Annotated in this window: 47 protein-coding genes and 2 pseudogenes (2 of these 49 cut by a window edge); 22 read left to right on the top strand and 27 right to left on the bottom strand. The window is 72.9% G+C overall.

Going from position 1 to position 57,010, the window contains the following annotated elements; translation table 11 throughout:
• A protein-coding gene (locus ABEB07_RS00965) for an SDR family oxidoreductase (protein ID WP_345666586.1) crosses the window boundary here: on the bottom strand, nt 1–145 show its start. It extends 773 nt beyond the left edge of the window; the window shows 145 of its 918 coding nt (coding positions 1–145); its start codon is at nt 143–145; its stop codon lies beyond the left edge, outside the window.
• 256 nt (nt 146–401) lie between these two features.
• On the opposite strand from ABEB07_RS00965, the gene ABEB07_RS00960 reads away from it, so the two are divergent.
• The 6 genes from ABEB07_RS00960 (at nt 402) to ABEB07_RS00935 (ending at nt 9,480) form a co-directional block, all read left to right on the top strand.
• The gene (locus tag ABEB07_RS00960; protein WP_345666585.1) at nt 402–1,319 is read left to right on the top strand and encodes a LysR family transcriptional regulator; all 918 of its coding nucleotides are present in this window, start codon (nt 402–404) and stop codon (nt 1,317–1,319) included.
• Nucleotides 1,320–1,637: 318 nt separating this feature from the next.
• On the top strand, nt 1,638–3,287 hold the full coding sequence (locus tag ABEB07_RS00955; protein ID WP_345666584.1) for an FG-GAP repeat domain-containing protein: 1,650 nt from the start codon (nt 1,638–1,640) through the stop codon (nt 3,285–3,287).
• 190 nt (nt 3,288–3,477) lie between these two features.
• Nucleotides 3,478–4,929: a WGR domain-containing protein gene (locus ABEB07_RS00950; RefSeq protein WP_345666583.1), complete on the top strand. Its 1,452-nt coding sequence runs from the start codon at nt 3,478–3,480 to the stop codon at nt 4,927–4,929.
• 252 nt (nt 4,930–5,181) lie between these two features.
• A complete protein-coding gene (nadE, locus tag ABEB07_RS00945; RefSeq protein ID WP_164587641.1) occupies nt 5,182–6,012 on the top strand; it encodes an ammonia-dependent NAD(+) synthetase in 831 nt (276 codons plus the stop codon).
• A gap of 93 nt (nt 6,013–6,105) precedes the next feature.
• Nucleotides 6,106–6,954, top strand: a complete 849-nt coding sequence (locus tag ABEB07_RS00940) for a hypothetical protein (protein ID WP_176147207.1) — start codon at nt 6,106–6,108, stop codon at nt 6,952–6,954.
• A gap of 114 nt (nt 6,955–7,068) precedes the next feature.
• Entirely contained in the window at nt 7,069–9,480 is a 2,412-nt protein-coding gene (locus ABEB07_RS00935) for an excinuclease ABC subunit UvrA (RefSeq protein ID WP_345666582.1), read from the top strand.
• A gap of 87 nt (nt 9,481–9,567) precedes the next feature.
• Here the strand turns inward: ABEB07_RS00935 and ABEB07_RS00930 are convergent, their stop codons facing one another.
• From ABEB07_RS00930 to ABEB07_RS00890, 9 genes are all read right to left on the bottom strand, one after another.
• Nucleotides 9,568–10,347, bottom strand: coding sequence for an SDR family NAD(P)-dependent oxidoreductase (locus tag ABEB07_RS00930; protein ID WP_345666581.1), 780 nt, complete (start codon nt 10,345–10,347; stop codon nt 9,568–9,570).
• A 54-nt stretch (nt 10,348–10,401) separates the two neighbouring features.
• Nucleotides 10,402–11,919 (bottom strand): pyridoxal phosphate-dependent decarboxylase family protein, encoded by a 1,518-nt coding sequence (locus ABEB07_RS00925; protein ID WP_345666580.1) that lies wholly within the window; start codon nt 11,917–11,919, stop codon nt 10,402–10,404.
• 94 nt (nt 11,920–12,013) lie between these two features.
• Nucleotides 12,014–12,898 carry an endonuclease/exonuclease/phosphatase family protein gene (locus ABEB07_RS00920; protein WP_345666579.1) on the bottom strand — a complete coding sequence of 295 codons (885 nt, stop codon included), beginning with the start codon at nt 12,896–12,898 and terminating at the stop codon, nt 12,014–12,016.
• Nucleotides 12,899–12,935: 37 nt separating this feature from the next.
• Nucleotides 12,936–14,117, bottom strand: a complete 1,182-nt coding sequence (locus ABEB07_RS00915; protein WP_345666578.1) for an anhydro-N-acetylmuramic acid kinase — start codon at nt 14,115–14,117, stop codon at nt 12,936–12,938.
• A 33-nt stretch (nt 14,118–14,150) separates the two neighbouring features.
• Complete coding sequence (locus ABEB07_RS00910) at nt 14,151–15,722, bottom strand: sodium:solute symporter (protein ID WP_345666577.1); 1,572 nt, start codon at nt 15,720–15,722, stop codon at nt 14,151–14,153.
• Nucleotides 15,723–15,902: 180 nt separating this feature from the next.
• Nucleotides 15,903–16,778, bottom strand: a complete 876-nt coding sequence (locus tag ABEB07_RS00905; protein WP_164587504.1) for a carbohydrate ABC transporter permease — start codon at nt 16,776–16,778, stop codon at nt 15,903–15,905.
• Nucleotides 16,779–16,789: 11 nt separating this feature from the next.
• Entirely contained in the window at nt 16,790–17,737 is a 948-nt protein-coding gene (locus tag ABEB07_RS00900; protein WP_345666576.1) for a carbohydrate ABC transporter permease, read from the bottom strand.
• A gap of 12 nt (nt 17,738–17,749) precedes the next feature.
• Nucleotides 17,750–19,093 (bottom strand): extracellular solute-binding protein, encoded by a 1,344-nt coding sequence (locus ABEB07_RS00895; RefSeq protein WP_345666575.1) that lies wholly within the window; start codon nt 19,091–19,093, stop codon nt 17,750–17,752.
• A 145-nt stretch (nt 19,094–19,238) separates the two neighbouring features.
• On the bottom strand, nt 19,239–20,267 hold the full coding sequence (locus tag ABEB07_RS00890; RefSeq protein ID WP_425588933.1) for a LacI family DNA-binding transcriptional regulator: 1,029 nt from the start codon (nt 20,265–20,267) through the stop codon (nt 19,239–19,241).
• A 231-nt stretch (nt 20,268–20,498) separates the two neighbouring features.
• Here ABEB07_RS00890 and ABEB07_RS00885 point away from each other — a divergent pair, with 231 nt between their 5' ends.
• The gene (locus ABEB07_RS00885) at nt 20,499–22,331 is read left to right on the top strand and encodes a glycoside hydrolase family 2 protein (RefSeq protein ID WP_345666573.1); all 1,833 of its coding nucleotides are present in this window, start codon (nt 20,499–20,501) and stop codon (nt 22,329–22,331) included.
• Nucleotides 22,332–22,393: 62 nt separating this feature from the next.
• On the opposite strand, the gene ABEB07_RS00880 is transcribed toward ABEB07_RS00885, so the two are convergent.
• The gene (locus tag ABEB07_RS00880; protein ID WP_345666572.1) at nt 22,394–24,541 is read right to left on the bottom strand and encodes a cellulose binding domain-containing protein; all 2,148 of its coding nucleotides are present in this window, start codon (nt 24,539–24,541) and stop codon (nt 22,394–22,396) included.
• Nucleotides 24,542–24,729: 188 nt separating this feature from the next.
• Between ABEB07_RS00880 and ABEB07_RS00875 the strand changes: the two genes are divergently transcribed.
• The 3 genes from ABEB07_RS00875 to ABEB07_RS00865 all read left to right on the top strand — a co-directional run bounded on the left by ABEB07_RS00875 (nt 24,730) and on the right by ABEB07_RS00865 (nt 27,898).
• Complete coding sequence (locus ABEB07_RS00875) at nt 24,730–25,686, top strand: GlxA family transcriptional regulator (protein ID WP_345666571.1); 957 nt, start codon at nt 24,730–24,732, stop codon at nt 25,684–25,686.
• Nucleotides 25,687–25,918: 232 nt separating this feature from the next.
• Nucleotides 25,919–26,917, top strand: coding sequence for a type I glyceraldehyde-3-phosphate dehydrogenase (gene gap, locus ABEB07_RS00870; RefSeq protein WP_164585838.1), 999 nt, complete (start codon nt 25,919–25,921; stop codon nt 26,915–26,917).
• 249 nt (nt 26,918–27,166) lie between these two features.
• Entirely contained in the window at nt 27,167–27,898 is a 732-nt protein-coding gene (locus ABEB07_RS00865; RefSeq protein WP_345666570.1) for a hypothetical protein, read from the top strand.
• A 92-nt stretch (nt 27,899–27,990) separates the two neighbouring features.
• Here the strand turns inward: ABEB07_RS00865 and ABEB07_RS00860 are convergent, their stop codons facing one another.
• The 4 genes from ABEB07_RS00860 to ABEB07_RS00845 all read right to left on the bottom strand — a co-directional run bounded on the left by ABEB07_RS00860 (nt 27,991) and on the right by ABEB07_RS00845 (nt 31,631).
• Entirely contained in the window at nt 27,991–28,977 is a 987-nt protein-coding gene (locus tag ABEB07_RS00860) for a YeiH family protein (RefSeq protein WP_425588932.1), read from the bottom strand.
• 218 nt (nt 28,978–29,195) lie between these two features.
• On the bottom strand, nt 29,196–29,759 hold the full coding sequence (locus ABEB07_RS00855; protein WP_345666568.1) for a cysteine dioxygenase family protein: 564 nt from the start codon (nt 29,757–29,759) through the stop codon (nt 29,196–29,198).
• A gap of 122 nt (nt 29,760–29,881) precedes the next feature.
• The gene (locus ABEB07_RS00850) at nt 29,882–30,787 is read right to left on the bottom strand and encodes a LysR family transcriptional regulator (protein ID WP_345666567.1); all 906 of its coding nucleotides are present in this window, start codon (nt 30,785–30,787) and stop codon (nt 29,882–29,884) included.
• Nucleotides 30,788–30,938: 151 nt separating this feature from the next.
• Nucleotides 30,939–31,631, bottom strand: coding sequence for a GntR family transcriptional regulator (locus ABEB07_RS00845; RefSeq protein ID WP_345666566.1), 693 nt, complete (start codon nt 31,629–31,631; stop codon nt 30,939–30,941).
• Nucleotides 31,632–31,742: 111 nt separating this feature from the next.
• Here ABEB07_RS00845 and ABEB07_RS00840 point away from each other — a divergent pair, with 111 nt between their 5' ends.
• Both ABEB07_RS00840 and ABEB07_RS00835 read left to right on the top strand, forming a co-directional pair.
• On the top strand, nt 31,743–32,276 hold the full coding sequence (locus ABEB07_RS00840; protein WP_345666565.1) for a YbhB/YbcL family Raf kinase inhibitor-like protein: 534 nt from the start codon (nt 31,743–31,745) through the stop codon (nt 32,274–32,276).
• Between the two features lie 125 nt (nt 32,277–32,401).
• On the top strand, nt 32,402–33,250 hold the full coding sequence (locus ABEB07_RS00835; RefSeq protein ID WP_345666643.1) for an SCO6745 family protein: 849 nt from the start codon (nt 32,402–32,404) through the stop codon (nt 33,248–33,250).
• A gap of 157 nt (nt 33,251–33,407) precedes the next feature.
• On the opposite strand, the gene ABEB07_RS00830 is transcribed toward ABEB07_RS00835, so the two are convergent.
• Nucleotides 33,408–34,139, bottom strand: a complete 732-nt coding sequence (locus tag ABEB07_RS00830; protein WP_345666564.1) for a GntR family transcriptional regulator — start codon at nt 34,137–34,139, stop codon at nt 33,408–33,410.
• Between the two features lie 322 nt (nt 34,140–34,461).
• On the opposite strand from ABEB07_RS00830, the gene ABEB07_RS00825 reads away from it, so the two are divergent.
• Nucleotides 34,462–35,733 (top strand): MFS transporter, encoded by a 1,272-nt coding sequence (locus ABEB07_RS00825; protein WP_345666563.1) that lies wholly within the window; start codon nt 34,462–34,464, stop codon nt 35,731–35,733.
• Nucleotides 35,734–35,765: 32 nt separating this feature from the next.
• On the opposite strand, the gene ABEB07_RS00820 is transcribed toward ABEB07_RS00825, so the two are convergent.
• The 6 genes from ABEB07_RS00820 to ABEB07_RS00795 all read right to left on the bottom strand — a co-directional run bounded on the left by ABEB07_RS00820 (nt 35,766) and on the right by ABEB07_RS00795 (nt 42,889).
• Nucleotides 35,766–37,196, bottom strand: a complete 1,431-nt coding sequence (locus tag ABEB07_RS00820) for a purine-cytosine permease family protein (RefSeq protein WP_345666642.1) — start codon at nt 37,194–37,196, stop codon at nt 35,766–35,768.
• A gap of 216 nt (nt 37,197–37,412) precedes the next feature.
• Nucleotides 37,413–38,234, bottom strand: a complete 822-nt coding sequence (locus ABEB07_RS00815; RefSeq protein ID WP_345666562.1) for a family 1 encapsulin nanocompartment shell protein — start codon at nt 38,232–38,234, stop codon at nt 37,413–37,415.
• Nucleotides 38,235–38,252: 18 nt separating this feature from the next.
• Entirely contained in the window at nt 38,253–39,236 is a 984-nt protein-coding gene (locus ABEB07_RS00810) for a Dyp-type peroxidase (RefSeq protein ID WP_345666561.1), read from the bottom strand.
• Between the two features lie 220 nt (nt 39,237–39,456).
• Nucleotides 39,457–40,587: a bile acid:sodium symporter family protein gene (locus ABEB07_RS00805; protein ID WP_345666560.1), complete on the bottom strand. Its 1,131-nt coding sequence runs from the start codon at nt 40,585–40,587 to the stop codon at nt 39,457–39,459.
• Between the two features lie 124 nt (nt 40,588–40,711).
• A complete protein-coding gene (locus tag ABEB07_RS00800) occupies nt 40,712–41,227 on the bottom strand; it encodes a hypothetical protein (RefSeq protein WP_345666559.1) in 516 nt (171 codons plus the stop codon).
• A gap of 459 nt (nt 41,228–41,686) precedes the next feature.
• Nucleotides 41,687–42,889, bottom strand: a complete 1,203-nt coding sequence (locus tag ABEB07_RS00795) for a cysteine desulfurase-like protein (RefSeq protein WP_345666558.1) — start codon at nt 42,887–42,889, stop codon at nt 41,687–41,689.
• Between the two features lie 260 nt (nt 42,890–43,149).
• On the opposite strand from ABEB07_RS00795, the gene ABEB07_RS00790 reads away from it, so the two are divergent.
• Entirely contained in the window at nt 43,150–43,482 is a 333-nt protein-coding gene (locus tag ABEB07_RS00790) for a DUF3140 domain-containing protein (RefSeq protein WP_345666557.1), read from the top strand.
• Nucleotides 43,483–43,518: 36 nt separating this feature from the next.
• Here ABEB07_RS00790 and ABEB07_RS00785 read toward each other — a convergent pair whose 3' ends face one another.
• Entirely contained in the window at nt 43,519–44,175 is a 657-nt protein-coding gene (locus tag ABEB07_RS00785) for a CoA transferase subunit B (RefSeq protein WP_345666556.1), read from the bottom strand.
• Nucleotides 44,176–44,177: 2 nt separating this feature from the next.
• Nucleotides 44,178–45,038 carry a CoA transferase subunit A gene (locus ABEB07_RS00780; RefSeq protein ID WP_345666555.1) on the bottom strand — a complete coding sequence of 287 codons (861 nt, stop codon included), beginning with the start codon at nt 45,036–45,038 and terminating at the stop codon, nt 44,178–44,180.
• Nucleotides 45,039–45,399: 361 nt separating this feature from the next.
• On the opposite strand from ABEB07_RS00780, the gene ABEB07_RS00775 reads away from it, so the two are divergent.
• From ABEB07_RS00775 to ABEB07_RS00750, 6 genes are all read left to right on the top strand, one after another.
• Nucleotides 45,400–46,632: a substrate-binding domain-containing protein gene (locus ABEB07_RS00775; protein ID WP_345666554.1), complete on the top strand. Its 1,233-nt coding sequence runs from the start codon at nt 45,400–45,402 to the stop codon at nt 46,630–46,632.
• A 4-nt stretch (nt 46,633–46,636) separates the two neighbouring features.
• A complete protein-coding gene (locus ABEB07_RS00770; RefSeq protein WP_345666553.1) occupies nt 46,637–47,461 on the top strand; it encodes an ABC transporter ATP-binding protein in 825 nt (274 codons plus the stop codon).
• A gap of 350 nt (nt 47,462–47,811) precedes the next feature.
• Nucleotides 47,812–48,585, top strand: a complete 774-nt coding sequence (locus ABEB07_RS00765) for an ABC transporter ATP-binding protein (protein WP_425588931.1) — start codon at nt 47,812–47,814, stop codon at nt 48,583–48,585.
• Nucleotides 48,585–49,472, top strand: a complete 888-nt coding sequence (locus ABEB07_RS00760) for a branched-chain amino acid ABC transporter permease (protein WP_345666551.1) — start codon at nt 48,585–48,587, stop codon at nt 49,470–49,472. The genes ABEB07_RS00765 and ABEB07_RS00760 overlap by 1 nt, the downstream gene beginning before the upstream one ends.
• Entirely contained in the window at nt 49,469–50,593 is a 1,125-nt protein-coding gene (locus ABEB07_RS00755) for a branched-chain amino acid ABC transporter permease (RefSeq protein ID WP_345666550.1), read from the top strand. The genes ABEB07_RS00760 and ABEB07_RS00755 overlap by 4 nt, the downstream gene beginning before the upstream one ends.
• Complete coding sequence (locus tag ABEB07_RS00750; protein ID WP_345666549.1) at nt 50,590–51,528, top strand: alpha/beta hydrolase; 939 nt, start codon at nt 50,590–50,592, stop codon at nt 51,526–51,528. The genes ABEB07_RS00755 and ABEB07_RS00750 overlap by 4 nt, the downstream gene beginning before the upstream one ends.
• A gap of 4 nt (nt 51,529–51,532) precedes the next feature.
• On the opposite strand, the gene ABEB07_RS00745 is transcribed toward ABEB07_RS00750, so the two are convergent.
• Together ABEB07_RS00745 and ABEB07_RS00740 are read right to left on the bottom strand one after the other, a co-directional pair.
• On the bottom strand, nt 51,533–53,488 hold the full coding sequence (locus ABEB07_RS00745; protein WP_345666548.1) for a helix-turn-helix domain-containing protein: 1,956 nt from the start codon (nt 53,486–53,488) through the stop codon (nt 51,533–51,535).
• A 173-nt stretch (nt 53,489–53,661) separates the two neighbouring features.
• Complete coding sequence (locus ABEB07_RS00740; protein WP_345666547.1) at nt 53,662–55,074, bottom strand: MFS transporter; 1,413 nt, start codon at nt 55,072–55,074, stop codon at nt 53,662–53,664.
• A 695-nt stretch (nt 55,075–55,769) separates the two neighbouring features.
• Here ABEB07_RS00740 and ABEB07_RS00735 point away from each other — a divergent pair.
• Nucleotides 55,770–56,364, top strand: a pseudogene (locus tag ABEB07_RS00735) (transposase); the annotation flags it as partial.
• A gap of 10 nt (nt 56,365–56,374) precedes the next feature.
• Here the strand turns inward: ABEB07_RS00735 and ABEB07_RS00730 are convergent.
• A complete protein-coding gene (locus ABEB07_RS00730) occupies nt 56,375–56,668 on the bottom strand; it encodes a hypothetical protein (RefSeq protein ID WP_345666546.1) in 294 nt (97 codons plus the stop codon).
• An 83-nt stretch (nt 56,669–56,751) separates the two neighbouring features.
• Here ABEB07_RS00730 and ABEB07_RS39135 point away from each other — a divergent pair.
• Nucleotides 56,752–57,010, top strand: a pseudogene (locus ABEB07_RS39135) (RHS repeat-associated core domain-containing protein); its annotated part runs 14 nt beyond the window's last position; the annotation flags it as partial.

Genomic DNA, 57,010 nt, shown 5'->3' with positions numbered 1-57,010 from the left:
GGTGCGCCTCGGCTCCGGCGGCCTTCAGTGCGGCGGCGGAGCGGTCCGAACGGGCCAGTCCGACGACCTGGTGCCCGGCGTCGAGGAGCTCGGAGACGACGGCGGAGCCGATGTGGCCTGTCGCGCCGGTGACGAATACACGCATGGTGCGGTCCTTTGGAAAGGTGGAAAGCTGGAGAGGGGGGAGTGAGGGAGGAACGTGAGGTGGGGGGGAGGCGCGGAGGATCGGGGAGAGGTGATCCTCTGGCCTTGGGCCCGTCTCCATCGTCCGGAACAATCCCGCGTCGCGTCCAAGGCTTGTTGTGCATTCCGCAATACGCTTCAGGCATCAACGCTGCTCAGGCGGGCTGGCGTGGCAGCAAGCCCGCCGTCGGCCTCATGCCCCGCAGTACGCTTCGAGCATGTCCGACCAGGCCGCCGCGCCCTCTGTTCCCGCTCCGGACCTCGATCTGCGGCTGGTGCGGTACTTCACCGTCGTCGCCGACCAGCGGCACTTCGGCCGCGCCGCCGAGGCCCTGCACATCACCCAGCCGTCGCTGAGCCGGCAGATCCGCCGTCTGGAGCAATTGCTGGGCGCGCGGCTGCTGGACCGTACCCCGCAGGGCGCCCGCCTCACCGAGGCGGGGGAGGTGTTCCTGCCCCGTGCCAAGGCGCTGCTGCGGTCCGCGGCCCAGGCCGCGAGTCTCACCCGGGCCGCCGCGCGCCCCGACCGGATCACCATCGGCTACACGGCGGGCCTCATCGTCACCCCGGCGGTGCGCCGGCTGCGCGACCGGCACCCGGACGCCGACGTGCGGACCCTGCACCTGCGCTACGACGACGCGCGCGCGGCGCTGCTCGACCACCGGGTGGACGCGGTGGTGACCCGGCTTCCGCTGGCCGCCGACCGGCTGAGCGTGACGGTCCTGTACGACGAGCCCAGGGCCCTGGTGGTGCCGCTCGACCACCGGCTGGCCGGCAAGGAGTCCGTCACCCTGGACGACATCGCCGACGAACCGCTGCCCCGCATCAGACGGTCCGATCCGGCCTGGAGCGCCTTCTGGCGGATCGACCCGCGGCCGGACGGCCGCCCGGCACCGGACGGACCGTTGGTCGACGCGGTCGAGGACAAGTTCGAGGTGATCGCCGCGGGGGAGGCGGTGGCCATCACGGCGGGTGTCCGCGGCCACGGATTCCGCCCCGATCTCACCACCGTGCCGCTCGAAGGCGTCGAGCCCAGCCATGTCGCCCTCGCCACCCGGGCCGAGGGCAACGGCCAGCTCGTCGCGGACTTCCGCAAGCTGGCCCGGACCCACCTCGCGGCTCCCGTCCCCGCGTAGTCCACACCGGCCCTACAGCTACTGGCCGTACAGCTCCCGGCCGTACAGCTCCCGGTCTCGCCCAACCCGGACCTGACGGACGCCGCCCGGCTCGCACAGGGCCGGGCGGCGTCTCGCTCGCGCCGCTTCACCAGCCCCACGTGTCCGACCGGTCATAGACATGCCATACAATCCGCGATCACCGGCTTTGACGGATCTTCAGAAGTCGGCCGGAACTTCTACACATTCAGTGGGGGGCTTTTGTCCATTTCAAGCCTGTACGGCAGAGCACGTCGTTCCCGGCTGCTTGGCTGCACCGCCCTCGCGGTGGCGGCAGGCATGTTCCTCAGCACGCCCGCCCTCGCGGCCGACCGGCCGTCCGGGAACGTGAGCGTGCCGACTCCCAAGGCCACGGCGGTACCCAAGCTCGACCGCCCGGCACCGCAGCAGAAGGCGCTGCGGGCGCGTCCCGCCATCAAGGCTCCCGGCTCCGGTCCCCAGTTCGACGTGGACGGCGACGGGATCGACGAGACCCTCGTCCGCCTCATGGACGGGACGACCCACGTCTGGCTGAGCGGCGACCCGAACCACACGTTCTCGGCCTACACGATCGGCAGCGCCGACTCGTCGGTCCGGCAGAAGGACATCCTCACCCCCGGAAACCTCGACGGTACCGGCGGTCCCGAGGTCCTGACCCTGTCCACCACGGGCACCCTGTCGCTATACCACAGCGAGGGCGCCGGCGGCACGGGATACGCCGTCTGGAACGGCAGCGGCTGGCAGATCTACAACAAGGTCTTCGCCCCCGGCGACGTGACCGGCGACGGCAAGCCGGACCTGCTGGCGCGCACCTACGCCGGTGACCTGTACCTGTACCAGGGCACGGGCAGCGACAGCAGCCCGTTCCGCTCCCGGGTCAAGGTCGGCGGCGGCTGGGGCATCTACGACCAGCTCGTCGGCGTCGGCGACATGAACAAGGACGGGATCGGCGACATCGTCGCCCGGAGGACCGACGGTCAGCTGTTCTACTACGCGGGCAAGGGCAGCACCACCGCCCCGCTCGCTGCCGCGGTGAACATCGGCGGCGGCTGGAACGCGTACAACCAGATCGCCGCCGCCTACGACTGGGACGGCGACGGCCTGGACGACATCGTCGCCCGCACCCCCTCCGGTGACCTGTACTTCTACCTGGCCGACGGCACCGGGAAGTTCCGGCCGCGGCAGAAGGTCGGCCCCGGCTTCAACGGCGTCGACCTCCTGGTCGGCAGCGGAGCCAACCCGCGGTTCGGCAAGACGTCGCTGATCGGCATGGACACCAAGGGCACGCTGTTCTGGTACGGCGCCCTGAACAACGGCGCGTTCTCGCCGCGCGAGCAGGTCAGCAACACGGGCGGCTGGCTGGGCACCAAGATCGCCTACGCCTCCTCGCTCGACCAGGACGGCTACGCCGACCTGCTGGAGCTGTACGACGGCGTCCTGTACAACAACAACTCCATCGCCAGCGGTTGGGGCAAGGTCAACCTGTTCATCGGTCCGGGTGACCTGAACGACGACGGCAAGGGCGACCTCCTGGCCCGGGACAGCTCCGGCGTCCTGTACCTGGAGCGCGGCAACGGCTCCGGCACCGGTGTCTCCGCGGTCAAGATCGGCTCCGGCTGGAACGCGTACGACAAGATCGTCGGTGGGGGCGACTTCACCGGCGACGGCCGTGCCGACATCGTCGCGCGTACTCCCTCGGGCACGCTCTACCTGTACCGCGGCACCGGCTCGGCCACCGCGCCGTTCGCCTCGCGGGTCACGATCGGCAACGGCTGGCAGACGTACAACAAGCTGGCCTCGCCGGGTGACCTCGACGGCGACAACCGCGCCGACCTGGTCGCGGTCAACTCCAAGGGCGAGGCGTTCCGCTACTCGTCCGGCGGCACCGGGCAGTTCAAGCCCCCGGTGAAGCTGGGCAGCGGCTGGAACACCTACCGCGACCTGTACTGACGTCACCGTCCGTACTCCTCGCGGCCGTCCACGGCGACGGCGTCGAACACAAGGGGGCCTGCCCCGGCACTTCGGTGCCGGGGCGGGCCCCTCGCCCGTTCCCGGCGATTGTCAGTGGTCGCCTCTACGGTGTGAGCAGTGGGATCCGCCGGAACGACCGGGGGAGCCGCGCCCTGGGGAGGGGTCTGCCATGTCTGCGGGGAACACGGTCTCGACGACGTATCTGGAGCTGTCGCAGGACGACGGCGGCGCGCACAAGTTCTACGAAGTCGCCGTCGACGGAGTGATGGTGACGGTCCGTTACGGACGGATCGGCGCCTCCGGTCAGACCCAGACCACGACGTTCCCCTCGGCGGACAAGGCGCGGGCCGCCGCCGCGAAGAAGGTGGGGGAGAAGGTCCGCAAGGGGTACGCCCCGGCGGTCCCTGGGCAGCGCGCTCCAAGAGCGGTGACCCGCCGCCAGGTGACCTCCGCGCCTTCCACCGCGCGCGCCGTGGCGCCCGTGCTGTGGCGGTTCGCCACCGGCTCCGCCGCGTTCGGCATCCACGTCGACGACGAGCACTGCTGGGTCGGCAACCAGGCGGGCGACGTCTACACCCTGGACCACGAGGGCGGCGTCCGCGCCCGCTTCAGCCTGCCGGACGGGGTGAAGTGCCTGGTCGCGGACGACTTCTGGATCTACGCCGGCTGCGACGACGGCAAGGTCTACGACCTGTCCTCCAAGCTGCCGTTCGCGGCCTACGACATCGCGGCGGACGTCGACATCTTCTGGCTGGACATCCACGAGGGCGTGCTCGACGTCTCGGACCGCGACGGACGGATCACCGTCATCGACCACGAGGACGAACACCAGTGGGCCCGCCGCAGCCAGGGCGAGCACGCCTGGATGGTCCGCGCCGACGACCGGGCCGTCTACCACGGCCACCAGCGCGGTGTGACCGCCTACGCCCCCGACGGCGGCCGCGAGCTGTGGCACACCTCCACCCGCGGCGGCGTCCTGTTCGGCTGGCAGGAGGACGACACCCTGTACGCGGGCACGGCGCACCGCGTGGTCCAGCGGCTGTCCAAGACGTCCGGCGCGATCGAGGCCACGTACGCCTGCGACAGCGCGGTCTACTCGTGCGCCACCTCGCCCGGCGGGCGGTTCGTCTTCGCCGGTGACGCGGCCTCGTCCGTGTACTGCTTCGACCAGGACGGCACCCGGCTGTGGAAGCTGGCCACGGGCGGCGGCTCCGCGCTGTCGATGCAGTACCACGACGAGCGGCTGTACCTGGTGACCACCGACGGCTCGCTGGTGTGCGTGGACGCGAGCGAGGCCGCGGTCGCCGCCGCCCAGCAGGGCACGGTGCCGGTGGCCCGGGACGTCAAGCTCGCCGCCGCCCTGCCCGCCTACGCGCCGGCCACCACCGTCGCCGCGGTGGACGTCGTGGCGCAGGCGCCCGCGGGGACGATCGTGGTCGAGTGCGTGCAGTACGGCGGCCGGGTGCGCGTCCATGTGCTGTCCGAGGGCTACGACCGCTCCTGGAACGTGCAGTTCCCGCGTGCGATACGCGAGCCCGGCGCCCGTTACGTCGTCGACGCCCTGCATCCGGCGGCGGGCGGTTTCTACCGGGTCCGCGGCGACATCCGCCGCCTGCTGTGACCGGCGGGTGCCGGACGGCGGTCGTCGTGCCTGGTGGGCGGGGTGGCATCATGCTCGGCGAGCGACCGCAGCCGGGAGGCCGTGAGGAGCGGTCCGTGGCCGTGGACGGCCGCCGGGGTCCGTGGCCAGGTGTCTGCGACCATGGGCAGGCGCCCGCGGCCGTGGGCAGGGTGTCCGCGGCCGTGGGCCGGCGCCCGCCTCCGGCCCGGCGGCGCGTTCCGATCCGTCCCAGCACCCGACCGAGGAGCAACCGTGACCGACGTGGCGTCCATGTCCCTGCAACAGGAGATCGCCCGCGACCTCCAGGTGAGCGCGTCCTTCGACGCGGAGCGGGAGATCGAGCGCCGGGTGGCCTTCCTCGCCGACCGGCTGATCTCCACCGGCCTGCGTTCGCTGGTCCTGGGCATCAGCGGCGGGGTGGACTCCACGACCGCCGGGCGGCTGTGCCAGCTCGCCGTCGAGCGGGTGCGGGACACCGGACGCGAGGCGACGTTCTTCGCGATGCGGCTGCCGTACGGCGTCCAGGCCGACGAGAAGGACGCGCAGCGCGCGCTGGACTTCATCCGGGCCGACCGTGTCCTGACCGTCGACGTGCGGCCCGCGAGTGACGCCGCCCTGGAAGCGGCGCTGGCCGGCGACACGGTCTTCCGGGACGCGCGCCACCAGGACTTCGTGCACGGCAACATCAAGGCCCGGCAGCGGATGATCGCCCAGTACGCGGTGGCGGGCGCGCACGAGGGCCTGGTCGTCGGCACCGATCACGCGGCGGAGGCGGTCTCCGGGTTCTTCACCAAGTTCGGCGACGGAGCGGCCGACGTGGTGCCGCTCACCGGTCTGACCAAGCGGCGGGTGCGGGCCGTGGCCCAGGCCCTGGGCGCGCCGGCGGAACTGGTGGGCAAGATCCCTACCGCCGATCTGGAGACGCTGGACCCGGGCAAGCCCGACGAGGACGCGCTCGGTGTGACGTACGACGACATCGACGACTTCCTGGAGGGCAAGCCGGTCGCCGAGGCCGCCTTCGAGGCCATCGTCCGCCGCTACCGGCTCACCGAGCACAAGCGGCAGCTGCCGATCGCTCCGTGAGCAGCGCCGAGTGAGTACGTAGGAGGCGTCTGAGGGCGCGATTGAGTACGACGACTCAGTCGGGGGAGCGGGCGGGCTGGGAGGCTCTCCGGCATGACGACCACCCCGCCGCCCGGTCTCCCGTCCGAACCCGCCTCCCCCGCGCCCCGGCCCGGCTTCGGGCCGCAGACGCCGACCCAGCCCGGCTTCGCGCCGCAGGTGCCTGTAGCGGTGCCGGCGCCGGTGCCGTCCGGCTTCGCGTCGCCGGAGCCTGCTCAGCCCGGCTTCGCGCCGCCCTCGGTGCCGGTCCAGCCCGGTTTCGGGCCGCCGCCCGTGATGCTCGGGCGCCCCGTGCCCGCCGCGCGCCGCGCTCGTCGTGTGCTGTGGGCCGGAGTGGCCGCCGTGCTGGTGCCGGTCCTCGTCGGGGGTGCCGTGTGGTGGGCGCACCGGGGGCCGGACGATCCGCTCGCGGGCCGGCCCCGGGTGACCGACGCCGAGGCCGGCCTCTCCTACGCCGTCCCGGAGGGCTGGCGGCACGACGCGACCCGGGACGCGGACCTGATCGACGCCTTCTCCTCCCAGATGACCAGGACGGCGGACCCGGCCGACCGGGGCAGTTCCTTCATGGCCGGCCCGGCCGGGCAGCCGGTGGCCCCCGCCGACCTGAAGCGGGCCACGGAGACCGCAGCGCGGTCCAACGCCGAGTTCTTCTTCCCGGACCGGACCGCCACCCTCGAGGACTCCCGGTCCGCGACGGTCGGCGGCCGTCCCGCCCACACCGCCGTCCTGGAGATCGCGACCGGCGACGGCGCCACCGCGCATCTGGAGATGACCGTCGTCACGGTCGACGCCGCCCACACCGGCTTCCTGCTCGGCGTCACGACCGGCACCCCGCAGGACTCGGCGCTGCGCGAACTGGACGAGATCACCGCAAGCGCCGACACCGTCACCGCCGCGGACTGAGGCCCGCGGCCGCGCACGCCGCCGTACGATCCGGCGCGGGTCAGTAAGGTCGGACTCCGGCGCCGACGACAGATCCGCGACGAAGGCGGGCCCGCCCCGACGGATGGAGAGACGATGAACACGGACACGAGGACGGGCCTGCGGACCTCCGGGCAGCCGTCCGGGCGGCACATCGCCGACAGCCACGACGTGATCCGTGTGCACGGCGCCCGCGTGAACAACCTCAAGGACGTCAGCATCGAGATCCCCAAGCGCCGACTGACGGTGTTCACCGGCGTCTCCGGCTCCGGCAAGAGCTCCCTGGTGTTCGGCACCATCGCCGCCGAGTCGCAGCGGCTGATCAACGAGACCTACAGCGCCTTCGTGCAGGGCTTCATGCCCACGCTGGCCCGGCCCGAGGTCGACGTGCTGGAAGGGCTCACCACCGCGATCATCGTGGACCAGCAGCGGATGGGCGCCGACCCCCGTTCCACGGTCGGCACCGCCACCGACGCCAACGCGCTGCTGCGGATCCTGTTCAGCCGCCTCGGCACGCCGCACATCGGCTCGCCCAAGGCGTTCTCCTTCAACGTCCCCTCTCTGAGCGGGGCCGGCGCGGTCACGGTCGAACGGGGCGGGAAGAAGGTGAAGGAGCGGCGCGAGTTCAGCATCACCGGCGGCATGTGCCCGCGCTGCGAAGGCCGCGGCCAGGTCACCGACCTCGACCCGGTGCAGCTCTTCGACGCCGCCAAGTCGCTCGCCGAGGGCGCGCTCACCGTGCCCGGCTACAAGGCCGGCGGCTGGAACCACCGGCTCTACAGCGAGTCCGGCCTCTACCCCGCGGACAAGCCGATCCGCGACTTCACCGAGACCGAGCTGCACGACTTCCTGCACCGCGAGCCGACCCGGATGAAGATCGCCGGCATCAACATGACGTACGAGGGCCTAATCCCGCGGATCCGGAAGTCGATGCTGGCCAAGGACCGGGAGGCGATGCAGCCGCACATCCGGGAGTTCGTGGACCGGGCCGTCGCCTTCACCGACTGTCCCGAATGCGGCGGTACCCGGCTCAGCGCGGCCGCCCGGTCCTCGCGGATCGACGGGCGCAGCATCGCCGACGCCTGCGCCGCGCAGATCAGCGACCTGGCGGCATGGGTCGGCGGCCTGGACGAGCCGTCCGTGGCGCCGCTGCTCGCCACCCTGCGGCAGACCCTGGACTCGTTCGTGGAGATCGGGCTCGGCTACCTCTCGCTCGACCGGCCCGCGGGCACGCTGTCCGGCGGCGAGGCGCAGCGCGTGAAGATGATCCGCCACCTCGGCTCCTCGCTCACCGACACCACCTACGTGTTCGACGAGCCCACCACGGGTCTGCACCCCCATGACATCCAGCGGATGAACGACCTGCTGCTGCGGCTGCGCGACAAGGGCAACACGGTGCTCGTCGTGGAGCACAAGCCGGAGGTCGTCGCGATCGCCGACCACGTCGTCGACCTCGGCCCCGGCGCGGGCACGGCGGGCGGAACGGTGTGCTTCGAGGGTGACGTCGAGGCACTGCGCGGCTCCGGCACCGTCACCGGCCGGCACTTCGACGACCGCGCCGGCGTGAAGGAGACGGTGCGCGAGCCCACCGGCAGGCTGGAGATCCGCGGTGCGCACACCCACAACCTGCGCGACGTGGACGTGGACGTCCCGCTCGGGGTGCTCTGCGCGGTCACCGGTGTGGCGGGTTCCGGCAAGAGCTCCCTCGTGCACGGGTCGCTGGGCGGTGGGGCGGCCGGGGTGGAGGTGGTGACGGTCGATCAGAGCCCGATCCGCGGCTCCCGGCGCAGCAATCCGGCGACGTACACCGGACTGCTCGACCCGATCCGCAAGGCGTTCGCCAAGGCCAACGGCGTCAAGCCGGCCCTGTTCAGTGCCAACTCCGAGGGCGCCTGCCCCACCTGCAACGGCGCCGGCGTCGTCTACACCGATCTGGCGGTGATGGCCGGGGTGGCGGTCACCTGCGAGGAGTGCGAGGGGAAGCGGTTCGACGCTTCGGTGCTGGAGTACCGTCTCGGCGGACGTGACATCAGCGAGGTGCTCGCGATGCCGGTGACCGAGGCCGAGGAGTTCTTCGGCGCGGGCCAGGCGCGCACACCCGCCGCGCACCGCGTTCTGGGCCGGCTCGCCGACGTCGGACTCGGCTACCTCACGCTCGGCCAGCCGCTCACCACGCTCTCCGGTGGCGAGCGGCAGCGGCTGAAGCTGGCCACGCACATGGCGGAGCAGGGCGGCGTCTACGTCCTGGACGAGCCGACCGCGGGACTGCACCTCGCGGACGTCGAGCAACTGCTCGGCCTGCTCGACCGGTTGGTCGACTCCGGCAAGTCCGTCATCGTCATCGAACACCACCAGGCGGTCATGGCGCACTCCGACTGGATCATCGACCTGGGTCCCGGCGCCGGCCACGACGGCGGCCGCGTCGTCTTCGAGGGCACTCCGGCCGACCTCGTCGCGGCCCGCTCCACCCTCACCGGCGAACACCTGGCGGCGTACGTCGGCGCCTGACCCACCCGGTGGCCGGGATCGTCCCCCGGCCACCGGCACCTACGGGACGGCACCGGGCGGCCCCGGAACCTGTCCGGCGCACAGGTGCTAGTGGACGGAGAAGCCGCCGTCCACGTAGATCGACTGGCCGGTGACGTAGGCCGAGGAGCGGCCGGCGAGCCATACCGCCGCACCCGCGAAGTCCTCGGCCAGGCCGTTGCGGCCGACCATCGTGCGTTCGGCGAGTGCGGCCACCTTCTCCGGGTCGGAGGACAGCCGCGCGTTCAGCGGCGTCATCACGAAGCCCGGCACGAGGGTGTTGCAGGTGACGCCGTACGGCGACCACGCCTCGGCCTGGGAGCGGGCGAGTGACTCCAGCGCCCCCTTGGAGACGCCGTACGCGCCGCTCCGCACGAACGCCCGGTGCGCCTGCTGGGAGGTGACGTGGATGATCCGGCCGAAGCCGCGTTCGGCCATGCCGGGTCCGAAGCGCTGCCCCAGCAGGAACGGCGCCTCCAGGTTCACCGTCATGGTGGTGTCCCACACGTCCTCGCCCAACTCGTCCATCGGCGGGCGCAGGTTGACGCCGGCGGAGTTGACGAGGATGTCCGGCTCGCCGAACACCGCGGCCGCCGCCTCGGCCGCCGCGCGCACTCCGTCGCGGCTGCCGAGGTCACCGCTGACCCAGCCCGCCCGGCAGCCCTCGGAGGTCAACTCATCGATCGTGGCGATCAGTTGGTCCTCCCTGCGGGCCACGACCACCACGCCGGCCCCGGCCCGGGCCAGCGCCCCGGCGATGGCCCGGCCGATGCCGGAGCTGCCCCCGGTCACCAGGGCGACCCGGCCGTCGAGCGAGAACAGTTGGGAGAGGTAGGGCTGTGCGTTCATGTGCGCAGCCTAGGCGGCACGTCCGCGCCGGTGGCGGCCGGACCGCGAGCCGGCTCAGACGCGGAACAGCGAGCCGATGAACTCCGCCAGCAGCCGCTCCTTCAGCCGGACCGGAAGCGCGTCCAGGAGCATCAGCACCGGCGCCATCCGGGTGGGCAGCGGGCCGTCACCGTCGAGGCCCGCGAAGGCGAGCACCGCGGCGACCTCCTGCGGGCCGAGGCGGTCGGGATCGAGTCCGGCGGCGAACTCGGCCAACGCCGGGTCGGGAGCGGTGGGTTCGCTCGCGCGGACGGCCTTCACCGCGTCCGCGAGATCCGCCAGCAGCGCTTCCACCCGGTCGCCGGTGGCCGGGGTCAGCGTCAGGTGCAGGTTGGGCGGCAACGGGCCGAAGGAGAGCTGCGGTTGGAGGTACCAGCCGCGCTCGCGCATCGCGTCCGCCAGGTGCAGCACCCGGCCGAGGTCCGGTGCGCCGTCCGCCCCGGTCACCGTGAACGCCACCAGGGAACCCGCCGGTTCGCCCAGGACCCGTACGCCGGGCAGGGCGCGCAGCGCCGGGACCAGCCGGTCGGCGGCGTCCGCGATCCGCCCGGCCAGCTCGGTGTACCCGTCCTCGCCGATGTGCCGCAGCACCGCCCACGCCTGGGCCAGCAGTCCGGCGGACTTGGTGCCCTGCACGGTCGGGTTGACCACCGGATAGCCGGGCCAGCCCGCGTGCGCGAAGTACTGGTGGCGGCGCAACTCCGCGTCCCGGTACAGGATCACGGAGGCCCCCTTGTCCGCGTAGCCGTACTTGTGCAGGTCCACGGAGAGGGACGTCACCCCCGGCACCGAGAGGTCGAACGGCTCCACCTCACGGCCCGTTCGGCGCAGGAACGGCAGGAACCAGCCGCCGATGCAGGCGTCCACGTGGCACAGGATCCCGCGCGCGGCGGCGGCCGCCGCGATGTCGGCCACCGGGTCCAGCACACCGTGCGCGTAGGACGGCGCCGACGCCACCACCAGCGCCGTCCGGTCGGTCAGCGCGGCCGCGACGGCCTCGGCCGGGGCACGGAAGCTCACCGGGTCGACCGGGACCACCACCGCCTCCAGGCCCAGATAGTGGGCGGCCTTGTGGAAGGCCGCGTGCGCCGTCGACGGCAGCACCAACTGGGGCCGGGTGACGCCTCGTTCGGCGCGGGCGTGGTCGCGGGCCGCCTTCACGGCGAGCAGGACCGACTCGGTGCCGCCGCTGGTGAAGGAGCCCTGCGCGCCGGGGGTCCCGAGCATCGCGGCGACCGCGCCCACCAGGTCGTTCTCCAGCCGCGCCACGCTCGGGAAGACCGTGGGGTCCAGGCCGTTGACGGTCGCGTACGTCCCGTACGCGGCGGCGGCCAGATCGTCCAGACCGGGCAGTCCCGCGTCGTAGACGTAGGCGAACGTGCGGCCGCCCCGGGTCGGGGCGTCACCGGCGCGCAGTGCGCGCAGCTCGGCGAGCAGTTCGTCGGCCGGGCGGCCCGGCGGCAGCGCGGCGGGGGAGGGCGAGGGGGCGGGGGCGGCGTCGGGTTCCTGGGGCGTCCACACGCCGCCGAGCATGGATCAGTGACGGGCGGTGTGGCAAGGGTGCTGCGGCGCGTGCGTACGAAGGCTGCCGCCCGCACCTGCGGCAGCCCCCGTACGTGGGCGCGGTTCAGGAAGCGTGCCCGCGCAGCAGCACATCGGCGACGACCGGCCGGTGGTCCGAGGCCGCCGTGTCGGCGGTACGGGCGCCGGAGACGGCGACCTCGGGGGAGACGGCGATCACGTCGATGCGCTTGACCGGGGCGAGCACGGGATACGTGTCTCCGGCGTCCGGGGCGGCGTCGCTCAGCGGTCCCCACAGTTTCGCCAGCTCGGGTGCGCCGGGTTCGGCGTTGAAGTCACCGACGAGGATCTTCGGCCCGTGGTCCTCGGCCAGGACGTTCAGCATGTCGTCGACCTGGGTGCGGCGGACCGACGGGTCGGGGCGGTAGTCGAGGTGGGTCGCGTAGACGTGCACCAGCGTGCCGCGGGCCCGGACCGTGACCTCGGCGAAGCCGGGCGCGGGCGCCGGCACGGGGTCGGGGGACTGGGTGGAGAGCCGGGTGATCTCGTGGTTCTCGGCGCCGACCACCGGCAGGCGGCTGAGCACCGCGACACCGAACCGCTGCCGCTGGGTGTGCCCGGCGGCCGGCGGCAGGTCGTAGACGGGGGCGAAGAAGACATGCATGCGCAGGCGCCGGGCCAGCTCCCGTGCCTCGTCGGTGAAGCCGCTGCGCTCGCCCCAGTGCACGTCGACCTCCTGGAGGCCGATCACGTCGGCGTCCAGGTCGCGGATCGCGCGGGCGGTGCGGTCGAGGTCGAAGACGTCGTCCTCGCCGGCTCCGGCGTGGATGTTGTACGTCGCCACCCGCAGCGGCACCGGCGGGGCAGGGTGTCCGGGGGCGGGCGACCGGTGGGCGGCGACGCCGGGGGAGGCCGCGCCGAGGGTGAGGGCGGCGGCGCACAGGGCGGCGGCCAGGATGCGGCGGGCGGACGTTCGGCTGGGGCGGGTCACTCGATCCTCCAAGCGGGTGGGAAGTCGACCGGTCGGGTCACCGCGCTGCGGCGGGGACGATCCGCAGCCGCGTCGGCGCGACGGCGGCCGGAGGGGGAAGGCGCGGAGGCGCGGCGCCGGGGGTGAGGGAGCCGAGCAGGGAGGCGTGCCGGGCCCCGGTGCACGAGGGCACGGTGGCGGGCAGCCCGTGCACGGTGAGGAAGCCCAGCACGGCGAAGGCGAGCGCCTCCTTGGCATCGGCGGGCAGCCCTACGGCGTCGCTGGTCAGGACCCGTACGCCGGGCAGTTCGGCGCCGATCGCGCGCAGCAGTACCGGGTTGCGCGCGCCGCCGCCGGAGACGACGAGTTCGGTGACGCGGTGGGCGCGGCAGGCGTCGGCGACGGTCACCGCGGTGAGCCGGGTCAACGTGGCGAGCATGTCGGCGAGTTCGAGGACGGGCCGGGCGGCGAGCGCGTCCAGCAGGTAGGGCAGGTGGAACAACTCCTTGCCCGTGGTCTTCGGGGCGGGCCGCCGGTAGTACGGCTCGTCCAGGAGCAGGGCCAGCAGCGCGGCGTCCACCCGGCCGGCCGCCGCGCCGCGCCCGTCCTCGTCGTAGTGGCGGGCGCCCCCGCTGAAGTGCCGTACGGCGGCGTCGAGCAGCGCGTTGGCCGGGCCGGTGTCGAAGGCGACCGGGTCGGCGGTGCGCGGGACGACGGTCACGTTGGCGATGCCGCCCAGGTTGAGCGCGGCGGCCACACCCGGGCGGCCGCGCAGCAGCAGTGTGTCGACCGCGCTGACCAGCGGGGCGCCCTGGCCGCCCGCGGCGACGTCGCGGCTGCGCAGGTCGGAGACCACGGGCAGGCCGGTGGCCTCCGCGATCCAGGCGGGGCGGCCGAGTTGCAGGGTGCCGCGGACCGTGCCGTCCTCGACCCAGTGGTGGACGGTCTGCCCGTGCGAGACCACCAGATCGGCGGCGCCGGAGCACAGCGTGCGCACGGCTTGCCCGGCGGCGTCGGCGAAGGCCCGGCCGATGAGGGTGTCCAGCCGGCAGACGGCCTCGACGGTCGTCGCGGCGGGCGGCAGGACGGCCGCGATGCCGTCGCGCGTCTCCCGCGGCCAGGGCAGGCTGCGGGCGCCGAGCACCGTCATCACCAACTCGTCTCCGTCGAGCCGCAGTTCGGCCGCGGCGGCTTCGATGGCGTCGTAGGAGGTGCCGGACATGAGGCCGATCACACGCATGCTGTCTCCGTGCGGGAGGACGAAGGGGCCGGCTCAGCGGGACGGGGCGCTCCGCGGCCGGGTTCCCTCGGCCGCGCCCGGCTCGTCGCCGCCGCCGGTTGCCGGGGCGGCTGTCGGCGGGCGGTGGAAGAGACTCATCGTGCCGCCCACGGCCAGCGTGAGGAGCACGCCGATCGGCACGAGCCACTGCGCGGCGATGCCGGCGGCCACGGTCGTCCCCGCGACCTGCGTGTCGATCTTCACGCCGCGTACGACATACGTCATCACCGCCACCGTCACCACGAACGACACCAGGGAGTCCGTCTCGTTGGCCCGCTTGACGAGCCGGCCCAGCAGGAAGGCGCCGAGCAGGGCGCCGTAGGTGTAGCCGGCGATGGTCAGGCCGGTGAGGTACACGTTGCCCGTGCTGGTGCTGAACGCGCAGGCGAAGACCGCCATCAGCACCGCCCACACCAGCGTCATCGCCCGCGCCAGCCGCAGCATGGTGTCCTCGGCGGGTGCGCGTCCGAGGAGGGCGCGGAACAGGTCGGAGACGGTCGAGTTGGACATCGAGTTGAGGGCGGAGGACAGCGAGCCCATCGCCGCGCCCAGGATGCCCGCCACCAGCAGGCCCGAGATGCCGACGGGCAGGCCGTGCAGGATGAAGTCGGGGTAGAGGTCGTCCGAGCTGCGCAGCCCGAGGTCGGTGACGGAACGGCCGTCGTCGTACGCCCACAGCAGTGCGCCGACCAGGGAGAACGCGGCGAACTGGACGGTGATGAAGACACCCGAGCCGATCATCGCCTTCTGGCTGTCGCGCAGCGAGCGGGTGGCCAGGATGCGCTGGACGATCAGCTGGTCCGAGCCGTGGCTGGCCATGGCGAAGACGGCGCCGCCGAGGATCGCCGTCGGCAGGGCGAAGGAGTTGGTCAGGACGTGGCTGAGGGAGAAGTCGGTGTCGAAGACCCGGAAATGGCCGCTGTGCAGGGCGTCGCCGAAACCCTGGGCTCCGACGTGTCCGGACAGCACCGCGATCGCGAGGACGGCGCCGCCGAGATAGAGCAGCATCTGCACGGCGTCGGTCCAGATGACCGCCTTGATGCCGCCGAGGTAGGTGTAGAGCACGGTGACGGCGGTGACCGCGACGATGATCGTCCGGTAGCCGGCGCCGACGCCCAGCTCGTCCAGCAGCAGCTTGATCGGAATGGCCGAGGCGAACAGGCGGACGCCCTCCGCGAGCAGCCGGGTGATCACGAAGGTGACGGAGGCCAGCCCTTGCAGCAGCGGGCCGAAACGGTCCCCCAGATACGCGTAGGCGCTGACGAAGCCGCCGCGCTTGTAGAGCGGGATGAGCAGTGTGGCGACGGCGACCCGGCCGATGACGTAGCCGAGGGCGAGTTCGACGTTGCCGAAGGCCTGGCCGCCGTAGGCGCCGCCGGGGACGCTGATCACGGTGAGGACGCTGGTCTCCGTGGCCACCACCGAGAAGCACACGGTCCACCAGGGCATCCGGCCCTCGCCGACGAAGTACTCCGTCGCGGTGCGCTGCCGCCCGGACAGTCGCAGGCCCAGCCAGGCGATCGCGACGAGGTAGACGATGATCACTACGAGATCGAAGTGGCGCACGAGCACGTGCTCCTCAGCGGACGGCGCCGGCGGCGGAAGAGCGTCGGCGCGACGCGTTTCTGACGGTGCGTCAAGTATGGGAACGGGGCGTACGCGTTGTCAATGAGCAACACCCGCACCTTTGTTCAGGACGACCGGTCGTGTCCCGCTCACGACCGGTCGTGCCCTACTCGACCGCCGTCACTTGATTCCCGTCGTCGCGATCCCCTGCGTGATCTGGCGCTGGAAGACCAGGAAGACCGCGATGAGGGGCAGGAAGCCGAGGACGGAGGAGGCCATGACCTCGGCGTACTGGATGTTGGTGTTGTTCACCAGGGAGGCCAGGCCGACGGGGATGGTCTGCGACTTGGTCTGGTTGAGGACCAGCAGGGGCCACAGGAAGGAGTTCCAGGAGGTGATGAAGGTGAGGATCGCGACCGTGGACAGGGCCGGCCGGCAGATCGGCATGCACACCGTCGCGTACACCCGCCACCAGCTCGCCCCGTCGATGCGCGCGGCCTCGATCAGCGGCATCGGGATGCCCCGGAAGAACGCCTGGAAGACGAAGACCGAGACCGGCGCGGCCACCGACGGCAGGATCAGCGCCCAGAAGGTGCCGAGCAGGTGGAAGGAGCGGTACTCGATGAACTGCGGCAGCACCAGCGCCTCGCTCGGCAGCATCAGTCCCGCCGCGACCAGCGCCATGACCGCGGCCCGGCCGCGGTAGCGCAGGAAGGCCAGCGCGAAGCCCGCCATCGAGCAGAACGCCACCGTGAACACGACGGCGAGGGTGGAGATGACCAGGCTGTTGAGGTACCAGGTGCCGATCGGGTAGTTGTCCCACGCGTAGGAGTAGGCGTGCAGGGACCAGCCGCCGGCGAACGGCGAGGTCGGGTTCTGGGTGATCGAGCCGTCCGAGCGCAGCGAGGTGATCAGCGCCCAGGCGAAGGGCACCAGCCAGATCAGGGCGAACAGGGTCAGGCACACGGCGCACAGCCGGTTGAAGAGTTTCGCGCCGTTGACGGCCGGCGCGTCCCGCCGCGCGGCGGCCGTGGGATGGGTGTCGATGGTGGTCATGGGTCCTCCGCTCAGGCCGCGGTGCTGTTCGCGCGCCGGCGCCGCAGCCCGTACCAGGCCGCCGACACCGCGACGATGACGACGAAATAGACCATGGTGGCGGCGGCGCCGTAGCCGCCCCGGTACGAGGTGAAGCCGGTGTCGTAGATGTACTCGATGACGGGTCGGGTGGACTGGTTCGGGCCGCCGGCCAGCAGCAGGTAGATCTGGTCGAAGACCTTCAGGGAGGCCAGGATCTGGAGGATGAGGACCAGGCTCGTGGTCCGGGCGAGCAGCGGCACCGTGATGTGCCGGATCTGCTGCCAGGGGCTCGCCCCGTCGATGGCCGCCGCCTCGTACACGTCCGGCGGCACGTCCTGGATGCCGGCGGTGTAGAGGACGAAGTTGAAGCCGAAGGTCCACCACAGGGTCATCAGCGTCACGGCGGTCCAGCCGCCCGAGGTGCTGCCGATGAAGTCGGGCACCGGCAGTCCGACCGAGCCGAACAGCTTCGGCAGCAGTCCGATCTGCGGGGTGTACATCCACAGGAAGATCAGCGCGACCACGGACGACGGCACGACGTACGGCGCGAAGAACGCCACCCGGTAGAAGACCCGGCCGCGCCGCATCCGGGAGGCGAGGATGGCGACGACCAGGGCGAGGATCACCAGCGGGGGCGTGGTCAGCAGGGTGAAGAGCACCGAGTGCCACATGGCGTCCCAGAACAGGGAGTCGGTGATCACCTCGCGGTAGTTGGCCAGGCCGACGAAGTCGCCGAGCCCGCTCTTGACGGTGGTGGTGTTGAAGAAGCTCAGCACCACGCCCACGAGCAGCGGGCCGATCAGGAACAGCAGATAGATCACGAGGAAGGGGGCGGTGAGCAGCGCACCGGCCCGGCGTTCGGAACGGGGCGGCCGGTCGGCGGGCGGGGTCGTTGCGGACGCCGCGGGTGCCGGTCGCGTCGGGACGACGGTCGTCATGGTGGCTGCCTCCTACTTCATCGTGACCGGCGGTCGGGCCGTGGTGTACCGCTTCAGGGCGGAGCGCATGCTGGGGACCATGCCCTGGGGCGAGATCCGCCCGGCGAGGGCCTCGATGACGGTTCCGCCCACGACGCTCTGGAAGTCCGAGCCCGCGCCGGTGTACCAGGCCACCGGGTCGTACTGGGCGTTGAAGGCGGCCTGGACGTAGTTGCGCTGCGGCGACTGGTCGAGGAACGCCTTGCTGCGCTGGGTGGGCAGCCAGGCCGGGATGTGCCCGCCCTCGGCCCAGACGGCGCTGTGGTCGAGCAGGCTCTTGATGAACTCGGCCGCGGTGCGGGTGCGGGCGTCCGAGCGCTTGCCGCTGCGCGGGACGACCAGCGCGTGCGAGTCGGCGTACGCCACCGGCTTCGGCCCGAGCAGCGCCGGGAACGGCACGACGTTGAAGCGCAGGCTCTTGACCAGCCGGTAGGAGGGGATCTGCCACTCGCCGTCGAAGAGGAAGCCGGCCTTGCCCGTGCTGAACAGGGCGTTGGCGCCGGAACCGGTGAGGTTCTTCGGCATCAGGCCGCCCGCGGTGAGGCTCTGCATGAAGGAGACCGTCTCCCGCACCGCCTCGCCGTCGAGGTCGACCTTCGTACCGGAGTCCGTGACGACCGGGCCGGCCAGGCCGGAGTAGATCATGCTGAAGTAGCGCCAGGCCGTCGACGGGTCCGCGGTGATCGACATCACCGCCCCGTACTGGGCGCCGGCCGTCTCCTTCATCGCCTTCACGGCGTGGAGGAAGTCCTCCTTGCCCTTGAGCGGGACCAGGCCGTCGCCGGACGCGTCGAGCAGCCCGGCCTTCTTCGCCAGGTCCACGTTGTAGTAGAGGACGAAGGGGTGGGTGTCCAGGGGGACCGCGTACGCGGTGCCGTCCACGGTGGCCTTCTTCCAGGCCGCGGGTGTGAACCGGTCCTCGGTGACGCCCAGCTCGGTGGCCCCGGTGTTCCCGATCGGTTCCAGCAGGCCGGAGGCGGCCAGCAGCGGCAGCCGGGACAGGTGGGTGATGCCGACGTCCGGGGGTGTGCCGCTCGCCGTGGCCAGCGCCAGTTTCGTGTAGTACGGATTGCCCCAGCCCAGGATGGTCGCCTCGACCGAGGTGCCGGGATTCGCCTTGCGGAAGGCGTCCTCCATCAGCACCATGTTGGCGCCGTCACCACCGGTGAACAGATTCCAGAAGATGACGTCCGCGGTGTTCGGCTGCGAGCCCGTCAGGCCGGACGCGAGCGGGGAGGAGCACGCCGCGAGCCCTCCGGTCAGGGCAAGACCACCGCCAAGGGCCAGGAACCGACGGCGTGCCATCGCTCCGCTCATGGGGGTATTCACCTCGTTAATTCGATGTGAACTCGATGGCGCAGACCTTGGCACACGATTTGCAACGATGCAATAGGTGGCCGGCAAGAAGCCGGCCGCCCCCGTCAGCGGGCCCGCGCCCGACGCGCCGCGCGCCCCGCGCCGCTCACCGTCCCGCCGACCGCCAGCGCGAGGACGCGCGCACCACCAGCCGGAACGGCGTCGCCTCCTGCGCCGCCGCGGCGACCGGCGCCCCCGGCTCCCCGGGCCCCGCCGACGTCCCGGACTGCTCCTCCAGCAGGGCGAGCGCCCGCTCTGCGATCACATCCAGGTCCGGGGCGATGGAGGTGAGCGGCGGGTGGGTGTACGCCGCCTCCTGGATGTCGTCGATGCCGGCCACCGCGACGTCCTCGGGCACCCGCACCCCGGAGGCGTCCAGCGCCCGCAGCGCGCCCACCGCCAGCGCGTCGTTGAAGGCGAAGACCGCGTCGGGCAACGGGCCGTCGCCCTCCAGCAGTTCCCGCACGGCCGCGAAGCCCTGCTCCCTGGTCCAGTCCTCGACCGGCACGACCAGCCAGTTCACCCGCCGTACCCGGGCCGCCGACATCGCCTGCCGGTAGCCCTCGGTGCGCTGGCGGCCGTTCTCGCTGCCGTTCTGCCCCAGCGCCACGATCCTGCGGCAGCCCTGCTCCACCAGGTGTCCCACCGCCGTGCGGGCCGCCGCCACGTTGTCGATGCCGACCCGCGGGAACTGGTCGCCCACGCTGTGCTCGCCCAGCATGACCAGCGGGAAGTCGGGCGTGCGCGCGCCGACGTCGGCCGCCGGCACGGTCAGCGCGCTCAGCAGCACCCCGTCGGCCACGTTGGTCAGACCGCCGTCCAGGATGCGCCGCTCCACCTCGCTGTCGCCCGCCGTCGCCTCCACCAGCACCGTGATCCCGCGCCGCCCGGCGGCCCGGATGACGGCCTGGGCCAGCTCGGCGAAGTACGGCTCGGCGAGGTAGGGCACCGCCAGCGCGATGAACCCGGTACGGCCCGACCGCAGGCCGCGCGCCAGGTAGTCCATCCGGTAACCCAGCTCGTCCAGCGAGCGCTGCACCTTGGCGCGGGTGTCCGGGCTCACATGCGGATAGCCGCTGACCACGTTCGACACCGTCCGCACCGAGACGCCGGCGTGCTCGGCCACATCCCGCATCCGCACCCTGGCCACTTGCGGCCTCCTTCCCGTCGAGTCGGCCCCCCGAGTCTGCCGCACCCGCGGCCCGGGCGGAGAGCCGCGCCCTCCCCCGCACCCTCCATCGGGCCTTGCATCGATGCAAACGAACACTCATGATGACAGGGCTTCGATTCTGAACACACCGATCAGCGCCGATATCCGTTGTGCCGGCGCATGCCCGGCATGCCGGAAACGGCAGAAGGAGGACTCGTGAGGGCGAGCGAGCAGGACGGGACGTATCCGAGGCCGATCCTGCGCCGGGAGCGGTGGCACAGCCTCGACGGCGTCTGGGACTTCGCCTACGACGACGAGGGCGCCGGCGAGCGCGAGGCGTGGTTCGCCGAGGGCGCGGCCGACGCCTTCGACCGGCGGATCACCGTCCCGTTCCCGCCCGAGGCCCCCGCCTCCGGCATCGGCGAGACCGACCCGCACCGGGTGGTCTGGTACCGCCGCGGCATCCCCCACACGTTGCTCGCCGCCGGCGACGGCGACCGGGCGCTGGTGCACTTCGGGGCCGTCGACCACCGCGCGAAGGTCTGGCTCGACGGCCGGCTCGTCGCCGAACACACCGGCGGACACAGCCCGTTCACCGCCGACGTCACCGACGCGCTGCGCCCCGGCGCCGACGAGCACGTCCTCGTCGTCCGCGCCGAGGACGACCCCGCCGACCTCGCCCAGCCGCGCGGCAAGCAGGACTGGCAGGACCGGCCGCACGCCGTCTGGTACGACCGCACCACCGGCATCTGGCAGACCGTGTGGACCGAGACCGTCACCGCCCAGCACATCACCGACCTGGCCTGGCTCCCCGACCCGGCACGCGGCGTCCTCGCCGAGATCACCCTCGCCGAGACCCCCGGCGCCCCGCTGGCCGTCGACATCGTGCTGAGCCACGACGGAGAGGTGCTCGCCGAGAGCACCACCACCGTCCGCACCCCGCGCAGCCGCGTCGACCTCGTCGTCCCCGCGCTGCGCAACGGCATCGACCGCGAGGACCTGCTGTGGAGCCCCGAGCGGCCCACCCTGCTCGACGCCCGGGTCACCGTGCGCGACGCCGCCACCTCGACCGTCCTCGACACCGTCGACAGCTACGTCGGAGTGCGCGAGACCGGCGTCGGCCAGGGCGCCTTCCTGCTCAACGACCGCCCCTACTACGTCCGTTCGGTGCTCAACCAGGGCTACCGCACCGACACCCACCTCGCCAACGCCGGCACCGACGAGCTGCGCCGCGAGGTGGAGCTGATCAAGGCCATGGGCTTCAACGCGGTCCGCATCCACCAGAAGGCCGAGGACCCCCGCTTCCTGTACTGGGCCGACCGGCTCGGCCTGCTGGTGTGGGGCGAGGCCCCGGCCGCCTACGAATTCGGCCCGTACGCAGTGGAGTTGTTCACCCGCGAATGGCTGGAGCTGGTCCGGCGCGACCGCAGCCACCCCTCCATCGTCACCTGGGTGCCGGTCAACGAGAGCTGGGGCGCCTCCGAGATCCCGCACGACGCCGCGCAGTGCCACTACTCCCTCGCCCTGGCCAGCCTCACCCGCGCCCTCGACCCCACCCGGCCGGTCCTGTCCAACGAGGGCTGGGAGCACACCGACAGCGACATCCTCGGCGTGCACGACTACTCCTCCGACCCCGACGAGCTCACCCACCGCTACGGCGACGCCGCCGCCTTCGACGCGGTGCTGGCCGGCCCGGGCCCGCAGGGGCGGACGCTGGCGGTCACCCGGCGGCAGACCGAGCGCTACGCGGCGGGCGACGCACCGCTGATGATCACCGAGTTCGGCGGCCTGTCGCTGCGCGCCGACGCGGACGACTTCTCCTACACCCGGACCAGCTCCGACACCCAGTACGCCGCGCTGCTCGGCGACCTGTTCGCCGCGCTGCGCTCCAGCTCCGTCGTCGCGGGCTTCTGCTACACCCAGTTCATGGACACCGCCCAGGAGACCAACGGCCTGCTCTTCCCGGACGGTTCGCCGAAGCTGCCGCTGGAGACGATCCGCCGCATCGTCACCGGGGAGAAGGAGGCCGCCGCGACGCCGGCCGACTGAGCGGACCCGACGAGGCGGGGGCGCGCGACCGAAGCCGCCCGCCCCCGCATCACCCGCCTGGGTCAAGTCGTCGTGCAGACGGTGCCGTTGAGGGTGAACACCGTCGGCGCCGAGTACGCGCCCGAGTTGGCGCCGGTGAAGCCGAAGGACACCGAGTTGCCGCCGTGCGCGGCCAGAGTGGCGTTGTACGCCACCGGCGTCGCGATCACGTTCCGGCCGGACTGGGCGACCTTGGCGTTCCAGTACCCGGTCACCGAGACCCCGTTGTCCGGGAAGGAGTACGCGAGGGTCCAGCCGTCGATCGGGTTCGGCCCGGTGTTGGTGACCGTGACCTGGGCGTTGAAGCCGCTGCCCCAGCCCCCGGTGAGCCGGTAGGCCACCTCGCAGGTCGAGGTCGCGGGCGACGTGGTGCGCACCGTCACCGGGTCCGAGGCGCGCGACAGCCGTCCGTCGGCGTCCCGGGCCAGGACGTTGAGCGTGTACGTGGCGCCCGGGGTCAGGTTGCGCACGGTCGCCGAGGTGGCGTTCGTGCCGGTCAGCAGCTCGCTGGTGGTGCCCTGCTGCCGGTAGACCTCGTAGCGGACCGGGGCGCCGCCGGTGGACGGCGACCACGACAGCGTCGCGGTGGTGTCGGTGACCGAAGTGACCTTCGGCGACCGCGGCGGGCCCACGGCGGCGGCGGTGCCGCCGCGGGGGTGCAGGGTGAGCGTGGTGATCGAGTAGGGCGGCAGCGTCCGGGACGAGCCGTCGCCCGTGCCGGTCTCGATGGCGGAGCCCCGGTCGCGGAAGACCGCCACGTCGGCGGGCGAGCCGTCCGCCGTGAAACCGCTCAGGCGCAGCCGCGCGGTGTGCGACGCCGAGGGGTCCTTGTTGATCAGCAGCACGCTCAGGTCCCCGTCCGCCTGCCGTACCGCGTGCGCGGCCACCAGCGGGTCGTCCGTGCCCGCGTTGACGAGCTGGTCGCCGGGACGGCCGGCGTGGCTGAGCATCTGGATGCCGTAGTACGGCGGGAAGGGCGTGTTGACGGGCGGCTCGCAGACCGAACCGGTGCAGCCTCCGCTGGACAGCAGCCCCATGTCGCCGTAGTCGGTGGCTCCGTCCGGAGCCGTGGAGATCGTGCCGGCGCCGTTGTGGGTGTCCCACCAGTCCACCGTGAACACTCCGTTGGCCAGCGCGGTGAGATACGTGTCGGCGGCGAACAGCGCGTTGGGCTGGGTGTCCATCAGCACGTTGGAGTTGGTCTCCGTCAGCGCGATCGGCGTGTCCGCCGCGCCCGCCGCGGCCAGCTCGGCCCGCAGCTGCTGTAGTTCGCCCGCCAGTTGGGAGGGCGTGGTGAGCATGCCGGCCGCGTCCGAGCCGCCCGGATACCAGTGCACGATCACGAAATCGGCCTTGCCCGCCACGAGCGGGACGACCGTGTGGTTCCAGTCCGCGCCGTCGCCGTCGGCCACCACGCCGTCCGGCCAGTTGCCCGGGGTGGTGAGCACCGCGCCGACCTTGATCGTCGGATCGACCGCCTTCATCGCGGAGATGTAGTCGAGGACGCCGTGCGCGTAGGCGGCGGGGGAGCGGTCGGCGTGCTCGTCGGTCTCCCAGCCCGAGCCGTAATGCCCGTTGCCGTACAGCTCGTTGCCGACCTCCCAGAACTTCGCGCCGTACTTCTTGGTCACGTTGGCGTACCGCACCCAGCCGGCCGCCTCCTCGGGCGTTCCCGAGCCGTAGTTCGCGATCAGGATGGGCTGGGCGCCGGCCTTCTGGACGGTGCCCATGAAGGAGTCGAAGTCGGTGCCGGGGGCGACGTAGCCGCCGGGCGCGGTGTGCGTCTGCCAGTGGTAGATGTCGCCGTAGCTGCCGCCCGGGTAGCGCAGCATGCCGATGCCGGCGGCCTTGACCAGGTCCTGGGTGTCGGGGGTGTTCATGTGCGCGTCCCAGATCGCGCTGTTGAGCCCGTAGGCGGTGTCCGGGAGGGTGCCGAGGCCCTGGTCGGCGTTGACGGTGACGTCTACGGCGGCCGGCTCGTCGGCCGCGGCGATCGCGCCGGGCAGGGTGGTCGCGTCGGCCGCGGCGGCCGGGAGCCGGGCGGCGGTGGCCAGCAGGGCGGCGGCCACCGCCCCGGCGGCCAGGGCCCGGCGGACGGGTCCCGGCCCGCGCAGCCGCGTGCGGGGCGGCCGGCCCGTCGGTCTGCGGTCGTGCGGTGCGGCAGCGTGCACGGCGGTTCTCACCTTCGTCGCGGGGAGGTCGGCGGGATGTGCTGCGTGCGGGCGCTCCGGAGGAGCGATACAGGCGTGGGAGCGCTCCCATATTGTTAGGGGGTGGTCGGTGCGCCTGTCAATAAGCGTGCGGCGGCCCGGCGGGGCGGTCGCCGGGCCGCCGCGAAGCGCCCGCGTACCCTGGTCCCGTGTCCGCCCCCGCCCCGCGCCGCGTCGCCGTTCTCGTGCTGGAGGGCGCGAAACCGCTCGACGTGGGGATCCCGGCGCAGGTGTTCACCACGCGGGCGAGCATGCCGTACGAGGTACGGGTGTGCGGGGCCGCGCCCGGTCTGGTGACCGGCGGCGACGGCCTGTCCTACCACGTCGCCCACGGTCTGGAGGCTCTGGAGTGGGCGGACCTCGTCTTCCTCCCCGGCTACCGCTTCCCGGACCGCGACGACCCGCCGCCACCAGTGGTCGACGCGCTGCGCGCCGCCCATGGCCGGGGTGCGCGACTGGCCGCCATCTCGACGGGCGCGTTCGCGCTCGCCGCCACCGGCCTGCTGGACGGCAGGCGCGCCACGACCCACTGGCACTACTCGGCGGCGCTCGCGGCCAAGCACCCGCTCGTGCGGGTGGACGAACATGTGCTGTTCGTGGACGAGGGCAGCGTGCTGACCTCGGCCGGCGCGGCCTCCGGCATCGACCTGTGCCTGCACATCCTGCGCGGCGATCTCGGGGTGGCCGCCGCCAACCACGCGGCACGGCGGCTCGTCGCCGCGCCCTACCGCAGCGGCGGTCAGGCGCAGTACGTGCCGCGCAGCGTGCCCGAGCCGCTGGGCGAGCGGTTCGCCGCCACCCGCGAGTGGGCGCTGCACCGGCTCGGCGAGCCGCTCACCCTCGACGTGCTGGCCCGGCACGCGGCCGTGTCACCGCGCACGTTCTCGCGGCGCTTCGTGGAGGACACCGGGTACACGCCGATGCAGTGGGTCATGCGGGCCCGTGTCGACGTCGCCCGTGAGCTGCTCGAACGCTCCGAGCGGAGCGTGGAGCAGATCGCCGCGGACGTCGGCCTGGGCACCGGCGCGAATCTGCGGCTGCACTTCCAGCGCATTCTCGGCACGACACCGAGCGAGTACCGGCGCACGTTCGCCCGGGGGGAGTGAGGGCGAGGCTGCCGAGACGCGCGGCGGGCTTCGTGACGGGAGGCGTGTACGGCGGGAGGGCTGTGCGGCGTGTCCCGCGGTGGTTGCGGTGGTTGCGGTGGTGGTCGTGACGGCGGACGCGATGGCGGACGTGTGACTGGCGAGATCCTTGCGGACCGTGGCACTCACGCCGCTGTCCCGGACCGGCGCGGCGCGCGATCTTGGGGGTGACCAGCCAGAAGGGACCCCACTCATGACCCGCATCGCCATCAACGGATTCGGCCGCATCGGACGCAACGTGCTGCGCGCGCTGCTGGAGCGCGACAGCGAACTGGAGATCGTCGCCGTCAACGACCTCACCGAGCCCGCGACCCTCGCGCGGCTGCTCGCCTACGACAGCACGGCGGGCCGGCTCGGCCGCCCGGTGAGCGTCGACGGCGACACCCTCGTCGTCGACGGCCGCCGGATCAAGGTGCTCGCCGAGCGCGAGCCGGCGCGACTGCCCTGGACCGAGCTGGGCGTCGACGTCGCCCTGGAGTCGACCGGCCGCTTCACCTCGGCGAAGGCCGCCCGCGCCCACCTCGACGCGGGCGCGGCCAAGGTGCTCGTCAGCGCGCCCTCGGACGGCGCGGACGTCACGCTCGCGTACGGCGTCAACACCGACGCCTACGACCCCGCGCTGCACACGGTGATCTCGAACGCCTCCTGCACGACCAACGCCCTCGCGCCGCTGGCCGCGGTCCTGGACCGGCTCGCGGGCATCGAGCACGGGTTCATGACCACCGTGCACGCCTACACGCAGGAGCAGAACCTCCAGGACGGTCCGCACCGCGACGCCCGCCGTGCCCGCGCCGCCGGCGTCAACATCGTGCCGACCACGACCGGCGCCGCGAAGGCGATCGGCCTGGTGCTGCCGAACCTGGACGGTAAGCTGTCCGGCGACTCGATCCGCGTACCGGTCCCGGTCGGCTCCATCGTGGAGCTGAACACGACCGTCGCCCGCGACGTGACGCGCGAGGACGTGCTGGCGGCGTACCGCGCCGCGGCCGAGGGGCCGCTCGCGGGCGTTCTGGAGTACTCGGAGGACCCGCTGGTGTCCTCCGACATCACCGGCAACCCGGCCTCCTCGATCTTCGACTCGGCCCTCACCCGCGTCGACGGCCGGCACGTCAAGGTGGTCGCCTGGTACGACAACGAGTGGGGTTTCTCCCACCGCGTGATCGACACCCTGGAACTCCTCGCCGGCCGCTGACGGCGCACGGACGGCCCGCCCCGCGGGGCGGGCCGCCGGTGTCGCGGCGCCACGACCCAGGGGGATGTGCGAACACGTATTCCCTCGCTGTCGACCTCCTGTGACACTCCCGAGAACCCGCCGTCGATTTCCTGTACTTGAATTACCCTCAGTCGCCACCCCCCGGTCTCATCGGTCAGCGAGCACCACGATTTCGATGAGCGGCGGCATCAAGACCCTTTTCTCCACGGCCGCACACAGGAGTTTTTGATGCCCATCACCTTCGCCCGCCGCAGTGTCCTGACCGCCGCCACCGTGCTGCTCGCCGGGGCCCTCGGGGCCACCGCCGTCCTGCCCGCGGCGGCGGCCCCGGCCGGCCCCGCTCGAACCGTCTCCCGCGTCGCCGGCACCGACCCGGGGGCCCGCTACGCGGGCAAGGCCGTGGCCATCGGCGGGGGCATGGCCGCCGTCCTGCGCAACGACCCCCGGGCCGGCGGCCCGGAGGCGTGGATCCGCGCCGTGGGGCCGCACTGGAAGCCGGGTGACGCGTACATGTACCGCGTCCTCGCCAAGCTGGACTCCACCACCCGCACGGCACGGCAGGGCGGCCGGTCGCTGGAACTGACCGGCGTCACCGGCTCCGCCCCCACGCTGCGGGTGCGCACCGCCGCGGGCGTCACCAGGACCTACGCGCTGCCCAAGGCGGGCACCGCCGACGCACGGGGCTGCACCGTCATCAAGGAGGCATCCATCGGGGCCGGCACGATGGCCGTGCTCAGCAACGGCCCCACGGGTCCGCAGGCCTTCTTCAAGGACGCCGGCGACGGCACCCGCTTCGGCGGCGTCGTCAACCGCGCCCACCCGGCCCTGCCCGAGAGCGCCGGATTCGTCGCCCGCGTCAACGGCGCGAACGGCCCGGCGCCCGTCCTCGTCACCAACATGGAAGGCGGCGGCCACCCCGCCACCACGACGCCTTTCCCGAAGCCGGGCTGTCTGAAGTGACGGCCCGGGTCGTCGACGACCCGGGCGTGATGTGACGGCGCGCTTCATGGCGGCGCCCAGGGTGTGACGCCGGTCCGGATTTCCGGCCCGGCTCACGCCGTCAGCAGGACGCCCCCGTACGAGACGCCCGCGATGACCAGCCAGGAGCACAGGCCGAGGACCGCGACCCGGCCCCCGTCGCGCACCAGGGACGGCAGGTGGACGGCGCTGCCCAGCCCCACGAGGGCCGCGGCGAGCAGCAGTTCCTGTGCCTGATGGGCGGCGGTGAGGGCGGACTGCGGGAGCAGGCCGGTGGAGCGCAGCGCCGTCATGGCGAGGAAACCGGCGACGAAGAGGGGGACGACCGGCGCCCGCCGGGCACCGCGCGCGCCGTCCGGCGACGCGTGCGCGGCACCGCCCGCCCGGCGGCGGCGCAGGGAGAGGCCCACCGCCGCGACGAGCGGTGCGAGCATCGCCACCCGGATCAGTTTGACGAGGACCGCTTCGCGCAGGGCGGTCGGCCCGCCGGTCTGCGCGGTCGCCACCACCTGGCCCACGTCGTGCACCCCCGCCCCCACCCAGCGCCCGAACTGCGTGGCGTCCAGCCCCAACGGCGCCTGCAACAGCGGCAGTACGACGATCGCGAGGGTGCCGCACAGGGTCACCACCGCCACCGCGGTGGCCACGTCCTCCTCCTCGCTGTCCGACACGTCGCTCATGGCGCCGATGGCGGAGGCGCCGCAGATGGCGTAGCCGGTCGCGATCAGCAACGGCTGGTCGCCGGGCAGACCCATACGGCGGCCGAGCCACACCGTGCCGCCGAACGTCGCGGCGACGGTGCACAGCACCATGACGACCGTCTCCCAGCCGAGGCCCAGCACGTCGCCGAGGCCGACGCTCAGCCCGAGGAGCACGACACCGGCCCGCATGAGCCGTTTGCCGGCGAAGCTGAGCCCGGGGCGCGCCACACCCCGTACGGTGGCGCGCGACCCCGGCAGGTGTGCGGCGGCGACGCCGAGCACGATGGCGGCGGTGAGCATGGGCACCGCGGGCAGCACCCGGTGCGCCGTCCACGCCAGCGCGACCCCGGCGGCGGCCACCGCCAGGCCGGGGAGCTTGCCGCGGACGGCGCCCGCCGCGGGCGGTTCCGGGGCGCGGAGGAGCGTCGGGGCGTCAGGCCCGGACCGGGTGCGGACCGGTCGGCCGGTCACCGTGCCGTGGTCGGTCGTCGTGGTGCGGCCGGTCGGCGTGCTGTGGTCGGTCGTCGTGGTGCGGCCGGTCGTCGCCGTGCCGTGGCCGGTCACCGTGGCGCGGTCGGTCACCGTTCGCCGGCCGGCGGTTCGTAGGTGCGGCGGACGCTGGTGCCCAGGCGGGTGATGTCGGCGCCGTAGACGTGCAGGGAGATCGCCTTGTCCCCGCCCGCGTTCCAGACCCGGTGGATGTCGCCGGGCGGTGCGAAGCCGCACACCTGGCCCCGCTCGTTGACCACGTCCCGGGTGGCGACGAGCCGGGGACCGTCGGCGCCGGGCATCAGCGCGTAGCGGCGTTCGTGTTCGCGGCCCTCGTGGACTCCGGTGACGCACCAGGAGACGTGGTCGTGGACGGTGGTCCGCTGGCCCGGCAGCCACACCAGGGAGACGATCGAGAAACCGCCGTCCGGCTCCGCGTGCAGGACGTGCTGGCGGTAGTGGCCGGGGTCGCCCTCGCGCTGCCGGTCGGTCAGCAGGTCGGCGGCGCCGAGGTGCGGCGCGAGGCGCTCGCCGACCAGGTGTGCGGTGCGCTCGGGTGGCAGGCGGCGCGCGACGGTCTCTCTCACCTCGTGGACGAGACGGTCGAGGCGAGTGGTCACCGTCGTACGCGTCCGGGCCTGGGAAGTGGTCATGCCGACAGCGTCCGGCCCGCGGTACCCGTGCGTCCAACGACGGTTTCTTCGGTTCAGCCCAAGCTGTGCTTATGGAAGCGCGGCGAGACGGCGGTCTCCGGGGGCCCTCGCACGCGAGTGGATCAGCAGCCGACGCGGCGTTCGGCCGCCGCCCTGATCGTCTCGACCACCAGGGCGGTCGCCGGTATCCGCAGGTGCTCGCGGAGCACGTACGCCGAGATCCGGCGGCGTACGGCCGGCTCCAGGGCGCGGCCGGCGACCCGGTCGAGCCGCAGGAAGGAGAGCACCAGGCTGGGCATCAGGGCGACGCCCAGGCCCTCGGCGACCAGGGACTGCACGACGAGGCCGTCGTCGGTGGTGAAGGCGATGTCGGGCGCGAAGCCCAACTCGGCGCACTCGTGCAGGAAATGGGTACGGCAGCGGGCGCACCCGGCGATCCAGCGTTCCCCGGCGAAGTCGGCGAGCCGCACCGCCCGTCGCCGGACCTGCGGATGGCCGACCGGCATCAGCACCGTGAGCTGGTCCTCCAGCAGCGGGACCTCCACCACCTCGTCCGGCACCGTCTCGCGCAGCCCGGGGTAGGTGAAGGCGAGCGTGACGTCGCACTCGCCGCGCGCCAGGCGGTGGAGCGAGTCGGGTGGTTCGTCCTCCAGGAGTTTCACCCGTATCCCCGGGTGGTCGGCGGCGAGGTGGGCCAGGGCCTCGGGGACGAGGGTCGCGCTGGCGCTGGGGAAGGCGCACACCCGTACCCGGCCGCTGTGCAGTCTGGTGATCGCCGTGACCTGCTCCTCGGCCACGGACAGGCTGTCGAGGATGGCCTCCGCGTGCCGGGCGAGTGTCTCGCCGGCCTCCGTCAGCCGCATCCGCCGGCCCACCCGGATGAACAGCGGGCTGCCCACGGAGCGTTCCAGCGCCTTCATCTGCTGGGTCACCGCCGGCTGCGTGTAGCCGAGCGCCGAGGCGGCGCCCGAGTACGTCCCGGCCCGCACCACCGCGTGGAAGGTCCTGATGTGCCGTGAATCGAACACGCGTCGAATCATAAGCAGAACTTGGGTTCCGGGCCGAGACCGGTTCCCGTCCGCGTGCTGACGACCAGGAGACCCGCGAGCAGCGCGATGCCGTCGGGCGCTGCGTCAACCGCCTTGGCGAGGGCGGGGATTCCGGACGAGACCGCCTCGGCTAGAGCGCCTGACCCGGATCCCCGGTCAGGGCGGCCGCGGTCAAGGTGAGGTGCCGGACCAGGATCTCGGCCGCGGTGTCGGCGTCGCGGGCCAACGCCGCCTCTTCGAGCCTGCGGTGCTCCTCGGCGCCGTCCCGGCCGGGGTCGCGGTGCGCCGACCAGCGGCGGGCCAGCTCGCTCGCGGTCCACAGCCGGTCGAACGTCTCCAGCAGCGCGCGATTGCCGCACGCCTCCAGCAACGTGCGGTGGAAGGCTCGGTGGGCCTCGGCCCACGCGCCGGTGTAGTGCTCGCCCTCCTCCGGCGCGTACGCCGGAGTGCGCACCAGGCGATGGTGGGAGGCCCGCACACGGGCCTCCCAGTCGACATCGCCGCGCTCGATCGACATGCGCAGGATGACCGGTTCCACGGCCCGGCGGGCCTCCGCGATCTCCTGCCAGCGGCGGTCGGAGAAGGACGGGACCGCGAAACCGCGGTTGGGCAGCCGGTCGGCGAGCCCTTCGCCGACCACCCGTACGAGCGCCTCGCGCACCACGGCGAGGCTCACGCCCTGTTCCTTGGCGAGATCCTGCGGCTTGAGGGGGGCGCCGGGGGCATGGTCCCCGCGCATGATCGCGTCCCGCAGGTGTGCGTAGACCTGCTCCGAGAGCATCTGCTTCCCCGGCGGGGTCGAGGAGTGCGCCGTCTGAGTCATGGGCTCATCCTAGTCGATCGGATAGACGATCCCTTAGATAATCGATTATTGATGCTAGAGTCGATTCATCACCCGATGGAGGACGTCATCGTCCGGACAGGAGCGACCGCTGTGCCCGTCAACGACCCCTTCGCCCGCCTCCCTCAGGCGGCTTCCTTCACCGTCACCAGCACCACCGTCGACGACGGTGCCGCCTGGCCGCCCGCGCAGCACTCCTCCGGCCTGCCCGGCGGGAAGGACACGTCCCCGCAGCTGTCCTGGAGCGGCGCCCCGGAGGGCACCAAGAGCTACGCCGTCACCGTCTACGACCCCGACGCCCCCACCGGGTCCGGGTTCTGGCACTGGGCGGTCACCGACATCCCCGCCACCGTCACCGCACTCCCCGAGGGCGCCGGCGACGACACCGGCTCACAACTGCCCGACGGGGCCTACCAGTTGCCCAACGACGCCCGCGCGGCCCGCTACATCGGCGCCGCCCCGCCGGCCGGACACGGTCCGCACCGTTACTTCGTCGTGGTCCACGCCCTCGACATCCCCTCGACCGGCGTCCCCGCCGACGCCACACCGGCCGTCCTCGGCTTCACCATGGCCGGTCACACCCTCGGACGCGCGGTGCTGACCGTCACTGCCGAGACACCCGCCTGACGGCGCCCCGACTCCCTGGAGACACCATCGCCATGCACCCGCACACCCATCCCGACTCCGCCCGCCCCGACTCCGCCCGTCCCGACTCCGTCCGCCTCGTCTCCGTCCGTCCCGGTGACGGCCCGATGGACCTGGACGCCGTCCGCGCCGTCAGCCGCGCCGTCACCGCCGCCCACCTGTTCATCTATCTCGTCCCCGAGACCGCCGAGGAGGCGGCCGAACTCGGCGTGACCGACCCGGGGCCGGCCTATCTGGCCTTCCGGTCGGCCGCGATGGGCGCGGTTCCGTGGCACGTCACGCTCGCGGCCTTCTACAACTTCAGCCCGCGGGCCGTGCGGGCCATGGCGGGCGTATGGGACGCCGCGCCGCCCGAGCGGTGGCGGGCCGCCCGCTTCCTGGCCGCCGGACGGGCGATGCGGCGCGTCGGCGTACCGCTCACCGGCGACCGGATCGCCGAGGCGCGCTCGCTGATCGACCCGGTCGTCGCCGGCGCCGACTACGCCGGCAAGGTGCTGGCCGCCGCGAACGCCTCGGTCGCGCTTCCCCCCGATCCGCTCGTCGCCCTCTGGCAGCAGATCACGGTGGCGCGAGAGTGGCGCGGCGACGCACATCTCGTCGTGCTCGCCGACGACGGTCTCGGGCCGTGCGACTGCCTCGTCCTGCACACCGCGACCGGAAGCCTTCCCACGGCCCTCGCGCGAGCGACCCGGCAGTGGGACGACGCGGAGTGGAGCGCGGCGACGGAACGCCTCGTCGCGCGCGGCTGGCTCGACTCCGACGGCGCGGTCACCGACGCCGGCAGCGCGGCACGCGAGCGCATCGAGGTGGAGACGGACGAGCACTGCGCCGCGCCGTGGGCGCCGATCGGCAACGCGGGCGCCCGCCGCTTCGCCTCGCTCATCGCGCCGATCACCGACGCGTTCACCGCAGCGGGGACATATCAGGCCGTACGCGAACGGTCTGATCGCGCCTGAATCGCGCCTGAATCTCGCGTGAACGGCCCGATGCCCGAGCCGGATCGCACGTGACGGCACCGCGGCCGTGAAGCGCCGCCCCGGTGCGCGGCGCCTGTCCCCACTCGATCAGGCGGTGGCGCCGTCCCGCTCGCCCGCGCCGGCCGAGCGAGACCGCCTAGCGGTGGCCGCCCGGACGGACGGCTGGGGGGAGGGCCGGGGGCTGTTCGTCCTCGGGGGCCGGGTCCGGGCGGCCGTCCGCCCACAGGGTGCGGATGTGGGCGAGGTGGCGTCGCATGCAGTCCTCGGCCGCCCGCGCCTCACCGGCCAGCATCAGATCGAGCAGTTCGACGTGCTCCTGGGCGGAGGAGACCAGGCGCCCCGTCTCTTTGAGGCTGCCGAGACCGTACAGCCGCGACCGCTTGCGCAGGTCGGCCACCACCTCCACGAGGCGGGTGTTGCCGGCCAGGCCCAGCAGTTCCAGGTGGAAGCGGTGATCCGCCTCCAGGTACGCGAGCACGTCGCCCTTCCGGGCCGCCGTCACGATCCGCCGGGCCAGCGGCCGCAGGGCCTCCAACTGCTCGCCGCCGGCCGTCTCGGTGACCCGGCCCACGGTCGGGACCTCGATCAGGGTGCGCAGTTCGGTGAACTCGTCGAGGTCCCGGTCGGTCATCTCGGTGATCCGGAAACCCTTGTTGCGGACCGCCTCGACCAGACCTGCCCGGGCCAGGTCCAGCATCGCCTCGCGGACCGGGGTCGCCGACACGCCCAGTTCGGCTGCCAGGGCGGGCGCGGAGTAGACGACACCGGGGCGCAGTTCGCCGGCGACGAGGGCGGCGCGGAGCGCGTCGGCGACCTGATCACGCAGATGCGCCGGAACGGAGATCGTCCGCGGTTCCAGATGAGGCATCCTCGTTCCTCCGTGGGCGCCGTCCCGAGACCTCCGAGCATACAATGTCACGTTGCGCTGTTGATCAACGTCCGTGACGGCCGTCGGCGGACGGAGTGCGGTGCCCGCCCTCCGGCGACCGGGGCGAACCCGGGCACGTCCACCTCGCGGTCCAGCCCGACCGCCGGCCTCCGTGGTGCCCCGGCCGGGGAGGAGCGGTCGACGACCGGCCACGTGCGGACGCCGGGCCCCGGCGGTCTCCGCCGCCCGCTGCCCGGTGCCCGGCGTCCGCCGCCCGGCGACCAGCGGTTAAGGTGCTCGCTGCGCCGAGCCGAGGGAGATCATGAAGACCGCCGCCGAGACACCGACGATCATCAGCACACCGCTCGAAGTGGCGGCCTTCCGGCGGTTCGTGGTGGCCAACCTCGTTTCCGCGACCGGGACCACGATGGCCCCGCTCGCACTGGCCTACTCCGTCATCGAGCAGGGCGGAGGCGCCGGCTCCCTCGGCCTGGTACTCGCCACGAACACCCTCCCGGTGATCGTGTTCCTGCTGGTGGGCGGCGTCTTCGCGGACCGTCTCCCGCGCAGCCGGATCCTGTTCCTCGGCAATCTGCTGGCGGCGGCCGCGCAGGGCGTGCTCGCGGTCACCGTGGCCACCGGTCAGGCGACGACGACGTCCATCGCGCTGTGCGGCCTCGCCTCCGGGACGGCCGCGTCGTTCACCGCGCCTGCCGCGCAGGGCGCCGTCGCCCAGATCGTCCCCGTGGAACACCTGCAACGGGCCAACGCGCTGCTGCGGCTGCCGGCCAACGCGGTCAAGGTGCTGGGACCGGCCGCCGCGGGACTGGTCGTCGCCGCCGGCGGCGCGGCCTGGACCCTCGCCTGGGACGCGGCCACCTTCGCCGTCGCCGCCTTCCTGCTCCTCGGCCTGCGCCTGGACGCGCCGATGGCCGCCACCGTCGGTGTGCTCGCCGATCTGCGGGCGGGCTGGTCCGGCTTCTGGGCCCGCACCTGGCTGTGGACCTACACGGCCGCCGGGACCGTGCTCGTCGCGGCCTGGCTGGCCGGCTTCCAGCTGCTCGGCCCGCTCGTCGCCGCCGAGCGCTACGCCGGGGCCCGCGACTGGGGTGTGATCCAGGCGGCCCTGGCCTGCGGACTGCTGGCCGGGACGCTGGTGTGCCTGCGCTGGAAGCCCCGCCGTCTGCTCGTCTGCGCGATCGTCACGAGCGGTGCGCTGGCGCTGCCCCTGGCCGCCATGGGAGGGGGACTGCCGCTGCCCGTCGTCCTGGCGGCCACGCTGCTCGCGGGGATCGGGCTCGACATCTCGATCGTCGCCTGGAGCACCGCGTTCCAGCAGCACGTGCCCGCGGCCGAACAGGGCCGGATGGGCGCGCTGAACGGCATCGGGGAGCGTCTCGCCCTTCCCCTCGGCTACCTCGTCACCGCCCTCGCGGCGCACACCTGGGACACCCGGACCGTGCTCCTGGCCTGCGCCGTCCTGATCGTGGCCACGGCCGCCCTGAACCTCTGCGTTCCGGACGCCCACCGCGTCGACCGGGTCGAACCCGTCGACCGGGTCATCGGGAAGGGTGTCTCCGGGATCGCGCGTTGACGGCCGTCCCGCCGCTCACTCCTCGCGCGACCTCACCCGGCGTCCCGGCCGAGCGGCGCTCCCGGCGCGCACGCCTCGGGCGCGGTGCCCGGCAAGGCGGCCGGACCGGTCGGCGCCGACCGGGCCCGGCGGGCGCCCAACACGCCGTAGAGCACCGCGGGCACGACCAGACCGACGATCCAGGAGATGTCGGCGCCGCCCAGCGGGGCGACCAGCGGGCCGGTGTAGAAGCTGGTGGACAGGAACGGGAGCTGGACGGCGACACCGACGCCGTAGACCAGCAGCGCGGTCCAGCGCCAGCCGCCGTAGCGGCCGTTCGGGTCGCTCAGTGCGGCCAGGTCGTAGCGCTCCCGGGAGATCAGGTAGTAGTCCACCAGGTTGATCGCCGACCACGGGGTGAAGAACGTCAACAGGAACAGCAGGAAGTCGGCGAAGGCGTCCAGGAAGGAGTTCCGCCCGGCGAGCGCCACCGCCGTGCCCGCGGCCATGATGCCCGCGATGTAGGCGGTGCGGGCGCGCCCGGACAGAACGCGCTGACCGCGGAAGCCGCTCACACTGGTCACGATGGACATGAACCCGCCGTAGGTGTTGAGCACGTTCACCGTGAGCTTGCCCAGCGCGATGACGAAGTAGAGGAACGAGGCGATCAGCCCCGCGCCGCCCAGGCCGACCACGTAGCCGACCTGGTCGTCCACGAAGGCCGCCCCGGCGGTGGCCGCCACCAGCACACCGAAGGTCATCGACCACTGGGCGCCCAGCACGGTGCCGGCCAGCGTCCAGCCGAAGGTGGCGCGGGCGGACGTGGTGCGGGGCAGGTAACGGGAGTAGTCGGCGACGTAGGGGCCGAACGCCAGTTGCCAGGACGCCGAGAGGGAGACGGCCAGCAGGAACATCGGCAGCGAGAAGTGGTGTTGATGCGCCATGTCCGCGAGGTCCACCCGGTCCAGCAGCCGTATCCCGAGATAGACGAAGGCGAGCGCGCACACCACGCTCGCCACCCGGCCCAGGGCGTGGATCACGCGGTAGCCCACGGTCGCCATCGCCCCGGTGACCAGGGCGAACAGGATGATGCCCGGCACCGCCCCGAGATGCGTGAGCTTGCCCACCGCCTGTCCGGCGAGCACCGAGCCGCTGGCGAAGAACCCGATGTACATCACGACCACCAGGGCCAGCGGCACGACCGCCCCGCGCACCCCGAACTGCGCCCGCGAGGAGATCATCTGCGGCAGGCCGAGCCGCGGCCCCTGTGCCGAGTGCAGGGCCATGACGGCGCCGCCGAGCAGGTTGCCGAGCAGCAGGCCGGTCACCGACCAGACCACGTCCCCGCCGAACACCACCGCCAGGCCGCCGGTGACGACCGTGGTGATCTGGAGATTGGCGCCCAGCCACAGGGTGAATTGCGAGAACGCCGTGCCGTGGCGCTCCTCGTCGGGGATGACGTCGATGGAACGCTGTTCGACCATGGCCTGTGCCACGAGCTGCTCCGTCCTGCTGCGCGCCGGCCGGGGCCGACGGGTCGGATGCGGTTCGAGGCACTGGACATCGTGGGGGCGCCGCCCGGGACGCACCCGGACAGCCGCGTCCGACGCGAGGAGGAGCGCGCACGCACCGCTGCATATAGTTATGCAGGGTTCCCCTTAGTTGAATGAAATGCAATACCCTCCGGCGCATCACCTGCGTCACCGCAGTGCCACGACCGCCTCGTCCGTGTACACCAGGAACGTCAGCGTCTGCCGGAAATACAGGTCGATCCCGGCCGCGTCGTGCGCGCTGTAGCCGATCGCTAGGTCCTCGCCCAGGCGCAGCTCGAAGTCACCGCCCCGGGTGGACAGCAGGAACGCGCCGTCGAGCGCGGGCGCCCAGAGGGGCGGCGCGTCCAGCAGCCGCCCGAGGTGTGCGGCGACCGGGTAGCCGTGGTCGGACGTCTCGCTCACCGCCGTATACGTGTCGGCGCCCAGCAGCAGCGCGTACGGCCCCTCCACACCCGCCAGACGCAGCGTCGTCAGGGCCCGGCTGACCGCGTCCGGATACGCACGGGGCTCGTCCGGGAGCGTCACGACCGGGTGTGAGGTGCGTTCGCGCAAGCCGTGCACACCCGCCGCCGGGTATCCCTCGAAGACGGTGCGGTCCTCGGCGAACGCCATGGTGCGCACCGCGTCCTTGACCGGCTGCCAGTCGGAGTCCTGCGCGCCGCGCTCCACGTCGTCCACGGCGTCACGGGTGATCCGGAAGGGAACCGTCAGTTCGACCAGCGACCGCACCTCGCGCAGCCGCGCGGTCACCCCCTGTGCGGGGGCCTCGACGCCGGTGAGGTGGCCGGTGCCCACCGCCGCCAGCGCGGGACCGTCGGGCCCGGTCACGTCCACGGCGCGGCGGCCGCCGACGTTGCGCCGGAAGGTACGGCGGGCCTCGTCCTCGATCTGCGCCCAGGCCGGCGCGGTGATCGGGGCGAGTTCCCGGTGCAGGTTGCTCGGTGCGGAGGACGGGGTGGACGTCGACATGGGTTCGGGCTCCTTGGTTCAGGCTCCTTTGAGGCCGCCGATCCCGAGGGAACCCTCCAGCGCCACGGCGCCCGAGGGCGCGGCCGGCGGGTCGTCGAGGAAGTCGGCGCTCGGCGCGTGGAAGAGGGTGCCGGTGACCGCGGTGGAGAAGTCGAGGATCCGGTCGTGCACACCCGGACGGTCGCCGAGGAACATGTTCCGCAGCATCTGTTCGGTCACCTCGGGCGTACGCGCGTAACCGATGAAGTACGTGCCGAACTCCCCGTCCCCGACCCGGCCGAACGGCATGTTGTCCCGTACGATCTTGCGCTCGTCGCCGTCCTCGTCGGTGACGGTGTTCAGGGCGACGTGTGAGTCGACGGGTTTGACGTCGTCCGGCATCTCGACGTTGTCCGACTTGCTCCGGCCGATGACCTTCTCCTGCTCCTCGACCGACAGCGACTTCCAGGCGGTGAGGTCGTGCAGGTACTTCTGGACGACGACGTAGCTGCCGCCGGCGAAGTCCGGGTCCTCGGCGCCGACGAACACCGCGGCGTCGGCGAGGGCGCCCTCCGGATTCTCGGTGCCGTCCACGAAGCCCAGCAGATCGCGCTCGTCGAAGGACTTGAAGCCGTGCACCTCGTCCACGACGGTCACCGCCCCGCGCAGCCGCTCGCCGATCAACTGCGCCAGCTCGAAGCAGAGGTCCATCCGGCGGGAGCGCAGATGGAACAGGAGATCGCCCGCCGTGGCCGGGGCGTGGTGCCGGGCGCCGGTCAGCGGCACGAAGGGGTGCAGGTCGCGCGGGCGCGGCCCGGCGAACAGCCGGTCCCACGCGGTGGAGCCGATGCCGGTGACACAGGTGAGCTGCGCCTCCGGCGCTCGGAAACCCACTGAGCGCTTCAGTCCGGACAGGTCGGGGAGGAGATCGCGGACGACGGACTCGCCGCCGGAGGTGATGGCGCACACCAGGAACAGCGCGGACCTGGCCGGCGGGGCGATCACTGACTGCGGTTCGACCACGGACCTGCCTCCTCGGTGTTGCGGCGGCCTCACACCGCGCCCGCCGGGGAACGGAACGCGCGGGCCGGTCCGGTCACCGACGCACCCGCGCGTCCGGCCCCGGGTTTCCTGCCGCGGCCGGGTTCAATCCGGCGCGGCGCGGCGCGGCGCGGATCGGGGCGCGGTGCGGGTCGGGCTCCGGTGCGGGCTGGGGTTCGGCCCGGGACGGGTCTGGGCGCCGTCACTGGGCGGCGGCTTCGGTCTCCTGAGGTGTGCGCCGCGCCATCCACGCGGCGACGAGGGAGCCGGACACGTTGTGCCACACGGAGAAGACGGCGGCGGGGAGGGCCGCCAGCGGGCTGAAGTGGGCGGTGGCGAGCGAGGCGGCGAGCCCGGAGTTCTGCATGCCGACCTCGAAGGCCATCGCGCGGGACGCGGGCCGCCCGAGCCGGGCGAGCCGTCCGCAGCCGTAGCCGAGGGCCAGTCCGCAGCCGTTGTGGAGCACCACCGCGAGCAGGACGGTGAGGGCGGCGGACTTCAGGGCGTGCGCGCTGCCCGCGACGACCACGGCGACGATCGCGGCGATCGCCAGCGAGGACAGCCACGGCATCGCGCCGAGCACCCGCCCGACGTAGCGCCCGGCGACCAGGCGCACCGCCACTCCCGCGACGACCGGCAGCAGCACGGTCTTGAGGATGTCGGTCACCATCGAACCGGCGTCGACGGGCAGGTACTGGCCGGCGAGCAGCAGCGTCAGCGGCGGCGTCAGCAACGGCGCGAGCACGGTGGAGACGGTGGCGACCGAGACGGACAGGGCCACGTCGCCGCGGGCCAGGTAGGTGACCACGTTGGAGGCGGTGCCGCTGGGGGCGCAGCCGACGAGGATGACACCGGCCGCGAGGGTGGGCGAGAGGTGCAGCAGGTGGGCCACCAGCCAGCCGAGCCCCGGCATGATCACGTAGTGGGCCACCAGGCCGAGCAGCACCGCCCAGGGACGGCGGGCCACGCCCCTGAAGTCGTCCAGGGACATGGTGAGGCCCATGCAGAACATCACCAGGCCGAGGAGATACGGCACGTCGGGGCCGTATCCGCTGAAGGTGCCCGGCGTCAGGAGGCCGACGACCCCGGCCGCGAGGACGAGGACGGGGAAGACGGTGACGGCCCGGCGGGCGGCCCGATCGGCCGGGGCGGGGCCGCCGGTGTTCACGGGAGCGTCGCCGTTCGTCGGAGCACCGGTAGGCGTCGGCGCACCGGCGTTCGTCGGCGCACCGGCGTTCGTGGGCGCACCGGTGTGCGGGGGAGCGCCGTCGGAGGCGGGGGCGCCCGCGTTCGTGGGGGCGCCGTCGGCGGAGGGAATGTCGGAGCTGCGCATAAGATGCATGTAAATACCATGTATCGGCGGGCGGCAATCCCGTCTCGGGATCCGGGCAGCGGCCCCGCGTGGGCCGCTGCCCGAAGACCGCCCGCCGTCGGCCGGTCGGACCGGTCAGTCCCGGTCAGACCAGCTTGCAGTGGCTGCCCCGCTGCCACGGGGCCCTGGTGCCGGCGCAGACGGCCACCGCCACGCCCTGCACGGAGGAGTTGCCCCACTGGAAGTGCTTCCTGCTGCCGTTGTTCCGCGGGCCCGCGGCGGCCAGGGGGCCCGTCCACTCCCGCTTCCAGCGACCCTGGTTGAGCTTCTGGTACCGCACGTACACGTAGGCCTTGTTACGGTCCGTGCGGGTGTCCCTGACGTAGGACGAGGAGTAGTCGATCCGCGCGTTGCGCCGGTTGTCCCAACACACGTGGAAGGCCGTGTACGCCCCGGTCACCCCGCCCTTGCGGTACTGGTGGTGCGGCCAGTTGCGGCCGCACTCCAGCCCGACGGCGGGCCGGGTGTGGCGTACCGCCGCGGATGGCGTGTCGGCGTTCTGCGGCGTGGCCAGAGCAGTGCTCGCCGGCGCGAGCAGGGTCAGGCCGCTGCCCAGCAGCGCCGGGCCGGCCACGAGTGCGAGAGTCTTCCGGATGGACATGATGGTCCCCCTGTCCTTCGACGGTTCGGTGCGCCACAGGGGCGCGGAGGCCCGCGCGAGACCGCGAGGGCGGAGCGTGGGGACGGCTTCGGGACGGGACGGCGGTCCGTCCGCCCCGGCCGCGGCTGCGGGGACTCCGGCCGGCGGGTGCTGGCGTGCCCCACAGCAAACCTCGGACCTGTGGCGGTGAACAGCGACCGCGTATGCGTCTCGGTCAAAGTGGTTCGGCCGGTTTCATCGCCGTATGCGCGGGAATGGCACGGCGTGTCGCGACGGCGGCCCGACTCCGGGTGGCCGTTGCGACGAGGGAGACGGCGCCGGGGCCGGGAACCGGCCCCGGACAGGACCGGAAGTCTCGGCGCGCGCCGGTATGACTCTCACTCCAGCGGGTGAATCGCATGGTCAGCGCATTGACGGGGGCCGCCGCGCGCTCAGAGCGCAGTGCTCAGAGCGCAGTGCTCAGCGGTCGAGGGCGTCCAGCGCCGTCAGCAGCCGCTCGACGTCGTCCGCACAGCTGTACGGCGCCAGCCCGACCCGTACGCCGCCTCCGTCGCCCAGACCGAGCCGCCGCGACGCCTCCAGCGCGTAGAAGGAACCGGCCGGAGCGTCGACGCCGTGCTCGGCCAGCTGCCGGGAGACGTCGGCCGGGCGCAGTCCGGCCACGGTGAACAGCAGGGTCGGAGTGCGCCGCGCGGCTCGCGAGTACACGGTGATCCCGCCGAGGTCCGCGAGCCCCCGTTCGATCCGCCCGCGCAGGGCGTCCTCGTGCGCCTCCAGCGCGGCGAAGGAGGCCGCCAGACGCTCGCGCCGGGTGCCGCCCGCACCCGGCGCCAGATCCGCGAGGAAGTCCACTGCGGCATGCGCGCCGGCCAGCAGTTCGTAGGGCAGGGTGCCCAGTTCGAACCGCTCCGGCACGGCGTCGCTCGACGGCAGCAGCTTGTCCGGGCGCAAGGTCTCCAGGAACTCCGGCCGGGCCGCCAGCACCCCCAGGTGCGGACCGAGGAACTTGTACGGCGAGCACACCAGCGTGTCCGCGCCCAGGGCGGCCAGGTCCACGGCCGCGTGCGAGGCGTAGTGCACGGCGTCCACGTGCAGCAGCGCGCCGACGCCGTGCGCCAGCGCCGCGACGGCCGGGAGGTCGGGGCGGGCGCCGATCAGGTTCGACGCCGCGGTGACCGCCACCAGCCGGGTGCGCGCGGAGAGCACCGCCGCCACGTGCTCGGGACGCAGCTCGCTGGCGGCCGGATCGAAGTCCGCCCAGCGCACGGTGGCGCCGACCGCCTCGGCCGCCTGGACCCAGGGCCGGATGTTGGAGTCGTGGTCCAGACGGGTCACGACCACCTCGTCGCCCGGCCCCCAGTCCTTGGCCAGCGTCCGGGACAGGTCGTACGCCAGCTGGGTGGCGCTGCGGCCGAACACGATGCCCCGCGGTGCGGCGCCGAGCAGGTCGGCCAGGGCGGCGCGGGCCCCGGCGACGGTGTCGTCCGCGTTGCGCTCGCCCTCGGTGGTGCGGCCCCGGTTGGCCAGCGGCCGGGACAGGGTGTCGGCGATGGCGTCGATGACCGGCTGGGGCGTCTGGGTGCCGCCGGGGGCGTCGAAGCGTGCGGAGCCGGACTTCAGCGCGGGTATCCGCGCGCGGACCGCGTCGACGTCGAGGGCCATGTGAACTCCTGTGGGCTCGGGTGCCGTGCCTCCGGGCGGGCCGGGCCGTGCCCGTCACCGCGGCCCCATGATCCCACCCGGCGAGCGTCTGATCCCACCCCGCGCGCCGCGAACCGGGCTGCGAACCGGGCGGCCGGGCCGCACGCTGGCTGAGGAGACCGAGGAAGCCGATGGGGCTGCCGACGGGAACGACGAGGCCGAAGGGTCCGAGTGGCCGAAGGGTCCGAGGGGCCGGCGAGGCCGGAGGGATGTGAGGCGGCGTGGACGGTGCGGAGCGCAAGGAGACCTGGGAGGACTTCCGCGAGCTGGTGAACATGAAACCGGCGCGGCTGGAGGAGTGGCTGGCGACCGACGCGTCGCAGAGCGCCGGTCAGCACAAGGACGGCGAGGAGTCCACCGGGCACGCCTCCGGCCGCCGCATCGCGGAGATCCTCCGGGCGAAGAAGGGTGACCTCTCGGACGACGACTACCAGCACATGCGCAAGGTCACCGGCTACATCCGACGGCACCTGGCCCAGCGGCCGTCGGGCGACGTGGAGGACACCCGGTGGCGGTACTCCCTGATGAACTGGGGTCACGACCCGCTGGCCTGAGTTTCCTCAGCCGCTCTCCAGCCGTCGCCCGCAGGGTCAGCGGCGTGCGGCCACCGCCTCGTCGTCGGACAGGAGTTCGGCGTCCGTGGCGTCCCGCACCTGCTCCACCGTGACGCCGGGGGCCGTCTCGACCAGCCGCAGCCCCGCCGCGGTGACGTCGACGACGGCCAGGTCGGTGATGATCCGGTGGACGACGCGGCGGCCGGTGGCGGGCAGCGTCAGCTCCTCGACGATCTTCGGCGACCCGTCCCTGGCGGTGTGCTCCATGACCACGATCAGCCGGCGGGCGCCGTGGACCAGGTCCATCGCCCCGCCCATCCCCTTCACCATCTTCCCCGGGATCATCCAGTTGGCCAGGTCGCCCCGGGCCGACACCTGCATGCCGCCGAGCACGGACACGTCGATCCGGCCGGCCCGGATCATGCCGAAGGAGAACGCCGAGTCGAAGTAGGACGTGCCGGCGACGGTGGTCACCGTCTCCTTCCCGGCGTTGATCAGGTCGGGGTGCTCCTCGCCCGCGTACGGGTAGGGGCCGACGCCCAGGATGCCGTTCTCCGAGTGCAGCACCACGTGCACCCCCTCGGGCAGGTGGTTGGGGATGAGCGTGGGCAGGCCGATGCCCAGGTTGACGTACTGGCCGTCGCGCAGCTCCCGCGCGGCACGGGCGGCGAGCTGGTCCCGGTCGAGCGGCATCGTCAGTTCTCCTCGGTGGCGGTGGCGGTAGTGGAAGGTGTGGCGCTGGGTGTGGGTGTCTCGGCCGTGGCGGTACGGGTGTCGGCGGCGCCCGCCGCCGGAGCGGTGCGGCGCGCCGGGCGTACGGTACGGCGCTCGACACGTTTCTCCAGCGAGGTGTCCACGGCGACCACCCGGTCCACGTACACCCCCGGCAGATGGACCGCGTCCGGCGGCAACTCGCCCGCCGCGACGATGCGTTCGGCCTCGACCACGGTGACCCGGCCCGCCATCGCGCACAGCGGGTTGAAGTTGCGCGCCGCCGCGTGGAAGACGCAGTTGCCGTGCCGGTCGGCGACGGCCGCCCGGACCAGCCCGAAGTCGGCGGTGATGGCCTCCTCCAGCAGATGGCGGCGGTCGCCGAACTCCCGTACCTCCTTGGGCGGCGAGGCCACCGCGACGCTGCCGTCGGGGGCGTAGCGCCAGGGCAGGCCGCCCGTCTCGACCTGGGTGCCCACGCCGGCCGGTGTGTAGAACGCTGGGATGCCCGTGCCGCCGGCCCGCAGCCGTTCGGCGAGCGTGCCCTGCGGGGTGAGCTCCACCTCCAGCTCGCCGGCCAGGTACTGGCGGGCGAACTCCTTGTTCTCCCCCACGTAGGAGGAGGTCATCCGGGCGATCCGGCCGGCCCGCAGCAGCAGGCCCAGTCCCCAGTCGTCCACCCCGCAGTTGTTGGACACCACTCGCAGCCCGGACGTGCCGGCCTCGACCAGCGCGCCGATCAGGGTCGACGGGATGCCGCACAGGCCGAAGCCGCCCACCGCGAGCACCGCGCCGTCGGGGACGTCCGCCACCGCCTGCGCGGCCGAGTCCACCACCTTGTCCATGCCGATTCCTTCCCCAGGGGATCTCCGTGCTGCCTGACGAACGGTCATAAGTCGTCGTACACGCACCGCATGAGGTGTGGGACGGCCGCGGCCGGCCGACGTGTGAGGCCGGCGGCCCGGTGACGGCGGTCAGGCGGTCTCACGATCGCCGCCCCGGCCGGCACCGGCCATGTGTGCCGATGCCATGACCAGACCGCGAGGAGCGGGTGCCGGCCACATGCCGTACGCGCCCGGGCCCTCCTATCGTTCCGGCAACCACCCACCGCGATCCCACCGCCGCGGGCTGCGGGCGGCCGTTCCTCGGGAGGGGACGGCGCCCGGCGGCGGCGTACGGGCGACACACCTTCAGGAGCCGGCCATCATGCGTTCCCACGCCACGGGCACCCTCAGAAGCAGATCCGTCTCGATCCTCGCCCTGCTCGCCGCGGGCGCCCTGGTCACCGGCTGCTCGTCGGCGGGCACCGCCGGCACCTCCACCGGCGGGGACAAGGCGTCGGACCCGGTCAAGGTCGGCCTGGTCTACTCCCGCAGCGGACTGCTCGCCGCCTACGGCAAGCAGTACGAGGAGGGCTTCAAGGCGGGCCTCGCCTACGCCACGCACGGCACCAACAAGGCCGGCGGCCACCCGATCGAGGTCAGCGAGCAGGACGACGCGGGCGACCCGGCGAAGGCCGTCGCCGCCACCAAGACCCTGGTCGGCAAGGGCTACAAGATCATCGCCGGGACCACCGACTCCGGTGTGGCGCTCCAGATGGCGCCGCTGGCCGCGCAGAACAAGGTGCTCTACGTCAGCGGCCCCGCCGCCACCGACGCGGTCACCGGCGTCAACACCTACACCTTCCGCTCCGGCCGCCAGTCCTACCAGGACACCCTGACCGCCGGCTCCCTGCTCGGCGACCCCCAGGGCAAGAAGGTCACCGTGCTCGCCCAGAACTCCGCGTTCGGGCAGGCCAACGTGGCCGCCGTGAAGGCCGTCCTCGGCACGAAGGGCGCGAAGGTCGGCTCCGTGCTGGCCCCGCCCAGCGCCACCGACCTCACCCCGTTCGCCCGCCAGGCCAAGGCGGGCAAGCCGGATCTGGTGTTCGTCGCCTGGGCCGGCGCCACCGCCCCCGCGCTGTGGACCGCGCTGGACCAGCAGGGTGTGCTGGACGCCGGGAAGGTGGTCACCGGACTGGCCGGCACCGCCTCCTACCCGATCTTCGGCTCGGCGGGCTCCAAGGTGTCCTTCCTCGCCCACTACTTCCCCGGCGCCGGCGGCGGCAACCCGGTGGAGAAGGCGATGCTCGACGGCATCACCAAGGCCGGCGGCACCCCCGACCTGTTCAGCCCCGACGGCTTCACCGCCGCCCAGATGATCGTGCACGCCATCGAGTCCGGCAGCGCCACCGACACCTCCGCCATGGTCAAGGCCCTGGAGGGCCGGAGCTTCGAGGGGCCCAAGGGCAAGGAGCAGATCCGCGCCGAGGACCACGCTCTCCTCCAGCCCATGTTCACAGCCAAGTTGAAGGGCGCCGGCGCCGCCGCCGAGCCGCGACTCGTCGCCGACGTCCCCGCGTCGTCGGTCGCGCCTCCGGTGAAGAAGACGGTGGGCTGAGCCGATGACCTCCCCCAACACGGCGCCGCCGAGCGCCGACGGGGCCCCGGCCGCCGGTGGGGTCCCCGCCTCCCCGGCACCCGGTCCCGGGCCCGTGCTCGCGCTGCGCGACGTCGGCTGGACGGTCGGCGGCGCCACCATCGTCGACTCCGTCACCTTCGACGTCCGCGAAGGCGAGTTCCTGGCCTTCATCGGCCCCAACGGCGCGGGAAAATCCTCCCTGTTCAACCTGATCAGCGGCATCAACCCGGCCACCCGCGGCACGGTCGAGCTGGACGGCGCCGACGTCACCGCCGAGGCCGCCTACGCCCGGGCCCGGCGCGGCCTCGGCCGCACCTTCCAGACCTCCAGCCTGTGGCCGGGCATGACCGTCGCCGACCACGTGCGCCTGGCCGCCCAGGCGGCATGCGGCGGTTCCTACCGGGTGTGGCGGCGCGCCGACGCCTACGCCGACCAGGTCACCCGGGTCCTCGCCCGCACCGAGCTGACCCATCGCGCCGACACACCCGCCGACTCCCTCTCGCACGGCGAGAAACGCAAGCTCGAACTCGCGGTGCTGCTCGTCGGCGAACCCCGCCTGATGCTGCTGGACGAGCCGATGGCCGGGGTGAGCGCCGAGGAGGTGCCCGCGCTGACCGAGCTGATCCGCTCGCTGCACCGCGAAGAGGGCCGCACCGTGCTCATGGTCGAGCACCACATGGACGTCCTGCTCGGCCTGGCCGACCGGCTCGCCGTGATGCACCACGGCACGCTGCTGGCCCTGGACACACCCGGAGCCGTGATGGCCGACCCGACCGTGCAGCAGGCCTACCTCGGGGAGGCCCTGTGAACACCCCCGCGACACCCGGCGGAAACTCCGCAGCGCCCGGTGGGAACTCCGCGACGGCCAGTGGGAACGCCGCTGCGCCCGATGGGAGTGCCGCTGCGCCCGGCGGGAGCGCCGCGACGCCCGGCGGCAATGCGGCAGCGCCCGGCGGGAACGCCGCTGCGCCCGGCGGGCAAGCCGTAGAGCCCGGCGGGCAAGCCGTAGAGCCTGACGGGCCCACCGCGGCTCCCGGCAGGAAGGCAGCGGCTCCCGCCAGGAAGGCAGCGGCGCCCGGCGGGAAGACCGCGGCGCCCGGCGGGGAGACCGCGGCCCCCGCCGGTGAAGGCACCCCGCCCCTGCTCACCGTCCGCGACCTGCGGGTGGTCATCGGCGGCCGGCACATCCTGCACGGCGTCGACCTCGACGTGGCGGCGAGCGGCACCACCGCCCTGCTGGGCCGCAACGGCGCCGGCAAGACCACCACCGTGCGCGGCATCCTCGGTCTCGTCCCGCGCACCGGCAGCGTCCTGCTGGCCGGCGCGGAGACGGTCCGCCTGGCCACCCACGCCCTGGTCCGCCACGGTGTGGGCTACGCGCCCGAGGACCGGGGTGTGTTCGCCGCGCTCACCGTCGCCGAGAACCTGCGCCTGGCCGAACGGCCCGGGACCGGCGAACCGGCGTACGGCCTGGTGCACGAACTCTTCCCGGAGCTCAAGCAGCGCGCCCGGCAGGCCGCCGGCACCCTCTCCGGCGGCCAGCAGCAGATGGTCGCCATCGCCCGTACGCTGCTCAACGGCAACCGGCTGATCATCGCCGACGAACCCACCAAGGGCCTGGCGCCCAAGGTGGTCACCGAGGTCACCCGGGTGCTGGAGCGCGCCGCCGAGGCCGTACCCGTGCTGCTGGTGGAGCAGAACCTCGCCGTGGTGCGCCGCCTGGCACGGCACTGCGCGGTGCTCGCCGACGGCCGCACCGCACACCGCGGCCCCGCCGCCGAACTCCTCGCGGACCCCGACGCGACCCGCCGTCTCCTCGGCGTCGGCCACGCGAGCCGCGGCCGGACGGGGGACACCCGCACCCCGTCCCCCGCCGCACCAGCACACACCGCGGCGCACCCCGCCGCCCGGACCGCGGAGGCGGACGCCTGATGTCCACCGTCGTTCTGCTCACCCTCACCGGACTCGGCCTGGGCGCGCTCTACTTCCTGGTCGCCTCGGGCCTCTCCCTCATCTTCGGCCTGATGGACGTGCTCAACTTCGCCCACGGCGCGCTCATGTCCATCGGCGCGTACGGCACGTGGTGGGCCGCCTCCGGCCAGCTGCCCGGCGCCGGCTTCGGCGGGGCCGGCTTCGTCCTCGCGGTCGTCTTCGGCACCACCGTCGGCACCCTCGCCGCGATCCTGCTCGAACTCACCGTCATCCGGCCCCTGTACACCCGCCCGCGCGAACAGATCCTCGCCACGGTCGGCGTCGGACTGGCCGTGCCGGCCCTGCTGTCCGCGATCTGGGGCGCCGACGCCCGGCCCTTCCCCGGACCGCACGCGCTGTCCGGCACCTTCGGCCTGCTCGGCGCCGAAGTGCCCCTCAACCGCCTGGTGTTGATTGCCGCCGCGCTGGTGGTGCTCGTCGCGCTCAAGCTGTTCCTCGGCCGCACCCGGCACGGCCTGGTGGTCCGGGCCGGTGTGGAGGACCGGGCGATGGTCACCGCGCTCGGCATCGACGTGCGCAAGGCGTTCACGCTGGTCTTCGCCATCGGCGGCGCCGCCGCGGCCCTGGGCGGCGCGATCGGCGGCCTCTACTTCGGCTCCGTCGACCCCGAACAGGGCACCTCGCTGCTGATCTTCGCCTTCGTGGTCGTCGTCATGGGCGGCATGGGCTCGCTCACCGGCGCCGCGCTGGCCTCCGTCGCCGTCGGCCTCGTCCAGCAGTTCGCCAACTACTACACCAGCGCCGGACTCGGCGACCTCGCCGTCGTCGTCCTGCTCGCCGCCCTGCTGCTCGTCCGGCCGCGTGGGCTGACCGGGAGACTCGCATGACCACCGCCACCCAGCCGCGCGGCGAAACCCGCACGGCGGACCACCCGCTCGCCCCGCACGCCGGGCCGCTGCGCCGCGCCGCCCGCTGGTGGCCGGCCCCGCTGCTGGTGGTCCTGTTCATCGCGCCCTACAGCGCACTGCCGCTGCCCGGCCTGCTGGACGGCCCGATCGGCAGCCCCGGCAACCTCCAACTTCTCGCTCTGTGCCTGGTCTTCGGAGCCCTGGCCACCGGGTACGACCTGCTGCTGGGCCGCACCGGACTGCTCTCCTTCGGCCATGCGCTCTACTTCGCCGCCGGCACCTACGTCACCAACACCGTCATGCTGGAGGCGGGCCTGCCGTTCGCCCTCGCCGCACTGCTCGGCCTGCTCGCCGGGGTGGCGCTGTCCGCGGCGCTGGGCGCGGTCAGCCTGCGGGTGAGCGGCATCGGGTTCTCCATGGTGACCCTCGCCTTCGCGCAGGCCGGCTCGATCCTCGTGCAGCGCGACCCGGGCGGCGTCACCGGCGGCGAGGAGGGCCGCGCCGCCCCCGCCGACAAGGTGCCCGCCGCATTCGTCGGCATCGACCACACCGCCAACCTGTACTGGATCGCGCTGGCCTACCTCGTCGTGGTGCTGCTCGTCGTGCACTGGGCGGTCCGCTCGCCCACCGGCCGGGTCTGGGAGGGCATCAAGGAGAACGAGCGCCGGGTGGAGGTGCTGGGCCTGCGCCCGTACGGCTTCAAGCTGATCGCCTTCGTCCTGGCCGGCGCCCTGGCCGCGCTCGGCGGCATCGTCTACCTGCTGCTGACCGGCGGCGCCACCCCGCAGACCACCACCTCCGACTTCACCCTGTCGCTGCTGGTGATGGTGGTGCTGGGCGGCTCCGGCACCCGCTGGGGCCCCCTGGCCGGCGGCATCCTCTACACCTGGGCCGACCACCGGCTCGGCGACCTCGCCAACTCCGGCGCCGTCGCCGACCTGCCCGCCGTGCTGCGGGTGCCGCTGTCCCAGCCGCTGTTCCTGCTCGGCGCGCTGTTCGTGGCGGTGATATACCTGCTGCCCGGCGGCATGGCCCGGCTCCCGGCGCGCCTGCGCGCCGCCCGCACCACCACGGCCCGCAAGGAGACGACCCACCCATGACCGACATGACGTCACGTCAGGACACGTCCGCGGCCCCGCCCGAAGAGCTGCGGGTGCCGGTACCCGGCGGTGAACTGGCCGTACTGCGCTGGCTGGCCGCCGACCCGGGCGCACCGGTCGTCCTGGCCCTGCACGGCATCACCGCCAACGGCCTCAGCTGGGCCCGGGTCGCCCACCACCTGGCCGGCCGGGTCACCCTGGTCGCGCCCGACCTGCGCGGCCGGGGCGGCAGCGGCACGCTTCCGGGCCCGTACGGCATCGCGGCGCACGCCGACGACACGGCCGCCGTGGTGGCCGCGCTCGGCCTGGGCCGGGTGGTGCTGACCGGCCACTCCATGGGCGCCTTCACCGCGGCCCTGACCGCCGTACGCCACCCCGGCCTGCTGTCCGGGCTGCTGCTGGTCGACGGCGGGGTGGGTTTCCCGGCCCCGACCGACCTGGACCCCGACGAGCTGATCACCGCGGTCATCGGCCCCGCCATGCGACGCCTGTCGATGACCTTCCCCGACCGGGACGCCTACCGCGCGTTCTGGCAGGACCACCCGGCCTTCGCCGACGCGTGGTCGCCCTGGGTGGACGCGTACATCCAGCGCGATCTGGTGGGCGAGGAACCGGAGTTGCGCTCCTCGTGCCGGATCGAGGCGGTACGGGACGACGGCATCGACCAGCTCGGCGAGCAGGTGCTCGGCGCCGTGCACCGGTTGCCCCGCCCCACCACCCTGCTGTGGGCCGAACGCGGCCTGATGGACGAGCCGCAGGGCCTGTACGACGAGCGGCGCCTCGCCGCCGCCGACCTCGACCCGCACCTGGTCCGGCCCGAGCGCGTACCCGGTGTCAACCACTACACGATCCTCGTGGGCGACGAGGGCGCACGGCTGGTGGCACACCGCCTGCTGGCCGAAGCGGGCCTGGCAGAGACGGACATGGAGGTCTAGCGCGTCAGCTTCCCGACAACAGGTGGAGCCGGAGGGCGAGTTGCAGCTCCAGCGCGCGCTCCGGACTGTTCCAGTCGGGGCCGAGCAGTGTCTGGACCCGGTCGAGCCGCTGCACGACCGTGTTGATGTGCACGTGTAGTTCGTCCTTCGCGCGGGTTAGACTGCCGCCGCAGCCGAAGTAGGCGTGCAGGGTGTGGACGAGCTGGGTGCCGCGCTGGGCGTCGTAGTCCAGGAGTGGCCCGAGGGTGGCGGCGACGAACCCTTCCACGTCATGGTTCTCACCCAACAGCACACCCAGAAAACCGAGTTCGGCGGCGCAGGCGCCGGTGCCCTCGCGGCCGAGCACCCGTAGCGCCCGCAGACAGCGCGCGGCCTCGGCGTACGCGTCCGCGAGCGCCCGCGGCCCGGCCGCCGGCCCGGCGCCGGCCACCGTGACCGGGGCGCCCACCAGGTGGGTGAGCTGCCCGGCGGCGGCGCGGGCGGCGTCCCCCGGACCGCCGTCGACGCGGGGCAGCAACAGCACCGAGGCGCCCGCGTGTTCCGCGCTGACGCTGCCGCTGCCGAACAGGTATTGCACGGCGGCGCCGGCGAGCCGCTCCCGCACCGCGGCGCCGGCCTCGGCGACCAGCAGCAGATGCGGCCGGTTCAGGTCGACGCCCAGTCGGCGGCCCCGGTCCACCAGGCCGACGGGGTCGCGGTCGGGCGCGGTGAGCAGGTCGGTCATCAGATCGCCGCGGACCCGGTTCTCGGTCTCGGCGACCGAGCGCCGCAACAGGAGCAGCAGCGCGGTGACGACGCCGCTGCGCTCGAACAGACGCCGGTCGGGGCCCTCCAGATCGGGCCGCCCGTGCAGCACCAGGCTGCCCAGCAACTCCTGTCCGGCCAGCACCGCGCACACCCAGCGCCCGTCGCGGAACACGGCGTGGGCGGCGGCGCGCGACTCCTCGGCGGCCGCCACCAGCGCGGCCGCCTCGGCTCCGGCGGCGCTGCCCCGACCGGCGGCGTCGGCGCCCCCGCCGCCCTCCAGGGCGTTCGAGGTGAGCGGCCACCCGCCGCTGTCGTGGACGGTGACGTCCCCCTCCAGGAGACCGGCGACGGCGGCGGCCACCTCCGGCACGTCACCGCCGCGCAGCACCAGGTCGGTGAGCCGGTCGTGGGCCTCCTCGGCGCGCTGCATCGCGGCGGAGTGCTCCCGGATCACGGCGTTGGCGCCGGCCAGTTCGGCCAGCGCGGCCCGCGCGTCGGCCATCGCCTTGGCGGTGTCGATGGCGATGGCGGCGTGGTCGGCCAGTGAGCACAGCAGGGCGACCTCGTCGGGCGAGAAGGTCCTGGGCGCCCGGTCGGCGGCGAAGAGCGCGCCGATGACCTTGCCGCCGCTGCCGGAGCCCAGCAGCAGCGGCACCCCCAGGATCGCGACCAGACCCTCGTCCAGGACACCGGCGTCGATGCTGCCGGTGTGGTGGAAGCGCTCGTCGGTGCGGTAGTCGGGGGAGGCGTAAGGCCGGGCGGTCTGTGCGACCAGGCCGCCGAGACCCTCGCCGAGCTGGAGCCGCAGGTTCTGGAACAGCTCGGACACCGAGCCGTCGGTGACCCGCATGTAGGTGTCCCCGGCCGCCTCGTCGGGGAGGGTGAGGTAGGCCGTGTCGGTGCCCAGCAGCATCCTGGCGCGACGGACGATCGAGCGCAGTACGGCGTCGAGGTCGCGCAACGCCGCGAGGTCCCCGGCGGTGTCGAAGAGGGCGGTCAGCTCCGCCTCGCGCCGCCGGTGCTGGCGCAGCGTGCCGCGCACGCGCAGCGCGGCGGCGGCGGCCTGCTCGACCTCCGCGACGTCCCGCGGGTCCGCGCCGCCGCGCCGCGCCTCGGCGGCGACGGCGCCGAAGTCCTCGGGCGGGGCGTCGGAGGCGAGGAGTTCGAGCAGTCGGCGCAGATGGGGGACGACGGAGGCGATCTTCTCAGGCATGGGCGGACCGTAGTCGGGGGAGGGCGGGTTTGGGGAGGGGGGAGGGAGCGGAAGCGGAAGGGGAGGCGACGGAGGGAACCGGGACACCCGGCCCCCTCCGTCCCAGGTGGCGGGCCACTGGGCGCGCCGGCGATCAGGCGGAGGCGGTGGTGGCGGAGCCCCGGCCCCGACGATCAGGTGGAGGCGGTCGCCTGCCGCCCGGCGTCCGACTCCGCATCCGTATCCGAGTCGGCGGTCGCTCGCGATGCCCCGTCTCCGGCGGGCTCGACCGCGGCCAGGTCGCGGCCGCGGGTCTCCCGGGCGACCGCCACGGCGACGACGGTGATCACGGCGGACGCACCGACGTACACCGAGATCGGGACGGAGCTGCCGTAGGCGCCGAGCAGCGCGGTGGCGATCAGCGGGGCGGGCGCGCCCGCCGCCACCGAGGAGAGCTGGGCGCCGATGGAGGCGCCGGTGTAGCGCATCCGGGTGGCGAACAGCTCGGAGAAGAAGGCGGCCTGCGGGGCGTACATGGCGCTGTGGAAGATCAGCCCGACGGTGACGGCGAGGACGAGCGCGGGGAAGGACTTGGTGTCCAGCAGCCCGAAGAAGGCCCAGGACCAGGCGCCGACGCCGACGGCGCCCACGAGGTAGACCGGCTTGCGGCCGACCTTGTCGGAGAGCGCGCCGAACAGCGGGATCAGACAGAACTGCACGGCCGAGCCGATCAGCACCGCGTTGAGGGCGGTCTGCTTGCCGAGGCCGAGGTGTTCGACGCAGTAGGTGAGGACGAAGGCGGTGATGACGTAGTACGAGATGTTCTCGGCCATGCGGGCGCCCATGGCGACCAGGACGTCGCGCCAGTGGTTGCGCAGCACCGCGACGAAGGGCAACTGGTCGGCCTTCTGCCGGGCCTTGCGCTGCTCGTCCTTGGCCAGCGCCGCCTTGAACAGCGGCGACTCGTCGACGGACAGCCGGATCCACAGCCCGATCATGACCAGTACGGCGGAGAGCAGGAACGGCACGCGCCAGCCCCAGGAGTTGAACGCGTCGTCGCTGAGCGTCCCGGTCATCAGGGAGAGGACACCCACGGCCACCAGGTTGCCGGCGGGCGCGCCGCCCTGCGGCCAGGACGCCCAGAACCCGCGACGCCGGGCGTCACCGTGCTCCGACACCAGCAGCACGGCGCCGCCCCACTCGCCGCCCAGCGCAAACCCCTGGACCAGCCGCAGAGTGGTGAGCAGGAGCGGGGCGGCGAGGCCGATGGTGTCGTAGCCGGGCACGCAGCCGATCAGCGCGGTGGAGCAGCCCATCATCAACAGGCTGATGACGAGCAGCTTCTTGCGCCCGACCCGGTCGCCGAAGTGCCCGAACACCACGGCGCCGAGCGGCCGCGCGGCGAAGCCGATGGCGTAGGTGAGGAAGGAGAGCAGCGTCCCGGTCAGCGGATCGGACTCGGGGAAGAACACCTTCCCGAAGACCAACGCGGCGGCGGACCCGTAGAGAAAGTAGTCGTACCACTCGATGGTGGTCCCGATGAGGCTGGCGGCGACGATGCGCTTGAGGTGGTTCGGGGCGGGCGGAGCGGCTGCGGGCGACGACATCGGCACCACTTCCTGCGTGTGACGGGGGACGGGTATGCGTGTCGCCACACCGTAGGAACGGGCAGGTGAGAGGCGTATGTGATGGGCCACCATAGTTTCGGGGCGGGGAGTGCGGGCGCCCACCATGGGGGCCGTGGGGAGCCGCTCGAACTGCAAGGAAAATGGCCCCCGAGGGACGGTGAAGGGAGGCGTCCAAGATGCCCTGTTCCAGCATGGTATGGAAGGTGGTCACGAAATCCCGTGCTGGTTCGGTGCTGACTGAAAGCCCACGTCATCGCCTGTCCCCACCTCTCCCGTGCTGACTTGGCGCTGACTACGCTGCGTTGAACTGGGGCGTTCGGGACCGATCGGTCGTCAGTCGCCGCGCGCAGTTGTGTCGTGACAGAAGAGACGGATGCGGTTCGTCGTGCGATGCTTCGGCATCAACGCCTGAGCCATTGGCCGACCTCACCGTCATCGCCCGGCAGACCGTGACGCGCAGGGCAACACCGTGCAGGCACCGGTCGGTCACCGAGCCTCGCAGCTGATGGCGGATGTAACAGGCGGCCTCGGGGGGCAACACGTCTGTGAACCGTCGGTGACGCCGGCCACCGGTAGTAGGGCTGGCGGGCCAGCCCGAGCACCCGGTACGTCACCGCCACCGGCACCCAGTGGCGGGCATCGGCAGCGGCCAGCTCGCGGACGAGCGGGTATTCTCCGAGCCGGGCGAACCCGAAGTCATGTTCTGTATGGACAAGTTCGGCTCGCTCAACCTTCAGTCCCATCCCGGACGCCAGTGGGTCGAGCGCGGCGGCAAGCACAAGGACCCCGACCGCGAGCCACGGCCACGCCGTGCGGGCCACCTACCCCCGCCCGCACGGCGTCCGGCACCTGTTCGCTTGCCTACGACCTGGGGAAAGATCAGCTCTACGAGCACATCAAGAAGACCAAGAACCGCAACACGTTCCTGGAGTTCTGCCGCTACCTGCGCAGTCTCCACTCCACCGACGTGCGCATCGCGATTGTGTGCGCCAACTACTCGCCGCACCTGATCACGAAGCGGTGCCGTCGGGTCGCCAACTGGACCGAGGCGAACAACGTCGAGGTCGCCTACACACCCCGACCAACAGCTTCTGGCTGAACCGGATCGAGGCCCAGTTAACAGCCCTGCGCTACTTCACCCTCGACGGCACCGACCACACCAGCCACAAGCAACAGGGGAGCATGATCCGCCGCTATATCATCTGGCGGAACAAGCATGCCCAGGACGAGCGCCTGCGCAAGGTTGTCGCCAGGGCCAACGTCGCCTGATGCAGCAGCGTCATCGCCAGGTGTAGCTGTAGTAGAAGCCGAGCGCAGCGATCGCCTCCGGACGTAGTTCCGGATGCCGCTCGCTCATGACGGCCTCTGCCGCCCGCGTCCCAGCCACCAGGTCATCACCCTGGAACGGCAGCGCCATCATCTCCGACACCATTGCCTCCAGGAGCGGTCGAAGTCCTACGGCCGCGGCTCCAAATGCACGTTCGAGACCGTCGGGATCCAGATGCAGAAAGCCGTGAGGCCGGCGCGTAACGAACACTCCCACGGCCTGGCTGAGCGAGTCATCGACGCCCACGGGCGAGAGCTTAGCCCCTGACGGCACGCTGCAAGGCAGTGCGGACGAACAATGGGGCGAACGTTGCCTGATGCGGCACTACTCCCCTCGACACGTCCGTGGCGCCGAGGGCCCTGGACACTGACGAGTACGGAAATGCCCGCGCCGGACGGGAGCTGCCGCGATACGGCTGGCTGGGGGTCCGCCAGCGATCGGCCGAGACGGTCACCGGTCACATGCTCATGGGGATGCGCCTGTACGACCCGACGACCGGCCGCTTCCTCTCCGTCGACCCCGTCCCCGGCGGTGGCGACAACCGCTACGGGTATCCGGGGGACCCGGTCAATCAGAACGACCTGGACG

The organism is Streptomyces similanensis, assembly GCF_039543625.1.
GTDB lineage: Bacteria > Actinomycetota > Actinomycetes > Streptomycetales > Streptomycetaceae > Streptomyces > Streptomyces similanensis.
Note: the sequence above shows the minus strand (reverse complement) of the source record. Positions and strands in the feature narration are given on the sequence as shown.

What these genes read in the sequence shown, in the direction of transcription:
- ABEB07_RS00800 (WP_345666559.1), bottom strand. Translation starts at nt 41,227, where the DNA reads ATGTCCATCCGGAAGACTCTCGCACTCGTGGCCGGCCCGGCGCTGCTG.
- ABEB07_RS00755 (WP_345666550.1), top strand. Translation starts at nt 49,469, where the DNA reads ATGACCACCGCCACCCAGCCGCGCGGCGAAACCCGCACGGCGGACCAC.
- ABEB07_RS00925 (WP_345666580.1), bottom strand. Translation starts at nt 11,919, where the DNA reads ATGCTCGGCGGCGTGTGGACGCCCCAGGAACCCGACGCCGCCCCCGCC.
- ABEB07_RS00940 (WP_176147207.1), top strand. Translation starts at nt 6,106, where the DNA reads ATGACGACCACCCCGCCGCCCGGTCTCCCGTCCGAACCCGCCTCCCCC.
- ABEB07_RS00820 (WP_345666642.1), bottom strand. Translation starts at nt 37,196, where the DNA reads ATGGTCGAACAGCGTTCCATCGACGTCATCCCCGACGAGGAGCGCCAC.
- ABEB07_RS00950 (WP_345666583.1), top strand. Translation starts at nt 3,478, where the DNA reads ATGTCTGCGGGGAACACGGTCTCGACGACGTATCTGGAGCTGTCGCAG.
- ABEB07_RS00750 (WP_345666549.1), top strand. Translation starts at nt 50,590, where the DNA reads ATGACCGACATGACGTCACGTCAGGACACGTCCGCGGCCCCGCCCGAA.
- ABEB07_RS00780 (WP_345666555.1), bottom strand. Translation starts at nt 45,038, where the DNA reads ATGGACAAGGTGGTGGACTCGGCCGCGCAGGCGGTGGCGGACGTCCCC.
- ABEB07_RS00770 (WP_345666553.1), top strand. Translation starts at nt 46,637, where the DNA reads ATGACCTCCCCCAACACGGCGCCGCCGAGCGCCGACGGGGCCCCGGCC.
- ABEB07_RS00890 (WP_425588933.1), bottom strand. Translation starts at nt 20,267, where the DNA reads ATGCGGGATGTGGCCGAGCACGCCGGCGTCTCGGTGCGGACGGTGTCG.
- ABEB07_RS00830 (WP_345666564.1), bottom strand. Translation starts at nt 34,139, where the DNA reads ATGCCTCATCTGGAACCGCGGACGATCTCCGTTCCGGCGCATCTGCGT.
- ABEB07_RS00785 (WP_345666556.1), bottom strand. Translation starts at nt 44,175, where the DNA reads ATGCCGCTCGACCGGGACCAGCTCGCCGCCCGTGCCGCGCGGGAGCTG.
- ABEB07_RS00955 (WP_345666584.1), top strand. Translation starts at nt 1,638, where the DNA reads ATGTTCCTCAGCACGCCCGCCCTCGCGGCCGACCGGCCGTCCGGGAAC.
- ABEB07_RS00815 (WP_345666562.1), bottom strand. Translation starts at nt 38,234, where the DNA reads ATGTCGACGTCCACCCCGTCCTCCGCACCGAGCAACCTGCACCGGGAA.
- ABEB07_RS00835 (WP_345666643.1), top strand. Translation starts at nt 32,402, where the DNA reads ATGGACCTGGACGCCGTCCGCGCCGTCAGCCGCGCCGTCACCGCCGCC.
- ABEB07_RS00775 (WP_345666554.1), top strand. Translation starts at nt 45,400, where the DNA reads ATGCGTTCCCACGCCACGGGCACCCTCAGAAGCAGATCCGTCTCGATC.
- ABEB07_RS00825 (WP_345666563.1), top strand. Translation starts at nt 34,462, where the DNA reads ATGAAGACCGCCGCCGAGACACCGACGATCATCAGCACACCGCTCGAA.
- ABEB07_RS00935 (WP_345666582.1), top strand. Translation starts at nt 7,069, where the DNA reads ATGAACACGGACACGAGGACGGGCCTGCGGACCTCCGGGCAGCCGTCC.
- ABEB07_RS00915 (WP_345666578.1), bottom strand. Translation starts at nt 14,117, where the DNA reads ATGCGTGTGATCGGCCTCATGTCCGGCACCTCCTACGACGCCATCGAA.
- ABEB07_RS00795 (WP_345666558.1), bottom strand. Translation starts at nt 42,889, where the DNA reads ATGGCCCTCGACGTCGACGCGGTCCGCGCGCGGATACCCGCGCTGAAG.
- ABEB07_RS00960 (WP_345666585.1), top strand. Translation starts at nt 402, where the DNA reads ATGTCCGACCAGGCCGCCGCGCCCTCTGTTCCCGCTCCGGACCTCGAT.
- ABEB07_RS00855 (WP_345666568.1), bottom strand. Translation starts at nt 29,759, where the DNA reads ATGACCACTTCCCAGGCCCGGACGCGTACGACGGTGACCACTCGCCTC.
- ABEB07_RS00745 (WP_345666548.1), bottom strand. Translation starts at nt 53,488, where the DNA reads ATGCCTGAGAAGATCGCCTCCGTCGTCCCCCATCTGCGCCGACTGCTC.
- ABEB07_RS00805 (WP_345666560.1), bottom strand. Translation starts at nt 40,587, where the DNA reads ATGCGCAGCTCCGACATTCCCTCCGCCGACGGCGCCCCCACGAACGCG.
- ABEB07_RS00895 (WP_345666575.1), bottom strand. Translation starts at nt 19,093, where the DNA reads ATGAGCGGAGCGATGGCACGCCGTCGGTTCCTGGCCCTTGGCGGTGGT.
- ABEB07_RS00740 (WP_345666547.1), bottom strand. Translation starts at nt 55,074, where the DNA reads ATGTCGTCGCCCGCAGCCGCTCCGCCCGCCCCGAACCACCTCAAGCGC.
- ABEB07_RS00930 (WP_345666581.1), bottom strand. Translation starts at nt 10,347, where the DNA reads ATGAACGCACAGCCCTACCTCTCCCAACTGTTCTCGCTCGACGGCCGG.
- ABEB07_RS00845 (WP_345666566.1), bottom strand. Translation starts at nt 31,631, where the DNA reads ATGACTCAGACGGCGCACTCCTCGACCCCGCCGGGGAAGCAGATGCTC.
- ABEB07_RS00760 (WP_345666551.1), top strand. Translation starts at nt 48,585, where the DNA reads ATGTCCACCGTCGTTCTGCTCACCCTCACCGGACTCGGCCTGGGCGCG.
- gap (WP_164585838.1), top strand. Translation starts at nt 25,919, where the DNA reads ATGACCCGCATCGCCATCAACGGATTCGGCCGCATCGGACGCAACGTG.
- ABEB07_RS00905 (WP_164587504.1), bottom strand. Translation starts at nt 16,778, where the DNA reads ATGACCACCATCGACACCCATCCCACGGCCGCCGCGCGGCGGGACGCG.
- ABEB07_RS00865 (WP_345666570.1), top strand. Translation starts at nt 27,167, where the DNA reads ATGCCCATCACCTTCGCCCGCCGCAGTGTCCTGACCGCCGCCACCGTG.
- ABEB07_RS00900 (WP_345666576.1), bottom strand. Translation starts at nt 17,737, where the DNA reads ATGACGACCGTCGTCCCGACGCGACCGGCACCCGCGGCGTCCGCAACG.